We start from the raw sequence: 57,671 nt of genomic DNA, 5'->3' as shown, positions 1-57,671 counted from the left end.
TCACCCCTTCGGCGCGCGCGTTCCATGCAATGCCCTGCACCGAAACCGGGCCGTCCACGGGCTGCCCGCCGGTCATCGCCACCGCGTCATTGAACAGCACCTTGTAGGTGATATTCGCCCCCACCGCGACGGCCTGCCGGATCGCCAAGGACCCCGAATGATACCACGTCCCTTCGCCCAAATTCTGGAACACATGCCGCCCGCCGTTGAACTTCTGCGCCACGGCCACGGGCACGCCCTCGCCCCCCATCTGGGCATAGCCGCCGGTATTGCGCCCCATCCAGCTTGCCATCACGTGACAGCCGATCCCGCTCATCGCGCGGCTGCCTTCGGGCACCTTGGTCGACGTATTATGCGGACAGCCGGAACAGAAATAGGGCGTCCGCGTCGCCCCCGGCACGTTCAGCACGGGCGGCTTTTCCGCCACCAGCGCCCGCGCCTTTTCTTCCAGACCTTCTTCTGGGAAGAACCGCGACAACCGCTCGGCAACCACCGGCACCAGCATCAGCGGGCTCAACTCGCCCGTCCACGGCAACAACGGATCGCCCACCGCACGATGTTTGCCCACCATGCGCTCGGGTTTCGCGCCGGGCCAGTCATAGAAATACTCCTTGAACTGGCTCTCGATGATGCCGCGCTTTTCCTCGACCACCAGCACCTCGCGCTTGCCGGTCACAAAGGCCAGCGCATCGCGCCGCGCCAGCGGCCAGACCATACCCACCTTGTAGATGTCGATCCCCAGCCGCCGACAGGCGGCCTCATCAAGCCCAAGAAGGCGCAGCGCCTCCATCAGGTCCAGATGGCCCTTACCGGTGGTCACAAACCCATAGGTCGCGTCCTCGATATCATAGATGCGCCGGTCAATCGGGTTCGCCTCGACAAAGGCTTCCACCGCCTCAAGCTTGTGCCCGATCCGGGTTTCAATCTCCGGGCTGGGCAGGTCGCTGGGGCGCACGTGCAAGCCCCCCGGCGGCATGTCGAACGCGGGCGTCACGAACTGCCGGTCGGGTTGCAATTCCACCGACCGCCCCGACTCCACCGTTTCCGAGATCGCCTTGAACCCGACCCATGTCCCCGAGAACCGCGACAGCGCAAAGCCGTATTCCCCAAAGGCGAGGTATTCCTCGACGCTCGCCGGGTTCAGCGTCGGCATGAACCACGACATGAACGCTACGTCCGACTGATGCGGCATCGACGAGCTTACACACCCATGGTCATCCCCAGCCACGACCAGAACGCCGCCCTTGGGCGACGACCCATAGGCGTTCCCGTGTTTGAGCGCATCGCCCGACCGGTCGACCCCCGGCCCCTTGCCGTACCACATCGAAAACAGGCCATCATATTCACAATCCGGGTCCAGCACTGCCTGCTGCGCCCCCAAAACAGCCGTCGCACCGAGATCCTCGTTCACCGCCGGCATGAAAGTAATCCGCTCCGCTTCCGCCCGCTTTTTCTCACGCCAGAACTCAAGATCCAGCCCTCCCAGCGGCGAACCGCGATAGCCCGAGACGAACCCGCCCGTATTGAGCCCCGCCGCCCGGTCCCGCCGCGCCTGGTCAAACATCACCCGCACAAGCGCCTGTGTTCCGGTCAAAAAGACCCGGCCCGTTTCGCGGTCATATCGATCCGACAGGGCATAGCTTTGAAAATCATGGGCAGATTTGGTCATGGCGCGTCTCCTTTGGAACGAAGAGTATGACACGAATCCCTCGAAAAACCGTTCCCATTCCCACGCCAAAACCCTAAGATGCGAAAAATCATCTCGCTGAGGCGCATTATTTAGAAATGAAAAACCATGCAACTTGATGCCAAGGACCGCCGCCTTCTCGCCCTGATCGAACGCGACAGCCGCCTGTCCAACGCGGAACTGGCCGAACAGGTCGGCATGTCCACCTCGGCCTGCTGGCGCCGGATCAAGGCGTTTGAAGAGGCCGGGCTGATCGACGGCTACGGCGCGCGCCTGCGTCCGGAAAAGCTGGGCCTTGGCTTTCATGCCATCGTGCATGTCCAGCTGACCCGGCACGACAAACCGGCTCTGAAGCGCTTTATCGAGGTCATCCCCAACCGCCCCGAGGTGCGCGATTGCTTTGCCACCACCGGCGCGGCAGATTATCACCTGCGCATCCGCTGCACCGACATCGACGCCTATAACCGTTTTCTCGAAGACGTGTTGTTCACCCTGCCCGCCGTGCGCTCGGCCCAGACCAACGTCATATTGCGCGACCTGAAATCCCGCTGACTCCGCCCCGGACTTGATCCGGGGCTCCGCGCCGGGTACTGCGTATGAAACCAAGCGAGAAACTTCCCATGACCCGCAAAGTCACCATCCTGAACGGCCCCAACCTCAACCTGCTCGGCAAACGCGAACCCGAAATCTACGGCTCGGACACGCTCGAGGACGTCGCCAACAACTGCGCGACACTGGGCAAGGATCTCGGGATCGACACGACGCTGTTACAGTCCAACCACGAAGGCCAGCTGATCGACTGGATTCACGCGGCCCGCGAAGATTCGGACGGCATCATCATCAACCCCGCGGCCTTCACCCATACTTCCGTGGCCATCCTCGATGCGCTCAATACCTTCAAGGGCCCCGTGCTCGAAGTGCACATCTCCAACGTGCATCAGCGTGAAAGCTTCCGGCACCATTCTTATGTTTCGCTGCGCGCCAACGGCGTGATCGCAGGCTTCGGGGTTGAGGGCTACGAACTCGCCCTGCGCCGCATGGCAACCCTTCTGGGATAAGCAATCCCGCGCGGAATCAAGGCCGCAGGCCGCCGCGCGATCGCCAGCATTGACCGGCAGGCGCTTTTCTAAAGAAAATCTGCCGAGAGGGGCCACCCCTACCGCTTCTTCATCGCATCCAGCAACGCCGCACCCAGCGCACCATTGCCGCTGTCCGGCTTCGAACGCGTCTGAGGCTTGCCACCGCCCCCACGCGGCCCCTTACCCGGACCACCGCGCCCCTGCGGCCCGCCGCGCTCGTTGCGCGCCTCGCGCGCCGAGGTGCCGCCATCCTTCTTCATGCTAAGGCCAATCCGCTTGCGCGCGACGTCCACCTCGGTCACGCGCACCTTCACGACATCCCCCGCCTTGACCACCTCATGCGGGTCCTTCACGAACCGGTCCGCCAGCTGGCTCACATGCACCAGCCCATCCTGATGCACCCCGATATCCACAAACGCGCCAAAGGCTGCCACGTTTGTCACCGTCCCCTCCAGCATCATGCCCGGCTTGAGGTCGGTAATCTCCTCGACCCCATCGGCAAAGGCCGCCGTCTTGAAGGTCGGGCGCGGATCACGCCCCGGCTTTTCCAATTCGCTCAAAATGTCGCGCACCGTCGGCAGACCAAACTGCGCATCCACGAATTCTTCCGCCCGCACCCGCTTCAAGGCGCCCTCATCCCCCATCAAGGACCGCACATCGCGCCCACAGGCTTTCACGATCCGCCGCGCAACGTCATAGGCCTCGGGATGCACCGCACTCGCGTCCAGCGGCTCTGAACCGTCCCTGATCCGCAGGAAGCCGGCGCATTGCTCAAACGCCACCGGCCCCAGCCGCGCCACCTTCAGCAACTCCTTGCGCGAGGCAAAGGCGCCATTGGCATCGCGGTGCGCCACGATCGCCTCGGCCAATCCCGGCCCAAGCCCCGACACATGCGCCAAGAGCGGTGCCGACGCCATGTTGAGGTCCACGCCAACCGCGTTCACCGCATCTTCGACCACCGCCTCCAGCGACTTTCCAAGCCGGAACTGGTCCACATCATGCTGATACTGGCCCACACCGATCGACTTGGGTTCGATCTTCACCAACTCCGCCAGCGGATCCTGCAAGCGCCGCGCTATCGACACCGCCCCGCGCAAGGACACGTCCAGCCCCGGAAATTCCCGCGCTGCCAGCTCGCTCGCCGAATACACGCTGGCCCCGGCCTCGCTCACCACCACCTTGGTCGGCGCCTTCACACCCTTCGGCAACAGCTTCAACACATCGCCCACCAACCGCTCGCTCTCGCGGCTCGCCGTGCCATTACCAATCGCGATCAGCTCCACGCCATGCTTGGCAATCAGCCCCAGCAAAACCGCCTCGGCCCCGCGCACGTCGTTCTTGGGCTGGAACGGATAGATCGTCGCCGTGTCCAAAAGCTTGCCCGTGGCATCCACCACCGCCACCTTGCAGCCCGTGCGAATACCCGGATCCAATCCCAGCGTCGCCTTGGCCCCCGCTGGTGCGGCCAAGAGCAAATCCTTGAGGTTGCGCGCAAAGACGGCAATCGCCTCTTCCTGCGCCCGCGCCCGCAGCTCGCCCATCAGCTCAACCGTCATCGTGAGCGAAAGCTTCACCCGCCAGGTCCACCCGGCCACCTTGCGCAGCCACAGATCCCCCGGCCCGTCGCCACGCGTTTCCAATTGCGCGGCCACCATGCTCTCGGCCCGCTCCTTGCCGCCCTCGGGGTCCGGCCCGATATCCATCGAGATCACACCCTCTTTGCTGGCCCGCATCATCGCCAGCGCCCGGTGGCTCGGAACCTTGGCCCAAGGTTCCGCATGGTCGAAATAATCCGAGAACTTCGCCCCGGCCTGTTCCTGCCCCGGAATGACCCGCGCCGTGACAATCGCCTCTTTCTGCAAAAAACTGCGCAGCTGCCCCAACAGGTCTGCATTCTCGCACAGCCCCTCGACAATGATATCCCGCGCGCCTTCAAGCGCCGCCTTCTCATCCGCGACGGCCTCGCTCAGATAGCCTTTGGCGAGACACTCCGGATCAGCATTCCGGTCTGCCAAAATCGCCTCGGCCAACGGCTCCAATCCGTTTTCGCGGGCAATCATCGCCTTGGTACGCCGCTTGGGTTTGTAAGGCAGGTAAATGTCTTCCAGCGCCGCCTTGGTTTCCGCCCCGGCAATCGCCTTGGCAAGGTCATCGCTCATCTTGTCCTGTTCCGTGATCGACGCCGCCACGGTCTCGCGCCGCGCCTCCAGCTCGCGCAGATAGACCAGCCGATCCGACAGGGTCCGCAGCTGCGTATCATCCAGCCCGCCGGTCACTTCTTTGCGGTAGCGCGCCACAAACGGCACCGTCGCCCCCTCGTCGAGCAGCTTGACCGCCGCCCCCACCTGTTCGGGCCGGGCTCCGATCTCGGTTGCGATTGTCCGTGAAATGCGCGCGCTCGTGTCCAAAGGTCTGTCTCCTGCCTGACTCGGGGAAGCTCTTTCTAACGCCCCCTCGATTCGCCGCCAACCGCGTTTCGCCCCACCAAACCCTGCAATTTCGCGTCACCGCCGCGCGGGTCGTAAACCCAGCGATTTCAGCGCAAAATACCGACGCGATACCGACGTGATACCGCAAGGGTTTTTCGACGTTAACCCAACGCCTTACCCCCGATTCGCGGCGCTCAGCGCCCGCCCACATCCTCGGGCGCAATCGACACGGTCTTAACCACTGCGTAACACTTCACCCCGGGCACCAGCCCCAGCGCATCCGCAGAGCGCCGCGTCACCCGCGCCAGCACCGGCCCGGCATTTGTCTTGACCGAGACAATTGCCCCCGGCCCATCGCCCGCGCGCACCGCATCAATCTCACCAGCCATCATGTTGAGCGCCGAAAGCCCCTTGGGTTCCTCACGGCTCAAGATCACGTCATGCGCCGCGATCCGCACCCGCATCAACGTACCAATCCGTTGCGAAATCCTTGGCAAAAACAACGGGTTGCCGCCCGCGTCCAGCTCGCTCAACCCATCCTCGTGATGCGCCACAACCCGCGCCTCAAGCACCGCGCCCACGGCCCGCACCCCGGCGGGAGTGAACCCCGGATCACCCAGCACTTCGGCGGCCGGACCCACCCGGCTCACCCGTCCCCGCTCCAGCGCCACAACCGTCGTCGCCAGCCGCGCCACCTCGCCCATCGAATGGCTCACATACAGGATCGGCACATCCGCCTCATCCCTAAGCCTCTCAAAATAAGGCATAATCTCGGCCTTGCGCGCCTCGTCAAGCGCCGCAAGCGGTTCATCGGCCAGGATCAATCGGGGCCGCGCCAGCAACGCCCGCCCAATCGCCACCCGCTGTTTTTCGCCACCCGACAGCATCCCCGGACGCCGCCCCAAAAGCGGTTCAATCCCGAGCATGTGGACCACTTTATCGAGCTCGGAAACCGCCCCGTCTTTCGGCGCAAACCTCTGACCATAAGCCAGATTTTGCTTCACACTCATATGCGGAAACAGCCGCCCCTCCTGAAACACATAGCCAAGCCGACGCTTGTGGGGCGGCAACCAGATGCCCGCCGCGCTATCCTGTAAAACCCAGTCATCGACCGCCACGCGCCCCACGCTCCCACGCGACAGCCCGGCCACCGCGTTGATCAGGGTTGTCTTGCCCGAACCCGAGGCCCCAAACAGCACTGTCGCCCCCGTGGGTGCCTCGAAATCCACATCCAGGTCGAAGCCTTCAACCTTTTGTTTTACCTTGACAAAAAGGCTCATTCCCCACCAACCCGGCGCGCGAGATAACGCCCTATGAACTCGCTCAGCAACAGCGCCGCCATGGCCACAAAGACCGACACCATGACCAGCCGCAACGCCGCCGTTTCCCCCCCGGGCACCTGCAGGAAACTGTAGATCGCAGAGGGCAGCGTGCGTGTCTGACCGGGAATGTTGGACACAAAGGTGATCGTTGCCCCAAACTCGCCCATCGCCTTGGCAAAGGCCAACACCGCCCCAGCCAGAATTCCCGGCAATATCAAGGGCATGGTTACCGTGAGGAACACCCAGATGCGCGACGCCCCCAAGGTCGACGCCGCCTGTTCCAGCTTCGGGTCGACCGCTTCAATCGACAACCGCACCGCCCGTACCAAAAGAGGAAAAGCCATCACCGCCGCCGCCAAGGCCGCCCCGGTCCAGCGGAACGCAAAAACGATACCCAACTCCTTGAGAAAGCTTCCAAATCCGCCCTGTGTTCCGAAGGCCATCAACAGCAGATAGCCGGTCGCGACAGGAGGCAGGATCAGCGGCAGGTGCACCAGCCCATTAACCAATTGCTTACCCGGAAAGGACCAGCGCGCCAGCGCATATGCCACGAAAATCCCCGGCCCCAACGCCCCCAGCGTGGCCCAGAACGCCACCTTGAGCGACAACGCCACCGCCGCCCATTCCTCAGGCCCCAACCAGTCGGTCATGACCCGCCCTCCGACCGCATCCGGAACCCCTGCCTCTCAAACGCCGCGCGCGCCGTATCGCCTTGCATATATTGCAGAAAATCCACTCCGAGACCGCGTCCACGCCCCGCAACAACCGCCGCCGGATAGATGATTTCCGGCACCAAGTCTGCCGGGAAAGCGCCAACGATCACAACATCATCACTGGCGCGCGCATCGGTTTCATACACGATCCCCAACGGCGCCTCCCCCAAAGCAACCAACGCCAACGCGGCCCGCACATTGTCGGCCTGTGCAACCTGTGGCGCAACATCGTCCCAGACGCCAAGCGCGCTCAACGCGGCCTTGCCATATTGCCCGGCAGGCACCCCGTCGACCAAGGCCATCGCCAGCCGCCCATCGCCCAAAAGCAAGCGCACATCCTCGCCAATCACCGGGCGCGCCACGGGCACCGCCCCTTTCGGCGCGATCAGCACAAGTTGGTTTTCCAAGAGATCGACCCGACTCTCCGAAAGCACCAACCCTTTGTTTTCAAGGTAATCCATCCACATCGTGTTGGCCGACAGATAGACATCCGCAGGCGCGCCATACGCGATCTGACGCGCCAGGGCCGACGATCCCGCCAGCGATACCACCACGCGATGCCCCGTCTCGGCCTCAAAGGTTTCGGCAATCTCGTCCAGTGCATTCTTGAGGCTGGCAGCCGCAAAAACCGTCACCTCACCCGCCATGGCAGCCGACGCCAAGCCCCCTAGGAACAGGGTCAGAACAGCCACAAGGCCTATCAATCCACGGCGCCTGACCATCATTCTCCCGGGGTGGAACACTTTCGATTTCAAAGGGATACCGAATAACCCCCGTTGTCGCAACACGCGCCTTCCCGCTTGAGCCGGACGCAAGACTTGCTAAGACTGCTGCCAGCAGTCGAGGAGGAACGCATATGACACAACGCCCTGTCCTGATCGCCGGAGGCGGCATCGGCGGCCTGAGCGTCGCCCTGACCCTGCACCAGATCGGCGTGCCCTGCATCGTCTTCGAAGCGGTTGACGAACTGCGTCCGCTTGGTGTTGGCATCAACCTGCAACCCAATGCCGTGCGCGAATTGTTCGATATGGGATTCTCGCGCGAAGACCTTGATAAGGTTGGCGTTTCTGCCAAGGAATGGGCGCTCGTCGGGCTCAACGGAAATGACATCTACGCCGAACCACGTGGCGAAGAGGCGGGCTATAACTGGCCGCAATACGCCGTGCACCGGGGCACCTTCCACATGATGCTGTATGACGCCTTCATCGCCCGCGCCGGGCAAGATGCCGTGCAGCTTGGTGCGCGGGTCACCGGCTATGAAAATAACGCGGACGGAACCGTAACGGCCGTGATCGAACAGGCCGACGGCACCACACGGCACGAAACCGGTTCGTTGCTCATCGGGGCCGACGGTATCCATTCCGCGATCCGCGCGCAGATGCATCCCGACCAACCCCCGATCCATTGGGGCGGCGCGCTGATGTGGCGCGGCACGACCCGGTGCAAGCCGATCCGCACCGGTTCGTCCTTTGTCGGGCTCGGCACACATCGTCACCGCATGGTGATCTACCCGATCTCTGCACCCGATCCCGAGACGGGTGAGGCCGAAGTGAACTGGATTGCCGAGGTCACCGTCGACAACACCGAGGACTGGCAGAAAAGCGGCTGGTTCCGGCAGGTCGAGATCGACGAATTCGTGCATCACTTCAAAGACTTCACCTATGACTGGCTCGATGTGCCCGCGATGATCCGCGGCGCCGACATCGCCTTTGAAAACCCGATGATCGACCGCGATCCCATCCCCACCTGGCGCGATGGCGCTGTTGCCCTGATCGGGGATGCGGCCCACGCCATGTATCCCACCGGGTCCAACGGGGCGAGCCAGGCGGTGATTGATGCTCGAACGCTTGGCGCAGCGATGCTGGAGAACGGCGTCACGTCCGCAGCGCTGGCCGCGTATGATGCCAAGCTCTGCGGCCCGGTGTCGGACCTCATCCTGCGCAATCGCGGTGCCGGGCCGTTTGGGCTTCTGAACCTCGTGGAAGACCGCTGTGGCGGCGTGTTCGAAAACATCGACGACGTGATCCCCGCGCAGGAACGGGCCGACTTCATGGCCGGGTACAAGGCAGCCGCAGGCTTTGCCATCGACACGCTGAACGCGGCCCCGCCGATTATTCCCGCAGGGGCCAAGGCCTGACCTGTCACGCGGGTTCGAACAACTCCTGCCAGCGGTGACAGGCCACCTCGTGCCCTTCCGCCTCCGCATGTTGCAAGCTCGGCTCCTCGACCTTGCAGCGATCCACCGCATGAGGGCAGCGGGTGTGGAACTTGCAGCCTGACGGCTGGTTCGTCGGAGATGGAATCTCGCCCTCGAGCTTCTGCGTCTTGCCCCGGTCATCCGGGTCCAGCGATGGGATCGCGGAAAACAGCGCCTTGGTATAGGGATGCTTGGGCGCATTGAACAAGGTCCGCGTCGGCGCGGTTTCCACCAGCCGCCCGAGGTACATCACGGCCACATGATCACAGGTGTGCGCCACCACCGACAGGTCGTGACTGATGAACATGAAGGTCAGGCCCAGATCACGCTGCAACTCTTTCAAAAGGTTAAGCACATCCGCCTGAATTGACACGTCAAGCGCCGCCACACTTTCATCCGCCACCACGAATTTCGGATCGCTGACCAGCGCCCGCGCAATCGAAATTCGCTGACGCTGCCCCCCGGAAAACGCATGCGGAAAGCGGCGCAGGTGTTCGAGGTTCAAACGGCACTTGGCGGCAATCTCGCGCACCTTTTCATCCGTTTCCGCTCGAGAGGACGTTAGCCCCATCACCTCAAGCGGTTCGGCAATGATGTCGCGCACAGTCATGCGCGGGCTCAGCGCGGCATAAGGATCCTGAAAGATCAACTGCGCCCGCTTGCGGTAATCCTTGAGCTCGGTCCCTCCAAGTTCAGCCAGATCATACTGCACCTCACCATCGTCATAACGCGCATGACCGCCGGTGATCGGCACCGCCTTCAAAAGCGCGCGGCCCAGCGTTGTCTTGCCGGACCCGGACTCGCCCACAAGCCCAAAGAACGACCCCTTCTCGATCTCGACAGTCACTCCGTCGACGGCCTTCAGGATCTGCTTGTTGAACATGCCCTTGCCGATCTGGAACCCCACGGACAGCCCATCGGCACGGATCAGGATATCGCCACTCATGCGCGCGCTCCCTTGGGATAGATGTGACACGACACGGAATGGTTCCCATCGAGATCATAGCGTTCGGGCAACGCCTTCATGCACTGGTCACCCACCACCTGAGAACAGCGGGTATGGAACACGCAGCCACTTGGCCGCTCGAGCGGCGACGGGATGTCGCCCGGCACCGGCGTGAGCGGTGCGTCGAGATCATCAAGCTTGGGCAGGGCCGACAAAAGCCCTTGTGTATAAGGGTGCGCCGGGGTGCGGATCACTTCGCGCACCGGGCCTTCCTCGATTAACTCGCCAAGATACATCACCGAGACTTTGTCGGCAGTCTGGGCCACCACGCCAAGGTCATGGGTGATGAAAATGATACCCATGTGAAACTCGTTCACGAGGTCTTTCATCAGGTCGATCACCTGCGCCTGGATGGTCACGTCAAGCGCGGTCGTCGGCTCGTCCGCGATCAAAAGCTTGGGCTGGGTCGACAAGGCCATGGCGATCATCGCCCGCTGGCGCATCCCGCCCGACAATTCGAACGCGTACTGATCGAACCGCTTATGCGCATCCGAAATCCCAACCCGATCCAGCATCTCCACCGAGATTTCCTTGGCCTTGGCCTTGGACATGTCTCCGTGCAGCATCAGCTGTTCAACCATCTGTTTGCCGATGGTGATCGCCGGGGCAAAACTGGCCATCGGCTCCTGGAAGATCATCGAGATCGCCCCGCCGCGCACAACCTGCAATTCCGACGGTTTGCGCAGCGACAGCACGTCGACCTCCCGATCATCCAGATGCAGCGTGATCTTGCTTTCGGGGCTGTAAACCGCGTTGCGGGCATTGAGATGCATCAACGCCTTGGCCGTGACCGACTTGCCCGACCCGGACTCACCCACCAGCCCCATCACCTCGCCCTTCTTGAGCGAGAAACTCACATTGTCGACAGCCGTGATCAGACCTTCATCGGTCTTGAACTGCAGCGTCAGGTTTTCAACGTCAATCAAGCTGCTCATTTATGGGAATCCGAATAGGGGTCAGCGGCATCGCGCAGGCCATCGCCCACGAAAACGAAAGCCATCACAAGCACGATGAAAAAGATCACCGGGATGAAATACCACTGATAGTTCAACATCACGTCGGCACTGGTCGCCTTTTGCAGCATCACGCCAAGCGAACTGACCGGGTCTTTGAGACCCAGACCGATAAAGGACAGCGCGGTTTCGCTCAGCACCATGTAGGGGAAGGAAATCACAAGGTCGACGATGATATAGCTGGTGAAACTGGGCAGCAGGTGGCGGCGGATCACGTGGCTGGACGAGGCACCGCAAAGTTGGGCCGCCAATACGTATTCCTGATTGCGCTCGGTCAGAAGGTGCGTGCGCACGCGTCGCGCCAGCGTGGGCCAGCCGATGAAGCCAAGGATCAGGGATATGTAAAAGAACCTGGCCTCGGCACTGGTCTCGGGAGGCATGAATGCCGCCACGGCCATGAAAAGCGGGATCGCAGGCACAACCCGCACCGCATCCGTGATCATCTGTATGAACCCGTCAATCGCGCCACCGTAATAGCCGGCCACCCCTCCTATGATCAGGGCCAGCACAAAGGCGATGAACACACCGATGGACCCGACCTGCAACGAGGTCCAGACCGCGTGCAGGGTGCGCGAGAATATGTCCTGCCCGTCCTCATCCGTGCCGAACAGGTGGATCTTGCCCCCTTCGACACCGAACAGATGCAGGTTGCCGGGGATGAATCCAAAAAGCTTGTAACGGTCCCCTGTCACGAACCACTGCACGTAAAGCCGCTTGTCTTCGTTGACCGTTGTCACCCAGCGGAAATTGGTCGCCATGGACCGCTCACGTTCCACCGCGTGAATGAAGGGACGGATAGAACATCCGTTCTTGTCGCAGAACTGCATGAGCTGCGGCGCGCCGTTGGTATAGTCCTTGTCCCGCCCGGCAATCGTCGGGTCATAGGGCGACAGGAACGGCGCTAACAGCCCGGCAAGGATCAGGGCGATAAGAACGAAAGCCGCCACCATCGCCGTTCGCTGCTTCTTGAAGCGCGCCCAGATCAGCTGCCGCTGCGAGGCGGTGAAATAGGCTTCCTTGGCTTTCTGATCCTCTGCCGACAACGGCCCTTCAGTCTGTGTTTGGCTGGTCATGGCTTACCTCAGGATGCTCTTGCGGACGCGCGGATCAAGCACCGCCAGCATCACGTCAGTCAGGAAGTTGAGCGTCACGATGGACGCGGTCAGCAAAAAGATGATCGCCCCTGCAAGCTGCTGATCGTTCGACCGCGCCAGCGCGTCGATTAGCAACGCCCCTGCCTCGGTCAGCGTCAGGATCAGTGCGACAATGGGCAGTTCGTTGAAGATCCGGTTGAGGTCGAACCCGAGCGAATTGACGATCGGCCCCAGAGCATGACGCGCCGGATAGTTCCACAAAAGCTTGCGCCCGAACACGCCCCGCGCCGATGCGGCCGTCACATAAAGCTTGCCGATCTCGTCCGACATCAGAGCCCGAACGGTCTGAAGCGCAAAGGCCGTGGCCGACCACCCGAGGATAAAGATTGGAAGCCAGGCATGTTTGAGCAGATCGACAAACTTGGCCCAACTCCACGCCGCATCCCGGTATTCCTTGGAAAACAGCCCGGTTAACGTTTCCCCGAACCAGACGGTTGATATCAGCATTATCATCAGCGCCAGCAGGAAGTTCGGCATGGCAAGGCCAAAATAGCTGATGAATTTCAGTGTGTTGTTCAGCGTGGCATTGTTCGACGCCGCCGCGATGATGCCCACCGGAATGGCAATCGCATAGGCCAGAACCAGCGAGGCAAGACAGATGCCAAGCGAGAACCAGAACTTCTGGCCCAGAAGGTTGGCAATGTTCACTCGAAGGATACAGCTATCCCCGAATTCACCCTGAAAGGCGTTGGTGATCCAGATCGTCCAGCGGGTCAGGAACGGTTTGTCCAGCCCAAGCCGCTGGCGTTCCACCTCGATATCGGCCACCGAAATGCCCGACCCTTGGGTGTTCTTGAAAGCAAGATAGCGTTCGGCGCAATCACCGGGCACCAGCTCCATGAGTGAAAACACGACCAGCGACACGATGATCAGCGTGAGCAGCGCCATCAATGCCCGTGTCAGAACAAAGCGTCCGAATTGCAACATAAGTTCGGTCCCATATCCCGTGGCCTCTTGTGGGCGCATCGGGTTTCTCTGTTGGTGTCGGGGGCGTCATGTCGCGCCCCCGATCTTTTGTTGGTCCCGTTTTGGCACGGGCCAGATCGCTCAAGAGTGACCGGCCCGCGCTGGAACGGTAGGTCCAGTTTGTTGCGGCTTATTCGTCCAGCCACCACTGCGTGGCGCGGTACGGATAGGTCCGGTAGTACTCATACGAATGCGTCTTGAACTCGACAAAGTTCTGAACACGGTTCGACTGGTAGATCGGCGCAGGCGCGTTCACCGTCCCGATGAACATCAGTTGCTTGGTCATCACGTCGACCATGCGCGCACCCGCGTCGTTGAACGCATCCGAACCCTGCGGCGCAGATTGCAGCGTGTTGATGTCGTCGATCATCGCCATCGCCCAGTCCGCCGGCTTTTCACCTGCGCTGCCACCCGAAGAGATATGTTCGGCCCACAGCATCGCGTTGCGCACCCCGAAATAGTTCTCGTAAGGCGGCACCCAAAGCTCGTTGTTGCCAAGCACGATGGCCAGCGGCTGACCCTTGCGCCACATTGCAACGTCAAGCTGGTTCGAGGACTGTGCCGAGCGATATTCGTCCGGGGTCACTTCCTTGACGACCGACTGAACGCCAACTTCGGCCCAGTACTGCGCGACCAGTTCCACTGTCTGACCGGCGATGCCCTGCGTCGAGAAGTTCAGGTTCAGAACCAGCTTGTCACCGTTGGGCAGTTCGCGGAACCCGTCGCCATCGGTATCTTTCATACCCATCGCGTCCAGACGCTCATTTGCACCGGCCGGATCGAAATTGGCCATATAGCCCTTGAGATTCGCATCCGCGAATTCAGGCAGCGGCGAGAAGCCGACATATTGCTGCGGCGTACCCAGTCCGAAGAAGCCAACCTCGTTGAGCTCGTCACGGTTGATCGCCAGCGACATCGCTTCGCGGAAGCGGATATCGGCAAACGCCGCGCGCTTGCCCGCATCGGGATGCGTGACGTTGAAGCCAAAGACACCCATGGTGATCTCTGGCCGCAGGTAGATCGAGTAGTTCCCGCTCTCCTGGTTTTCCAGCAGGATCGGCGCCGAAGCGAGCTGCAGCGACTGCGACTTGTAGTCGACCTCGCCATTCACAAGCTTCAGGATACGCACTTCGTTGTCGTTGATATAGACTTCATCCTGCTCCGAGATATAGGGCAGTTGGTTGCCCGCCGTATCCACCTGATGGAAATATGGGTTGGCGACCAGATGACGGCCTTCAGGCGTCTCGGTCACGACGAAATGGCTCTCCAGCGTCGGTACGGCCGCCTTGGGCAGACCGGCCACGCGATCCGGGATCGAGAGCATCGGGCTTGGCGTGTCGGTCCAGTCCGAGTTGCCATAATAGGCCTTGATCGCATCGTACCCGTTTTCGAATCCAAGCGCTTGCGCGTTTGCATCCGCGTTCGGGTCGATATCCGGGTGGAACTGGCCAAGGAAATGCTTGGGCTGGAAGCCCTGCGCAAACGAGTTGGCAAAGTGCGCCGTCAGGCCCGGCTTGGGTGCCGGCAGTTTGAAGATCACGGTCACATCATCCGGCGTGTCCACCGTCATCCGTTCTCCACCAACAAGGGCATAGTCCTTGGGTTCGGAGAAGATGTTCGTGTCCATCATCAGGTTGTCATACCAGAACTTCACATCCGCCGAGGTGAACGGCGCGCCGTCCGACCACTTGTGACCCTTGCGCAGTTTAAAGGTCAGCTGCGTGAAATCATCGTTCCAGGTGAACGACTTGGCGATGTTCGGCACGATGGTCTGCAAATCATCCGAGAACCGGGCGAGGTTCACGTGGCGCACTGACAGGAAGTCCGAGGTCCCGGCTTCGGGCGCGTTCGACAGCACATCCAGCGTGCCACCGTATTTCCCGACCGAGGCATAGGGCACCATGACCAGCGGTTCTTCGGGCAGACGCTCGGCCAGCGGCGGCAGATCGCCGTTGCCCTGGATGCGCGCATTCAGCGCCGCTGCATCCGGGTTGCCGGAAAATTCCATCTTGCAGCCTGCGGCGGCTTCAAATTCCGAGACTTCGTATTGTTGTGGGTTGGCGCCGGGCGCGACGCCCTGCATGTCCGCGACCGTGATAGCCGGGCAACTCGCCATGGCGGCGACAGGCATCAATGCGATGGCTGCACCGGATAGAAGTAGACGTTTCATATGACCTCCAGTTGGTTATCAGTTTCGGCAGTTGGATCCGCCTTTTTCTAGAACGCAATGTTATGCGCCGGATTATGCTCGACGAGCCAGCAAGGTGGCGTGGCGTGCCTGGTCCTGTCATGCGGGCGTTTCCACCCTGTGTCCTATGACATGCATGTAACCGTTTTCTTTCAGCCACGAGGATCGTTCCACTTTGGCGCCACATCACACAGCCTCAAAACCAAGCCGTGCGAAATCCGGGCGCCGGACGATCACCCCCTCAAACTTCTGGTGTTTACCCCCTTGGTTTTAACTGGACCCAGCAAACCCGGTTTCCAAAAACCGATCAAGCATTTTGTCGCACCCCTTTCACCTATGTGCTTGTTTTTCCGAAACTTGCCGACGCAATACGCACATCGAAACCCGCCCGTTGTCCGCAACCGCGCCCCCAACCCCTTGCGAAACAGGCCCCTTTCAGCCCCCAGAGACTGCATCTCTCTAGCTGGCAGCGCGTCAGCCCTTGCTCCGGGGGACGAACATTCACGCGCCGCTCTTGAGAGAGAGGCTGATGGACATTGATTCCCCGCTTTGCCTAAACTGCGCGCAGGAGGCGGCGGCGATGTCTGACATAAAAGAACCTCACGCGACCCATCGGGAAGTGGAACTGCTCGACACATTGCGTTCCGAGGGAGGGTCGGCGCGCACCGCACGGCTGGCCGAAATGCTGAATGTCAGCGAGGAAACCGTGCGCCGCACGGTCAAGGCACTTGCCAAGGCGGGCCGCGTGGAGCGCGTGCATGGCGGCGTCTACCTCTCCAATACCGAGGCCCTCAGCCCTGTCGGCTTGCGGCTTGAGACACGGACAGCGGAAAAGCTCGCCATCGCCCGCGAAGTTGCCCGCCAGATACCCTCAGGATCCTCGGTCTTTCTCGACGTGGGCAGCACCACCGCCTTTGTGGCCGAGGCGCTTGCGGCGCACAAGGACCTGACGATCATCACCAACGGGCTGCACGCCGCCAATGCGCTTGCAGCACAAGGCACGCACCGCGTGTTCTTTGCTGGTGGCGAATTGCTGCCCGATATCGGGGGCACCGTCGGAAAAGGCGCCATCGAATTCGTGACGCAATTCAGCATCGACACCGCCGTGTTTTCCATTGATGGGGTCGACCTGAATTCCGGGTTCCTGCTGACTGTTTCTTCAGAAGCCGACCTTGCCCGCGCCGTGGCGGCGCGGGCGCAGCGTACTATCGTCGCCTGTGACAGCGCCAAGTTCGGAAGCCGGGCGCCCATCGTTGCCTTCCCGACCGGCTGCGTCGACCTTGTCGTGTCCGACCAGCCGCTGGCCCCGGCCTTCACGACCCAGTTTGCCCTGTGGGAAGTCGAGGCCATCATTGCCCCCTGAGCGCGCCCGCTTTAGCCGTGGCGCGCCTGCCGGATCGGGCCGTTGCTGGTGATCTGGTCCAGAGACAGGGTGTGGTCCATGTTGCGCATCCGATGGCGCAGCATCACGCGTGTCAGACGCAACATGTCGGCAGCATAATCCGGGTCATCCGCGACATTCTCGAATTCGCCGTTATGCGCATGGTCAAACAGGATCGGCGGCAGGTCACAGGCGAATTCGACCAGCGTGAACCGCCCATCGCGCAATATGCCCAGACAGGATTCGCTGGCCCCCGTGCCAAGTTCCTGCTGCCAGACCGTCGGTTTCTTCAGGTCCGCGAAATCGAACTCGGAAAACGAAAAAGCGCGCCAATCCGACGGCACAGAACCGCGCAGCAGGGGCAGCAAAGACCGCCCGTCGACCGAGTTCGGAATGGCCTGCCCGATCCAGTCGAGGATGGTCGGGACGATGTCGATGGACTCGGTCGGCGCATCAATCCGCGCCCCGGCCTGCGCCGCGTTTTCCGGCAACCGCACGATCAATGGAATACGATAGGCCGCGTCAAAAACCGACATCTTGCCCCAGGCGTGATGATCCCCCAGCAATTCGCCATGATCTGCCGTCACGATCAGCAGCGTCGAATCGTATTGCTCACTGTCCTTGAGGTATTTCACGACCCGTCCGATATGGTGGTCCACCTCGGTCGCCAGCCCGAGATAGACCGCCCGCGCGCCCTGCGTGACCTCGTCATTCACCTCGAAACCGGGAAAGCCGAAGAACGGCGTTGCCGGCGTTTCCTTGAGCTGTGCCGGCCCCATGAACGGATGCAGCGCCGCCGCCTCTTCCGGCGTCGCTGCGCGGGTCGGCATCGGCAGGGCCTTTGGGTCATACATCCGGTTATAGGGTTCCGGCGCGATCAGGGGCCAATGTGGGCGGATATAGGTCAGATGGGCAAACCAGTTTTCCGTGTGATATCCCGCGATCGTGTCGATGAACCGGTCCGTCAGGAACGCGGTGTCGCTATCCTCGGCCCGGTAAAACGCGGGATCACCGATCCGCGCCTCCCGTCCCTCCGGAGTGACGGGTTTGTAGACGTTTTCGTACCCGCCAAACTCATAGCCCTTGTGGATTAGGTGAGCGCGCCACGGGAAAGACATTTCCATGCGCATTTCCAGCATCTCGTGAAATCCGTTCATCGGGTATTCATAAGTCTGCACTGCCGGGTCCTTGGGGTCGTGAATCCGCGGGTCCGCCGCCGTATCGGTATAGCCGAAGACCATCGGCAGATATCCCGCCTTGCGGATTTCCGTGGCAAGGTTGGCCGTGTCATGTCGCAAGGGCGTGCCGTTGCGCACCGACCGGTGGTTCATCGCGTATTGCCCGGTCAAAAGCGAAACCCGCGCCGGGCCGCAGGGGCTTGTGACCGTGTAGTGGCGATCGAAACTCACCGCATCCTGCATCAGCGCCCGCAGGTTGGGCAGATCCACATGATCCGCCAGGGCACCGGCCACGCAGTCGGCGCGCAGCTGGTCGATGGTAATGAACAGCACGTTTTTCTGGGCACTCATCCGGCGTCTCCCCAAGTGTCTTTCCTGAAATTCTAGGAAAGCCCGCCCTCCCGGTCCACTGGAATCAGCCTGTGCCGCAACGTGCCGAACCTATTCTCTGGCCGCCTGCAGAACAGCCTCGATCCGCGCAAGGGTGGCGGTGTTGACCGCAACCCCATCTTCGCGCGCTGCAAGCCGTTTTTTGCGCCTTCCGTCACCGGGAAGGTGTGCGCCCTCCTGATCATGGATCGCCCCGACCAGATCGCGCATGCGATCGGCAAAGCCCCCGGCCGAGCTGACCGTTGGATCAATCGCCAGGAACATCTGCCCCGTGCGCGGCGGCCCGCCTGCCGTCCCCGAAAAAGGCGAAGCGTGAATGCCCAGCGTCGCCCCAGTCATGGCCGCCGCCATGATCTCGGTCAGCAGGGCAACGCCCACCCCCTTGTAACCGCCGGACGGCGCCATCGACCCTTTGAGCCCCACCTCGGGGTCTGTCGTGGGATTGCCATCCGCATCCAGCGCCCAGCCAACCGGGATCGGTTTGCCTTCGCGCGCATGTTTCATCACTTCGGACTTGGCAATCGTGCTGGCGGATTGATCAATCAACACCGACGGCTCGCCATTCGCGCCGGGCGCCGCAATCGAGAACGGATTGGTGCCCACAACGGGCCGCGCACCGCCCGACGGCGCAATCGACGCCGGGGCATTGGTAAACCCGAGCCCCAGCAGGCCCGCCTGTGCCAACCGATAGGTATGATACCCCAACACTCCGCAATTATAGCTGTTGTGGATCGCCAAAGCCGCAATGCCCTGTTCCCGCGCCAGCGGGATCAGCCGGTCAAAACCCGCGTCAATCGCCGCGTGGGCAAACCCGGTCGCGGCATCCACCGTCACCACGCCGGGCCGGGGCTGCGTGACAACCGGGATCGCCTGCCCATCCACCTTGCCGCATTGCACATGCTCGCAATAGATCGGGATATAGGCGAGACCGTGACTGGCAACACCATCGGCCTCGGTCGCTGCCGTCGCAACCGCCAGCGGGCGGGCGTTTTCCTCGGATGTACCTGCGGCCACCAGCGCGCGCAGCGACAGGTTTTCGATTTCAGCAAGCGTCAGGGTTCGTGTCTCAATCATGGCATCCTCGGATCAATCATTGTCTGTGGTTCCAGCACCTGCCCCCAGAAGGCGGCTCTCCTCGGTGGCAGGGGCATAGGTGCGATGGGCAAGCGCACTCAGCATGTCCCAGGCTTCGGGGTCCGGCGTCGCACGCGTGGCAAGGGCGGCAACATCGCCCAATTCTCCCCCCGCCATGACCTGCACCGCCGCCGCGACCGGAACCGCGCCCCGCAACGACAGGCGCGCTCCGTTCGTGACCGCCTCGAAACCGTCCCCCCGCACCATAACCGTTGTGCCGAGCCGACGCGCCGCCATGGCGGCAAAGGGTAGAAGAAACACCGGAACCGGTGCCGCTTCAAATGATTTCGGCGTCGAGACAAGCTGTGCCGCTTCATCCGACAGCGCCAACCCCATCCCAATCGGGCAGTCTGCACAGGGCAAACAGTCTTCCATTCCCTTTGCCGCGCACCCCTGCCGCCGCGCCAGCACGCGCGCCAGTACTGCAACCCCGTCTATACCCTGCGCGCAAAGCCAGCGCGTCGCTTTCGAGGCCTCCTCGGCCAGTCCCCATGGGTATCCGGCCCCGCGCGTCGCCTTCTTGGCCATTGCCTCGACTTCGTTCAGCGAAAAGGTCATGCCGTTTCCTCCGGATACACCCAAAGATCGGCATTCTCGCAGCTCAACTCTTCGGGATAAGGCGCGCCGGAGTACATGTTGACCCGGACCCAGCGATCCGAACGGGGATCAAACCGCGTCACGCCAAAAAACGACAGCTTCGCCCGCAGCATGTCAATCGGCATGACATCCGCCGCGATCGTGTTGGATTGCAGTTCTCCATAAGGTGCGTTCAGGGACATTTGCGCGCGGCGCACCGTGTGGCGGTGTTCGGGGTGTCGCGCAAGAAACCGAGCCACCGGGGCGGCTTGATCCCACGTCGACAGCACATCCTCTGCCGCCGCCGCATCCCGCGCCGGGGCCAGCGGTTGTTCATAGGCGTCGATCGGTTCCTCGAACCGTTCGCCAAGGCGCGGCTCAAGCTTTTCCTCGGACACATACCAGGCACGGGCACAGTTTTCAGGCGCCGCCCAGTCAATCCCAAACGCCCAGCCGAACCGCGCCCGCATCAGCGCGCGCACCGCCCCCACCGTCATGCTTCCGTCGATATGAAACGCCTCGGGCGCATCGTCCGACATGGTGGACCCCAACGCGTCGACCAGCTCGGGATAGGGTTCAAGGATCAACGAGGCCAGCAGCTCCTGCCCTTCTTCGCTCAGCGCACCAGCGGCCCAGTGCATGAGCGTGTCCCATGGGCTGGGCTCGGCCAATCCCTCTGCTTCAAGATGCGCTTCAAGCGCCGCAAGATCACGTTTCAGGCTCGCCACCTTCTCGATCTGAACGGGATGGTCCGAGCGCCACATCTCAACCGACACCTTGCTCCGCTCCAACAGCTTGCGAAACTGCGCAAGCGCTTCAGGTGTTGCATGCGCCACCGAACGCACCCGCGCTATCGCGGTTTCCCGCGCCCTGATCCAGTTGTTGAACAGGATCGGGTGGTTGATGATATAGGGCGCCATCCCGAGCCCGGTGGAATTTCCGATCCCCAACCGCCGCGCCAGCGCCGGATCAAGCCCGACCGCCACGTCTCCGCCGCGCGCCCGCGCCATGTGCTCCACAAGGTCACGCACGAACCAGCGGGTCAGGTAGACCGACAGCATTTCGGCCTGGAACGGGGCCTGCATCTCGGGCCGGTCCGCGATCATTTCGCGATCCGCCGCGCCCAGCTTTCCCGACCCGTAGACCGCCGTCGTGCGCATCAGGTAGCCAACCGCGTCAAGTTGCGCCGGTTCCGGCTGCCGCCCCTCGGACAGCGCCTCGACCACATGCGCCCAAAGCCGGACCGACCGGTTTGCACGGCTGACCGAGATTTCGCGCGCGCTCACCCGCCCGGCTTCCTGCAATGGAACGTTCTTGGCCAGCCTGTCGATGTCGGCCTGCTCCGGAATGCCGTCAAACAGGGTGAAGGTCGCATCCCACGCCTTCGCGATCACCCGGTCCGAACGCATTTCGGCAGGCAGATCATGGGCAAAAGCCACCAGCGAATAAGCCCGCTCGGGCCCTTGTGCGGTATAGACCGCCACCCCCACACCCCGCGCATCCATGTCAAATCGCGACTGCGCGAACACCCAACCCTCGACCGCCATCCGTCGCGTGAGCTGACGCATGAAGCTCAACCGGCATTGATGCAGCGACCCCAGCCGCGACAGGGTCATGACCTGTTCCGGGGGGCGCAGCTCAACCATGCTTCTCTCCCATCGGCCCGAAATTCTCGGCAAAGAAACGATACCAGTTGCCGCCCATGATCCCGGCCACCTCGTCAGCGCTCATGCCAACGTCGCGCAATCCCTGCTCGATATTGCCAAAATCACGGTTGTCCCGGAACCAATCCGGCATGGGCGGAAACCCGGGGGCCGCCTGTGAGCCTTCGCCATAGTCGATGTCCTTGGTCCAGCGTCCCACGCGCATCCACTCCACAACACTGTCGGGTTGATCCTGACACAGGTCCGACCCGATCCCCAAATGCGCCGTGCCAAACTTGTCCGCCGTCCGCGCAATCATCTCGCAGAAATCGGTGAGCGTGCAGGCCGACTTGCCCCGAAGGTGGTGCGGATAGAGCGAGAACCCGAACATGCCGCCGTTCTGCGTCACGGCCCGGATCACCTCGTCCCGCTTGTTGCGCAGGGCCGGTTGCCAGTCATGCGGGTTGGCATGGGTGATCGTGATCGGCCTCTGCGAATGATCGGCGGCCTCGATGGTCGAACGGTCGCCCGAATGGCTCATGTCCACGACAAGCCCGACCCGGTTCATCTCCTTCACCACCTGCTTGCCCATTCGGGTCAAACCGCTGTCTTCGGCCTCGTAACAGCCGGTCGCCAGAAGGGATTGGTTGTTATAGGTGAGCTGCATGAAGCGCGCGCCCAGCGAGTGCAGAATTTCAACCAGCCCGATATCATCCTCGATCGGGGACGGGTTCTGGAAACCGAAGAACACCGCCGTGCGCCCGGTTTGGCAGGCTGCGTCGATGTCGGACGCCCACTGCCCCTTCATGATCAGGTCGGAATATTGCTCGAACCAACGGTTCCACTTTTCAAAGTTCAGAACAGTTTCCCGGAATGTCTCGTGATAGGCGATGGTCACGTGGATCGCGTCCACCCCACCTTCGCGCAGCTGACGAAAGATCTTCTCGCTCCAGTTGGCATATTGCAGACCATCAATGCGCATCGCTTGGCCCCCTTCGTACCGGCACTCCGCTCCTGCCAAGCGGCACAGCTCGATGGTGGACTTGACCAGCGCCTTTCGTCAAACTCAAATTACTGAACCCAATTTCAGAGTTTCTGAAACATGACATTCAAGATCGAAACTTTGCGGAGCTTTTGCGCCGTCGCCCGTGCAGGCAACCTGTCAGACGCCGCCCGCAGGCTGGGCCGTACGCAATCGGCCATCTCCATGACGCTCAAACAGTTCGAACACACCCTCGGCGGCGCGCTATTCGAAACCGAGCGCAAGAACCGTTTGACCAAACTTGGCGAACAGGTGCTCTTGCTGGCCGAAAGCCAGATCGCTCAGTTCGACAAGACGGTTCAGGCCATGGAAACACTGGCCAGCGCACCGCGGGGCGTGCTGCGCATCGCCGCTGTTCCCTCGGTGGCGGCTTTCGCTTTTCCACCCGTCGTTCGGCACCTGACCACGCAACATCCCGGCGTGAAGATCGAACTGCGCGACGCCGATACACAACAGGTGTTCGATGCGCTTCTGCAAGGGTGGGCCGATATCGGCATCACTTCGGCAAAGCGGAACCTGAACGGCGTGACGGCAACCGCGTTGTTCCGGGAACCGTTCGGCCTTGTCCTGTCTGAAACCCACGCTCTCGCCACCCGGGCCGGACCCATCACAATCCACGACGTCTTTGCCGCCCGGTTCCTGCGCAACGGGCTGTGTGACCAGATCGACAACCCCGAAGTTCTGGATCGCCTGTCGGACGTGGATGTCAACATGCGCAACACCCAGTCTCTTCTGGCCATGCTGCTTGAAGGCGACTGGGTCACGCTGCTGCCTTGTTCGGCAGCGCGACTGGTCGGAACAGGGCTGACCTTTCGCCGTATCAGCGACCTGCCTGCACACCGCCAAGTGTTTCTCTACCAACGCACGGAACCGTCTTCTGCCCGGATAGTCGGGGATGCAATTGACGTGATCCGTGCCCTGAACTGGCCCGGATATGACTGATCCCATGCAAGTCGGTCCGCCTTTGTCTTGTCATTCGACAAACAACCCAAATGGCCTACAGCGTTGGGCATTGTGTCCCGTAATCCCCTTTTAGGGACAATCACAGTAAATTTCACATAATGCCTTTTAAATTCAAAAAGTGGAATATATAATGAAGCAAGTTTTGATTATTCATCCTGCACCAGATCGGAGGGCGTATAGATGAAAGCCTTGAAAGTGATGTCCATGCTTGCGCTGCTGTCCGCCGCATGGCCGTTTCACGCTGTCGCGGAAACATCCCGCATCGCCGAGGTGCCGGAATGGAAAGCCGTCTTTGCCCGCATCGAAACCCGTGATCGCGTGCCCGCCCGAAGCCGCCTTGGCGGCACTTTGGATGAAATCAAGGTATCCGAAGGGGATACCGTCCAGAAAGACGACATCATCGGACTGGTCAAGGACGAGAAGCTGCGCCTTCAAATGGAAGCGATCGACTCGCAGGCGCGGTCTTTGGCGTCCCAGCTCGAAAACGCGCAAAGCGAACTGGCCCGCGGAGAAAACCTCCTGAAACAGGGCGTGACCACCGCCCAGAGGGTCGACGGGCTGCGCACCGAGGTCGAAGTTCTGCAGGGCCGAATCGACACGGTTGGCGCCGAGCGTGACGTTCTGCTGCAACGCATTGCCGAGGGCGCCGTGCTCGCCCCGATGACGGGCCGCGTGCTTCAGGTGCCGGTCACCGCCGGTTCCGTGATCATGCCCGGCGAGCCCGTTGCCGTGATTGGCGGCGGCGGATTTTTCCTGCGACTGGCCGTGCCTGAACGCCATGCCGGCACCCTCAAACAGGGGGACCAGATCCTGATCGGCAGCGACGGCTCGGAACTGCGCGGAACGCTGGCCAAGATTTACCCGCTGATCGAAAACGGCCGCATGATCGCGGATGTCGATGTGCCCGAACTGGACACCGACTTCGTCGATGCCCGCGTTCTGGTGCGCCTGCCGGTTGGCTCCAACAGTGCGGTCGTCGTGCCGCTGAACGCCGTGCATTCCCGCATGGGGCTTGATTTCGTGACGATCCGGACCTCCGGGGGCGAACCGATCGAAAGAACCGTCGTGGTCGGCGAAACCCATCTGCTTGACGGGGCCACCGTTATTGAAATCCTGTCAGGTCTGGGACCGGACGAAACCCTGGTGATCGGCCATGAGTAATGAACCCGTCAAAACGCCGCTGGGGATCGCCGGTGGCCTGACCAAGGCGTTCATCCAATCCGCCCTGACGCCGCTGATGATCCTTGCCGCGCTGGCGGTCGGGCTTGTCGCACTGGTCAGCCTGCCCCGAGAAGAAGAACCGCAGATCTCGGTGCCGCTGGTCGACATCCATATCCAGGCCCCCGGCCTTCAGGCCCAGGATGCCGTCAAGCTGATCACCGAACCGGTCGAGAGCATCGTCAAGAGCCTGAACGGGGTCGAACATGTCTACTCCCAGACCCAGGACGACTATGCCATGATCACCGCCCGCTTCATCGTGGGCACCTCCTCGGATACGGCAATCCTGCGCGTGCACGAAAAAATCCGCGCGAACATGGATCGTATTCCGGTCGGCATCGACGAGCCCCTGATCGTCGGGCGCGGAATTGATGACGTCGCCATCGTGTCGCTGACGCTGACCCCTCGCCATGACGCCAAGAACATCACCGCCAACGATCTCACCCGCGTCGCGCGCGAGCTGCAGGTGGAACTGGCCAAGATCGGCGACGTGGGCTTTACCTATATCGTCGGCGAAACCGACGAAGCCATCCGCATCGCCCCCGATCCCGAAAGGCTGGCGCTTTACGGCGTGACCCTGCAACAGCTTGCCGGCAAGGTGCAGGGCGCGAACACCTCCTTCTCGACCGGTATGGTGCGCGATCAGGGCCAACAGATCATGCTCGTCGCCGGAGAGACCCTGAAAACGCCTTCCGAAATCGGCAACCTGTTGCTGACCTCGCGCGACAACCGGCCCGTCTATGTGCGTGACGTGGCCGACGTGTCCTTTGTCGCCAATGGCGCGGAAAAGATCGTCTCCAACGTCACAAGGGATGAAAACGGCGACCTGCACCGGGCTCCCGCCGTCACCCTTGCCCTGGCCAAGCGTGCCGGGGCCAACGCTGTGCTCGTGGCCGAGGAAATCCTGCATTCTGTCCATGCGCTCGAAGGGAAGCTGATCCCGGATAGCATCGAAATCGCCGTGACCCGCGACTATGGTGAGACGGCGGACGAAAAGGCCAACGAGCTGCTGTTCCACCTCGGCCTCGCAACGATTTCAATCGTCGGCCTTGTGCTGATCGCCATTGGCTGGCGCGAAAGCATCGTCGTGGCCATCGTCATTCCGGTGACGATCCTGCTGACCCTCTTTGCAGCCTGGGTTCTTGGATACACGCTGAACCGCGTGTCGCTCTTTGCACTGATCTTTTCCATCGGCATCCTTGTCGATGACGCCATCGTGGTGATCGAGAATATTGCGCGCCACTGGGGCATGCCGGACAAGAGCGACCGCGTGACCAAGGCGGTTCGCGCCGTGGCCGAGGTTGGCAATCCCACCATCGTCGCCACCCTGACCGTGGTGGCCGCCCTTCTGCCGATGCTCTTCGTGTCCGGCCTCATGGGTCCCTACATGAGCCCGATCCCGGTCAATGCCTCCGCAGCGATGATCTTTTCCTTTTTCGTCGCGGTGATCATCACCCCATGGCTGATGGTCAAGGTCAGCGGCAAGGCCCCGGCCCATCATGACGACGCGGGCGCCCATTCCGGCGGCGCGCTCGGGCGCGCCTATGCCGCCGTCGCAAAACCGGTTCTGGCCTCCAAGGGGCGCAGCGGTCTGTTTCTGCTGGTCGCGGCGGGCCTGTCCTTTGGCTCGCTCGCCATGCTCTACACCAAGGATGTGACCGTCAAACTGCTCCCCTTCGACAACAAATCCGAACTGTCGGTGGTCATCGACATGCCCGAAGGCAGCGCGGTCGAAGCGACGGATGCGGTGGCGCAACAGGTTGCCAACGCCGTTCTCGACCTGCCCGAGGTCCTTTCCGTGCAAACCCATGCGGGCGACGCCGCACCGTTCAACTTCAACGGGCTTGTGCGCCACTACTACCTGCGTGAACGCCCCCATCTGGGCGATGTCCAGATCAACCTTGATGCCAAGCATCACCGCGACCGGACCAGCCACGATATCGCGCTCGATATCCGTGAACGTCTGAACACGCTCGACCTGCCTGCCGGTACCAGCCTCAAGACGGTCGAGCCGCCCCCCGGACCGCCAGTCATTTCCACGCTTCTGGCCGAGGTTTATGGCCCTGACCTGGAAACCCGCCGCGACACCGCCCGCAAGATTCGCGCCGCGTTCGAAAGCGTGCCCTTCATCGTCGACGTGGATGACAGTTTCGGCGAACAGCCCCGCAAGCTGCGCGCCAGCATTTCCCCGGACCAGCTCGAATTCTTCGGGGTGCAGGAACAAGATGTGTTCTCGACGCTCGCCCTACTCAACCATGGGTCGGTCGTGGGCTATTCCCACCGGGGCGAAGGGCGCTACCCCATCCCGATCCGTGTCGAACGTGACAAATCCGACCGGGTCATGGACGAACGCTTCCTGTCCACCCCCGTTCCGGCCAACGTACTGCCCGGTGCGCGGGGCGTGGTCGAACTGGGCGACGTGGTCGAAATCTCCGAAGAATACGCCTCATTCCCGATTTTCCGCCACAATGGCCGCGCCGCCGAAATGGTCATGGCCGAGCTGGCCGGCACCTATGAAAGCCCGCTGTATGGCATGATGGCCGTGTCCGACGCGCTGGACCGGATGGACTGGCCCGAGGGGCAGAAACCGCAGATCAAGCTTCTCGGGCAACCCACCGACGAAAGCCACCCGACCCTGCTTTGGGATGGTGAATGGGAGGTCACGGCAATCACTTTCCGCGATATGGGCGCTGCCTTTGCCGTCGCACTTCTGGGGATCTACATCCTTGTCGTGGCACAGTTCGGGTCGTTCCGCCTGCCGCTGGTGGTGCTGACGCCGGTTCCGCTGACCTTTCTCGGGATCATGCTTGGGCACTGGTGGCTGAACGCGCCCTTCTCGGCCCCGTCGATGATCGGGTTCATCGCGCTGGCCGGGATCATCGTGCGCAACTCGATACTGCTGGTCGATTTCATCCGCCATGCGGACCGCGACGGGAAATCCGAGCTGGATATCCTGATCGACGCGGGCGCCATCCGCTTTAAACCCATCCTCCTGACGGCCATCGCCGCCATGATCGGGGCCGGTGTGATCCTGTTTGACCCGATCTTCCAAGGGCTGGCAATTTCGCTGCTCTTCGGTTTGCTCAGCTCCACCCTGCTTACGGTGCTGGTGATCCCTGCGATCTACCGGGTCTTCAAGACCTGACGCCAAAACCCGCCCCTGTCGCTACGCGGCAAGGGGCGGGCAAGCCCGTTGAAAACGCCCCTGCTACCGGACCTGCAAGCGCGGGTCGCTTGACTTGATCAACACCTCCCGCCCCTCAATCAACTCGAAACAACGCTCCAAGGTCTCGGTCTCAAGCCGCTCCATGGCTTGTCGGGTATAGAATGTCAGGTGCGGCGACAGGATGACATTCGGCAGGTCGAACAGGTCTTTCAGCGGATGATCTGCCCGGTTCAACGGCTCTTGTGAAAACACGTCAAGCCCGCCCCCCGCGATCCGGCCTTCAAGAATGGCATGGGCAAGCGCCGTCTCATCAACGATGGCCCCCCGCGCAGTGTTGATCAGAAAGGCGGTCGGCTTCATCGCGGCAATTTGGTTTGCGCCGAACATGCCACGGGACTCCGCCGAAAGCGTCGCGTGTATCGTGACGAAATCCGACTGCGCCGCCAGCGCCTCAAGACTGTCGACCTTGGTGACACCCAGAGACCGCATCTCCTCCGCGCTCGCGCGCCGATCAAAGGCGATCACGTTGGCCCGGAATCCCTGCCCAGCCATGCGCGCCATGCTGCGCCCGATCTTGCCAAATCCGACGATCCCCACCGTCTGCCCGGCAATATCCGACCCCAGCCAGCGCGACTCGGGCCATGTCCACCCCGCCCGATTCATCTCGTCCCGCAGTGCCGGAAGCCGCTTGGCCAAAGCGATCATGAGCGCAAACGCCCCCTCGGCCACGGTTTCCTCGGCGTATTCGGGGATATTGACGACACTCACGCCGTGTTCATGGGCCGCCACCGTGTCGATGGCATCAATACCCACGCCGTATTTCACGATCCCACGCAGCTTGGGCGCGGCTTCGATCACCGCGCGCGGTACCGGCGTATAGCACATCAGCAAAATTTCGGCATCGCGCACAGCGGCGATCAGCTCATCCTGCGACACCCCATCGGGCAACAAGACCAGCTCATGCCCCGCCTCGCGCAGCGCCTTGTCGACGAGCGGCGTCTCCAGCTCGCAGTCGGTTCGAACAATCTTCATCGGCTTGGCAGGACCTCCCTTGCCCGGATCAGCTTTCTGCCGGCTCCATATCCTCGATCAACCGCGTTTCGAGCAGTTGTCCGTTGCGGTACAGGATCGGATAGGCCACAGCCGCAATATGGCTGTTGAATTCGCGGAACGCGCGGATCGTCTCCAGATGCATGTCGCTTGATTGCATGCTGTCCCGGTCCCCGTTCTGAAGCCGTTTCAGGTGGCGCTTGCGGCTCGTGTATTCCAACCGTTTCACCTCGGTCTTCTCGGTCATCAACAGGCGCGCACTCTCAAGGTCATCCGACAAGAGCACATTCTTGGCAAGGCGCAGATTGGCCAGGATGGATTCCTGAATGCGGATCAATTCCGACCAGCCCTCGCGCGAAAACCGTGCGCCGGCCTCGCGTCTTTCCTCGGCAATCGCGGTCAGGCGTTTGGCCACGACGTCCCCCGCCGTTTCAAGCCGGATGGCATATTCCATCAACCCCCGGATGGTCTTCAACTCGGCCTTCGAGCAGGTCTTGCGCGGAATGGACGCGACATAGTCCCGGATGCTGGCAAGGCTGTCATTTACCTCGAGATCTCGGGCACGCACTGCCGCGATGCTTTGCGGGTCAGTGTCTTCGTAAATGCTGAGGACGGGACGGAACATGCCCTCGACACGCTCGGTCATACGCAGAAGTTCCTGCTTGATGCAGGCAATCGCGCGCGCAGGACGGTCCACCGCCTCGGGGTCTAGCGCCGCGCCGGGTACATCCTTGGTCGGGTCATGTTCCTGCGCCGTCTGCGGGTCCGGGAAAAGCTGCCGCACTGGCGTCTCCAAAAGACGGCACACCGGCAGGGCCAATACCAGAAGCACAAGGTTGAACCCGATATGTGCATAGATCAGTGACTGCGCCGGGGACGCGATGATCAGCATGGCGGGATCGAACAGGGTGTTCAAAATCACCAACGCCAGACTGGCGAGACTGCCGCGCAATCCAAGGTTGGCATACGGAATCCGCCGCGCCGACACCGGCTGTCCCCGGCTCAGCCAGACCGGAATGAAGGCACTTCCGAAATTGGCGCCCAACACCAGAGAAAGTCCCGCCGCAAAGGGCAGCGCGCCAATCTGCACAAGGGTCACGCACATCAGGATCGCGGCCACGCTGGAATGCATCACAAAGGCCAGCACCGCGCCAACGATGAACGCGGTCACGTAATCCTGTGCGAGGTAGTTCGAGATCGCGGGCAGAAAGGCGCTGTCGCGGATCGGGTCCATCGCCTCGCGCAGAAAGCGCAGCGAAATCAGAATGAACGCCACCCCCATGAGGATTCGCCCAAGCTGACGCCAGCGTTTCTGCTCGACCTTGACGAACATCCACCCGCCAAAGGCCAGCAGCACCGGCACCAGCCAATCCAGCCGGAAAGACAGCACCTGGATCACCAGCGCCGAGCCCAGATCGCCCCCGAGCACCACCGCCAACGCGGTCGCAAAACTCATGTAGCCCCCGGCAGAGAACCCGGTCGCCAGCAACGCCACGGCCGCCGAACTCTGCAAGACGATCGCCAGCGCAATCCCCACCGTGGCCGCACCGACAAGGCTGTTGTTCGAGGTCAGCAACCTCTGGAACGACGCCCCGAAACTTCGCTCGATCCCCGTGCGCACCATGCGCACCGCAAACAGCAACAGCATCGTGGCCCCGGCAAGACTGATCAGGAAACGGATGATATCCATGGGGTCAGGCTCCTGCCGTCAATAATCTCTACCCGCGTTCGGGTGGGTTCGAACGGCCATTATCTGATGCAATTCGCAAAAAGCACAGTCAAATTGCGGCCTTGATCGACGCGATGACGACACCCAGCGCCTTGTGAAGGTCTTCATCCGAGATCGTCATCGGCGGTGACAGGGTCAACACGCAGCCTTGGCTGATCTTGAAACTGACCCCGCCTTCCAGACAGGCGTAATAGATCTGTTCCGCAAGCGCATGGCCCGGTTCGCGTGTTGCGCGATCCGTGACAATCTCGACGCCGAACATGGTGCCGCGCCCGCGGATATCGCCCACGATGGGCACATGCGCCAGCTCGTCCCGCAGACGCCCCATCGCGATCTCTCCGATCTCGGCGGCGCGCTCCACCAGCCCTTCTTCCTCGATCACCTCAATGGTCGCCAACGCGGCGCGCGTCGTGACCGGGTTCTTCTCGTGGGTGTAGTGACCAATCGCGAAATCACCGCACACATCCAGAGATTTGCGCGCGATACAGGCCGCAATGGGAAGAATGCCCCCGCCAAGCGCCTTGCCCATGGTCACGATGTCGGGAATGATGTCGTCATGTTCAAAGGCGAACATGCGTCCGGTCTTCCCTAACCCCGTCGGAATCTCATCCATGATCAACAGGGCGCCCCGGCGATTGCAGGCCTCGCGCACCGCCTTCCAGAACCCCGGCGGCGGCACGTAAGGCACGGCGCGCATCGGCTCGGCGATCACGGCGGCAACATCGCCTTCCCGCTCGAGCACGAAATCAACCATGTTTGCACAGGCCAACCCGCAGCTCTCCGGCCCGGCGTGCCCATAGGGGCAGCGATAACAGGCAAAGGGCGCGACATGCTCGGTCCCCGGCAAAAGCGGCCCCGCGATATGGCTGCGGAACGTCGCCTCGCCACCGACCGAAGCCGCGCCAAAGCCCGCCCCGTGAAAGGAATCCCAGAACGAAATTGTCTTGAACCGCCCGGTCGCCGCCCGCGCGATCTTGAGCGCAACTTCGTTGGCGTCCGACCCGCCGGTGGTGAACAGAACCTTGCCAAGTTCACCTGGCGCAATGGCGGCGAGTTTCTCGGCCAGCGCAACAGCGGGCTCGTTGGTGAACCGGCGCGGCGCAAAGGGCAGCGTATCGAGCTGATCCTTGATCGCCGCGACGACCTTGGGGTGCCCATAGCCGATGTGATGCACCGAGTTGCCATGAAAATCCATGAACACCCGCCCGTCACGGTCGGTGATCCATATGCCTTCGGCCTTTTCGATCGTGCTCACGCAAGGGCTCGACAGGCTCTGGTGAAGGAACGCATCCGCATCCCGCGCCAGAAGCGGGGCAGATTTCGGGCCAACAGCCTTGTCTGCCCATGCGCGGCGGGCGTCGGAAGTATTGGACTCACCTTCCGTGTGAACGAGATTTACAGCCATTGTGCCCCCTGTGTTGCGCGGGCTCCCAGCGGCCCGCGCTCTTCGGTTTTTCATTTATTGCGGGCTGCTCACGCCCCCGGCCACGGCAACGAATAAGTCTTCTGGTTGGTGAAGAATTTCATCGCTTCCTGCACGCCTTCCTTGACCGCGTTGCCACTGTCCTTGATGCCACCGAAGGGGGACATCTCGATCCGGTAGCCGGGCTGTTCCCAGATGTTGCAGGTGCCAACGTCGAGCCCGTTGATATAGGCAATCGCGCGGTTGAGATCGTTGGTGCAAACCCCCGAAGACAGACCGAACTGGGTCGAGTTGGAAATCCGCATGACTTCAACGTCATCATCCGGCACCCGCACGATCGGCACGATCGGGCCAAAGGTCTCTTCCATCACCAGCTCGCTGTCATGGCGCACGTGATCCACGACGATGGGCGGCAACAACGCGCCCTGGCGCCCCGGGTGATAGAGAATCTTGGCCCCTTCTTCCTCGGCCATGTAGACGCGCTTTTCAAACAGCTCCGCCGCTTGCTCGTGCACCACGCAGCCCAGCTGGGTTTCCGGGTCCATCGGATCGCCGAATTTGAGCGCCTTGGCCTTTTCCAGAACCAGCGGCACGAACCTGTCCGCGACGCTTTCCTGCACAAGGATGCGCTTGACGGCGGTGCACCGCTGACCCGAGTTGCCAGTGGCCCCGGCCACGGCAATGGTCGCGGCCTTGTCGAGATCCGCATCTTCCAGATCATTCAGAACGATCAGCGGATCATTCCCGCCCAGTTCCAGCGCCAGCCGCTTGTACCCCGCCTTCGACGCAATCAGCTTGCCCACGGGCACGCCGCCCGTGAAGGTGATGATGTCGATATTGTCGTTGAGCATCATCTCTTCGCCGATGTCCTGCGGCCACCCGGTCACGATCTGGAACATCTCGGGCGGCAAGCCCGCCTCATAGAGAATGTCCGCCAGCGCAATCGCCGTGAGCGGGGTCAGCTCGGTCGGCTTGCAGACAACACAGTTATTGGTAGCCACTGCGGGCGCGATCTTGTGGCTGACCATGTTGAGCGGATGGTTGAACGGCGTGATGGCCGAAATCGCCCGCACCGGCTCGCGCTTGGTAAAGATCTTGCGCTCTTTGCCGTTATGCGTGAGATCGCACGAGAAAATCTCGCCATCATCCACCAGCGCCATCTGCGCGGCAAAGCCAAACACATCCTGCGCCCGCTTGGTCTCGTAGATCGCGTGTTGGTGACAGATGCCAAGTTCCAGCGTCAGCCATTTCGCCAGCCAGTCGCGTTTCTCGCCAATCAGTTCACCCGCGCGGGTGAGAATCTGACTGCGTTCATAGCGGCTGAGTGTCGACTTGTAGTTGGCGGCAATCTCGAACGCGCGTGCGGCGTGTTCGGCCTTGCCCGCCGGAACCGTCCCAACCACCTCGTTGGTGTAGGGATAGTGCACCGGTACGACGTCGTCCGTAAAGACGACCTCGCCACCGATGCGCATGCCCTCGTTGCGGATTTCACTTTCGGTCATGACGCCGTCCATCTCAAAGCGCCGCCGCGGTCGTGGCATAGAAGAATGCATCGAAGTTGCGCAGTTCGGCCGGGTTCGACGGCAGGTCGACCTTGCGGTTGACGATGAACGGGACTTCCTGCTCGGTCAGACCACCGTGGCTGCGCAGCGGCTCTTTCAACGCGGCAAGGTCGTGGCGATGCTCCGAAGTGCCGATGCAGATATTTTCTCCCGACACCATCACGATATCACCGATCCGGTCGCCCGGAAGCTCGAACCGTTCAATCGCCTCTTCCTTGGTCAGGACATGGGTGATGCCCTTCTGCGCGCGCAGCTTCTCCATGACCTTGGCGCGATCCGCCTCTTCCGGAAGGTAGGCCGTGGCAAACGAGCCCAACGCTCCGTGGTGAACCACATAGGGGTCGGTGATCGGCAGGATCACGCGGGCCTCGTCCTTGCCCAGCCACACGTCCAGAAGGTCCTGCGCATAGATCACGTTCGGCGTGCCGTCGGCATGGTGCTTGGGCTTCATGCCGTGGTCCGCAGTCACGACAATGGCTGCGCCCAGCGCGTCCAGCTCGCCAAGATAGCGATCGAACATCGCATAAAAGTCGAGCGCGCCCTGCTGCTCGGGGGCAAACTTGTGCTGAATGTAGTCGGTGGTCGAAAGATACATCACGTCCGGTTTGAACTCTTTGAGCAGCTTCACACCGGCAGCAAAGACAAACTCGCTAAGCTCTGCCGAATAGACCTCGGGCACTTCCATGCCCAGCCACTCCGACGCGTTGTCGATACCGTGGTCCGCCTTGGTCGTTTCCCCGGACCGCTCCGACGAAAACGCAACTGCGCGGTCTTCGTCAAACTTCAGACCCGCCCCCAGCAAGGCGCGCAGCTTGTCCTTGGCGGTCACCATCGCAACCCGGAACCCCGCATCGTAGAACTGCGAAAAGATCGTCGGCGCGCGCAGGAAGCGCACGTCGTTCATCATCACTTCTTCGCCCGTATCCGGGTCGATCAGGTAGTTGCCGCAGATGCCGTGCACGATCGGAGGACGCCCGGTGGCAATCGACAAGTTGTTGGGGTTGGTGAAGGACGGGATCACCGAATGCGCCAGCCGGTCCGTGCCTTCCTCGCGCATGCGCTTGAGGTTGGGCATCAGCCCCTTGGCAATGGCCACATCCAGGTATTCCGGCTCGCAGCCATCCAGGCAGATCGCCACGGCGGGCACCTTGGGGGTCGGGTATACGCGCTCGTTCGCTTCGACGGGGGTGTGAATGGTCATGGTGGTTCCTTTTTTCGTCTCAGGCCGCCAGCTTGGCGCGTTCCTTGATTGCAATTTCCGGGGGCGCGGCGTTGGTCACGCCCATTTCATTCAGTGTTTCACGTGTTGCCTCGACAACCTGCCGCATCACGTGCTCATCCATCTGGCCAATACAGCCGACACGGAAGCTGTCGACAATGGTCAATTTGCCGGGGTAGATGATGAAGTTCTTCGCTTTCATCAGGTCGTAGAAACGGTCAAAGCTGAACTTCGGATCATCCGGGCAGAAGAACGTCACGATGATCGGGCTCAGCCAGCGATCCTGCAACAGCGTCTCAAGCCCGATGTCGCGCATGCCCGCCACCAGCGTGTCCCGGTTGGCGGTGTAACGACCACCGCGACCGGCCACGCCACCTTCCGCTTCATGGGCGCGCAGCGCCGTCAGGAAGGCCGCCACCGCGTGGGTCGGGGGGGTAAACCGCCACTGCCCCGTCTTTTCCATGTGCGCCCACTGATCATGCACATCCAGGCTCAAAGACTGGCAGTTGCCCTTGGCCGCTTCCAGCTCGGATTTGCGCGCCAGCACGAAGCCGAACCCCGGCACACCCTCGATGCACTTGTTCGCGGACGACACCAAAGCCTCGAACCGCACTTCCGACGGGCGCAGCTCGATCGCGCCAAAGGCCGACATCGAGTCGATCAGCAGCTTGCGTCCAGCGGCATAGACCGCGTCCGAGATTTCCCCAACCGGGTTCAGAATGCCCGACGAGGTTTCGCAATGAATAGCCACGACATGGGTGATCGCCGGATCATCTGCCAGGATCTGCGCGACCTCGTCACCACGCGGCGGCAGGTAATCCCCCTTGTCCAGAACCACGTGATCGCGCCCCAGATAAGCAAGCGTCTTGGCAGAGCGCTGACCATAAGCCCCGTTGGCCAGAACAAGGATCTTGCTATCCCGCGCTGTGAGCGATCCCAGCATGGCCTCGACTGCAAAGGTCCCGCTGCCCTGCATCGGGACACAGTCGAACTCTTCTTTACCGGGCCCAAGCATGTCCAGCAGGCGGGTGCGCATCTCGGCCGTCATGGCCCGAAAATCGCCGTCCCAGCTGCCCCAGTCGCGCAGCATCGCTTCCTTGGTTTCATAGGCCGTGGTCAACGGACCCGGCGTCAGCAGGTACGGCTCGCCAAGCTTCGGAGGTGCAATCGGAGTTTTTTGGCTGGTCATGGCTTTGATTCCCAAACTGTTCTGAAAACAAATTGCCAAGCCTTGCGTCATATGAGAAATTGAAAATTGTGATTTATGTATAGGTCAACCCTATCCAAAAAAGTGAGCCCTTCCCATGCGCCACAGCCAGCTCAGAGCCTTTCACTACGTCGCGCATCTTGGCGGCTTTTCGAAGGCTGCCGAGGTTCTGCACCTGACCCAGCCGGCAGTGTCGGAACAGGTCAAGAATCTCGAAGTCGAAAATGATGTCCTGCTGTTCGAACGCAAGAAACGACAGGTTGTCCTGACAAGCGCGGGCGAAGAGCTGTTTCACCTGACCAAGCAGTATTTCGACATCGAAACGCAGATCGGCGAATACCTGTCTGAACGAAACGCCGCTGTATCAGGAGAATTGCGCATCGTCGCGGACTCCGCCCAGCACGTCACCGACGTGCTCGCAAAATTCCGGGCCAATTATCCCAATGTGCGGATTTCACTGCGCTCGGGCAACTCCGAGGAAATCCTTGACCAGCTGCGCCAGTACAACGCCGAAATCGGCGTGGTCGGGCAGGTTCCCACCTCCCGCGAACTGACCTCGCTCAGCATCGGCGCGAGCGAGATCATCGCCTTTGCCCGACGCGGCACTCTCAAAGAGGGCGCTGCGGGCATGACCATGCAGCAAATCGCGCAATACCCGCTCATTTTCCGCGAAGAGCGGTCCCGGACTCGTCAAATGGTCGTCGACGAGGCGGCAAAGCTCGGCGTGGCGCTGGAACCCGCCATCGTGGCCGAGGGGCGCGAGGCGGTGCGGTCCATTGTTCTGTCCGGCGGCGGTATCGGCTTCGTGTCCGAAGCGGAATACAGCCACGACGACCGGATCGAGCAAATCCCCATCCTGAACGTCGACACCCGCATGCCGGAATCCATCGTTCACCTGGCCCAGCGCGGCGAGGTCCGTGTCATCCGGTCCTTCATGGATCTGGCCAACCGCTACCTCTCAACGGAAACGGGCGGCCCGGAGTAATCCGAACCGCCCGCCCCCCAAGCGAAACTTTCTAGCGGAACCGCCAGGCCTGGGTGCGCGTCAGCAACCCGCGTGAGACGAGCAGGTGTATGATCCGCGCCGCGGCATTCGTGTAGAAGATCATCATGCCCATCGCCGCAGCGGGGGCGATATCCCCGGCATCATCCATGTTCAAAACCGCGATCGAAGCCAGCGCCGTCTTGGGCGAATACAGGAACACCACCGCCGAAACCGTCGTCATCGCGTTCACGAACAGGTAGATCGAGATGTCCAGCAGCGCAGGCAAGCACACCGGCACGGTCACACGCCGGAAAAGCTTCATCGTGGGCTGTTTCAACGACGCCGACACCGATTCAAACTCACGATCCATCTGCTTGAGCGCGGTCACGGCCGTCAGGTGGGACACCGTGTAAAAGTGCGTGACTGTGCAGACCACGAGAATGGCCATGGTGCCGTAAATCGCGTTCAGCGGGTTGGCCGGGTTGTTGAAGAAGAAGATGTAGGCCAGGCCCAGCACCATCCCCGGCACCGCCATCGGCAGCATCGCAACCATCTGGAAAAAGCCGCGCCCCATTTCGAACCCGTTTGCCTTTTCCACAAGATAGGCCCCGAAGAACACGACACCCGTGCCGACAATCGCCGTCAGAAGCCCCAGCTTGATCGAGTTGAAATAGCTGCCCCAGCCGCCCCCGTCCATCAGGTCGAACTGATAGTTGTTCAGGCTCAGTGACAGGTCATAGGGCCAGAACTTAATCAAGGCCGCATACTGGCAGATGGCCAGCAGCCCGATGATGAAGACGCCGATGACCGAGCAGTAGATCATCGCGACCCGGTCCCGCCCCTTCTGCGGTTTGGGCTCATAAGGCACCGACCGCGCCGACAGCTGCGCCACCTGGCGGCGCTGCACGATACGGTCGATGGCAAAGGCAAAGACCGCCGGGATCAGCAGGACAACCGACACCACCGCGCCCATTTCAAAGTTCTGTTGCCCGATCACCTGCTTGTAGATGTCGACCGCCAGAACATTGAATTGTCCGCCAATCACCTTGGGCAAGCCAAAATCGGTGATGACAAGGTTGAAGACCACGAAAGTTGCCGAGATGATGCCGTACCGTGCGCCGGGGATCGTCACCGTCCAGAAGGTTTTCCACGGCGAGGTCTTAAGGCTGTCGGCGGCCTCGTAAAGCCGCGCATCCGAGATCGCCAGCGCTGTCGACAGGATCAGGAACGCATGCGGAAAGGTAAAGAACACGGATCCGATCAGGATACCGATCGGGCCATAGATGCTCTGCCCCATCAGCAATTCCTTCAGCATGCCCTGATTACCGAACAGGTAAACCAGCGCGATACCGGGCAACAGCGACGGCACGAGGATCGGCGCCATGGCGATGATGCGGAACGCCCCCTTGAACCGCAGGCAGGACCGGTTGAGCGCATAGGCAAATCCAAAGGCCAACGTCACCGTCAACACGGTCGCAATGGTCGAGATCACAAGCGAATTCTTGATCGAGTTTGAAAGCGCCGGTGTCGAGAAATAGGTGACAAAGTTGCCAAAGCCTGTCCCCGACACGGGGCGCATCTGCACCCGGCGGAAGGTGTTGGAATCCAGCTCCTGCCACGCGGTCCCGCTGTGACGCGTCGACCCGACAAGATAGACCGCCTCGTCACTGGTCCCGCGCACGCGATACATCTTCGAACTGCGAAAGCTGAAATCCGGGAACAGCTTGGTGGCCGGAAGGCGCCCGTCACTGCCCGCGCGCAGATCGGCTTCGCCGAACACGCCCAGTTGATCGTTCAGCGTGCTGGCCAGAACCGGATCGGTCGCAAAGACGCCATCGTCGTCCGAAACCTGGAACTCGAACTGGCCGAGATCAAAATGATAGGTCGAGAACGACTTGGACAGCATCGCATAAAGCGGAAACACCAGCGTCACGACAAGGTAAAGAGCGATCACGATCATCCATGATCGCATCATCACGTCATCTCGGCTCAGGCGTGGTTTCACGTCCCGTCCGGGCGGAAGAGTGGCGGCGTCAGTCATCGTCGCCCCCTTGTGCCTCGGGCGCGAATGCAATCAGGTTTTCGCGCGGCAGCTCCACATGGATCTCCTGCCTGGTGGCCAGCGACAGGCGGCGCACTGCGTTGACCGAGAAGTCCGCGATCAGTTCGGCACCGTGGAAGTCATCGCTGATCAGGTGGCAGCGCCAGAACGACCCGAGGAACTCCATGTCCCCGATACGCACCAGCTCACAGTTCTTCGCGCCTGCGTCCGGCACGAAATCCGACCCGTGCGGCACCACGTCATCCGGGCGGATCGCCGCAACGACGGTTGTGCCTGGATCAAAGTCATGGTCGCGGCACTCGAATTCATGCTTGCCGATGCGCAGACGGTTTTCGCTCAGGATCTGTGCTTCAAGCTGGTTCATCTCGCCGATGAAACCCGCGACGAAAAGTGACGCCGGGTTCTTGTATACCTCGGTCGGAGCGCCCACCTGCTCGATCACGCCATGGTTCATGACCACGATGCGGTCCGCCATGGACAGCGCCTCTTCCTGGTCATGTGTCACCATGACGGTCGTGACGCCCAGCTTGCGCTGAAGCTCCTTGATCTCGTGACGCAGATGTACACGCACCTTGGCATCCAGCGCCGACAGAGGTTCATCCAGCAAAAGCAGCCCCGGCGACGTGGCGATGGCGCGCGCCAGCGCGATCCGCTGCTGTTGCCCGCCCGAAAGCTGCGCCGGATACTTGTTGCCCTGCTCGCTCAGGCCCACCATGTCCAGAAGCTCGGTGACGCGTACCGTGATCTCTTCCTTGCTACGCCCGGCGTTTTCCAGCCCATAGGCGATATTCTTGCGAATGGTCAGGTTGGGGAACAGGGCATACGACTGGAACACGATCCCGAAATCGCGGCGCGATGGCGGCAGGTTCGACACGTCCTGTCCATTCTGGATGACCGTGCCGCGTGTCTGCAGGTCAAGCCCCGCAATGGCGCGCAACAGGGTGGTCTTGCCACAGCCCGACGGCCCCAGGAAACAGACGAACTCGCCCTCTTCAACTTTGAGCGACACGTCGCGCAGCGCGACGAAATCTCCGTACAACTTCCAGAGATCGGAAATCTCCAGATAAGGGTCTTTGGCCGGGACTTCGTGGGCAAGCACGGGGGCCGATTTTAGCGCGTTCATAATTAGTGCCTCGGATCGTTTTCGGCGGGAAGGGAATGGGATGGGAGGTTGCGCAGGCCGTCACGGCCCGCGCAAAAGGGGCCGGCGAGGGGGGAGGAACCCCGCCGGCACAGAGGTCTTACTTGGGGTCCGACTTGCCGTCGTAGCGGCTCTGCCACTCGGCCAGGATCGCCGCGCGGTTGTTGGCGGCCCATTCGAAATCGTTCTCGATCAGGGCGTCCTTCAGACCGTCGGGGAAATGTTCGACCGGCTTGGCAAGGCTTGGTATGCCGATGATGGCATAGCCAACATTGTACATTTCCATGGCCTTCGTGCTCACTGCAAAGTCCAGAAGCGTCTGCGCGGCCTCAAGGTTCGCGGTCCCGGCAATGATACCGCCCGCTTCCATGTCCCAGCCAACACCTTCGCTCGGCACGATCACTTCGAGCGGCGCGCCTGCGGCTTTCGACTTGGCGCCACGGAACGCAAAGGAGATCCCGATCGGAATTTCACCCGAAGCGGCCAGTTTGCAGGGCTTGGAACCGGAATGGGTATAGCGCGCGATGTTCTCGTGCAGCCCGTCCATGTAGTCCCAGCCGGCTTCTTCGCCAAACATCTGCAACCAGCTCGAAACGTCCAGGAACCCGGTGCCCGACGAGTTCGGGTTGGGCATGATGATATGGCCCTTGTACATCGGGTCATGCAGGTCTTTCCACGACGTCGGCGGTGTCAGGCCATTCTTCTCGGCCTCAACCGTGTTGTAGCAGATCGCGCCGGCCCAGGCGTCCTGCCCGACCCAGTAGGGCGGGTTGTCGGAATCGACGAATTTGGGATCGAGCGCCTCCACACCCTTGGGGGCGTAGGGCTCCAGCATGTCTTCGCTCTTGAGCAGCAGTAACGACGTTGCCGCCAGCCCCCAGACAACATCGGCCTGCGGATTGTCTTTCTCCGCGAGAAGCTTCGCGGTCACGATGCCCGTGGAGTCGCGTACCCAGTTGATCTTGATGTCCGGATGCGCTTCGTTGAACGTGTCGGCGTACCGCTTGAGATCCTCTGCCTCGAACGCGGTATAGACCGTCAGCTCGGTTTCCGCGAAGACCCCTGTGGCCGCAATGGCGGCGGCTGCCGCGATGGTCAGGGTTTTTGACGTTGTTTTCATGGATTGCTCCTCTGTTGGTTCGGTTTTGCCCGGCCATCCGACCTCAGGCGCCACCTGTGACGATGAGACTGTGAATTTTCCAACATCAGGGGAAATCGTTTTTTCCTAATGGATTATAAGCTCAGCCTATGAAATTGCCTGCATCAAGACTGTAAATCCTCAAATCGACTTCACCGCCAAATACGGAAAATACTCAATAATTACTTGCAAATAGAAGGCCAAGCCACCCGGGAAATCCCCACAAATCCGGGCATTCCGCCAATCTGGCAAACCTTTGCCCGGTCTCCCATCAATCCCATTGATTTCTACGGTAAGCGCCGCATCGTCTGCTTATGTGTTGAGCAGGCTTTCATAAAGGCGCCCCCTCCCGAGACATCGGAGGTGCACCGAAACAGGGGCCGGGTCGCCGATGAATTTCATTCATAAAAGGTAAAATGAACTTTCTATCTTTTAGATTTTTCAATCTGACGACGCGTGCCACCCTCGCTCCAACGTGGCCTTGAACCGGTCGCATGTCCGTGCCTTCGCAATCTCAGGGAGCCCCCATGACCAACCTGTTCCTACGCTCAACCGCCATCGCGATGGTGTCGCTGCTGCCAATGACACTACCCGTCGCCGCCGAGTACCCCGAAAAGCCCGTTTCCTTCGTTGTGCCCTGGCCTCCCGGGGGTGAAGAGGATGTGCTGACGCGCATGATCGCTGACGAGTTCCAGGCCTTGTACGGATCGCCCGCAGCTGTGGTGAACAAGCCCGGTGGCGGCGGCGGCCCGTTTCCCGGCGCGATCGAGGTCGCGACTGCCCCGGCCGATGGATATACCGTCGGGTCCTTCGTGATCGGTGTGCCCGTCGTCGGACCGGCCATCGGGATCGAGGAACTGGACCCCGATCCGTTTGTCCCGGTCGGCGTCTTCCTGACCTACCCCTTCCTGCTCGTGGCCGCCAAGGACGCGCCATATGAAACCATGGAAGAACTGGCGGCCTATGTACAGGACAACGACGTCGCGCTTGGCCATTTCGGCGCGGGTCTTGTGCCAACCCACGTCACCTTTGGTCTGGCCGAGAAATTCGGGTTCGAATTCGGTTCGGACGCAGCCTACGACAATCTCGACTGCAACACGCTTGCATCCGGCGATGTCGACGTGATGAACTCGGTCGCCGGTCTGGTACAGCCCTGCCTTGATGACCTGAAAGTGCTGGCCACCGTCACGTCCGAACGCATATCCCTGACCCCCGACGCCCCAACCGTGGCTGAGCTTGTCCCGGAACTCGACATTGTTCTGTGGAACGGGTTGTTCGTGCGCAAGGGCACCCCCGAAGACATCATCCAGAAACTCGAGGCCGCCGCGCTCAAGGCAATCGCAAGCGACGCCGCCAAGGACTACGTCGCCTCGAACGGCGCCCAGATCTACTGGAAACCCCGCGCCGAAGCCGAAGCCCTCATTGCAAAAGATATCAAGACCTTCCAGGCGCTGACGTCCGAATAACCCGACCTCCCTGATGGCGCGGTGTGGCATCTGCCCGCCGCGTCATTCCTTTTGCGCTTTTGCATGCGCACGCAACACATCGGCGATGAAAACGTCGACAACGTTATTGTCCCGCCCGCCGCGCCTGGTGATGAGGTGGAACGGAATCTCGGTGCTGAACCTCTCGGGCATAACTGCACGCACCATATCCCTGCGTCGCCATGTTTCGGCAAAATGTGTCGGCAGAAATCCAAGGTAACACCCCGACAGGATCAAAAGCATCGCCGCATCCATGTCCTCGGTAAAGGCCGTTGGCTCCGGCAGGGTCGCAGGTTTGCTGATCGCGCGTTCCAGCCCGGTTCCCGATGACACCAGCTTGAATTTTCCAAGCTGCCTTTCGATCTCGGACAGATCCTCCATGCCCGCCAGCGGATGCTCCGAGGCACAATAGAGCGCGACCGTCTCCGAAAAGAGCTCGGTGTAATCCAGCCCGGAAATCCGGTTGGGATAAAGCCCGATACTCAGATCATAGCGCCCCTCCAGCGTGCGACTTTGCTGATCGGCGGAACGGGTTTCCTCAAGCCGGAAAACAACCTCGTTTTCCCGGGTTTGAAACTGACGGATTGCTTCGGACAACTTCAAGGCCGGGTTGGTGGCCATGTTCGCCTGCATGCCGATCTTTACCTCTCCCACCAGCTGGTTCTGTATTTCCGCCGTGGCCAGGTTGAAGTTGCTGAACGCGCCCAGCACGTTCTGCGCCGCGTCATAAACCGCCCGCCCCTGCTCGGTCATCCGGAACCCCGATCGTCCGCGATGACAAAGCGTCATGCCCAGTTGCTCTTCGAGTTCCTTCATCTGGATACTGATGGTGGCAGCCGACGCCCCCAACACGCTCTGCGCCGCCGAGAACCCGCCGCAATCCACTACGGTGACAAAGATGCGGAGCTTGCGGATCGAGTTTTCATGCAGGCTGAGCATTTTATACCTCAATTTCGAAAAGTAAGCTTTCATCATATTGGATTTATTTGACCTATTTCACCAGACAAAATGCTCTCACCGTCCCCACACCGACAGACGAGAGACCCTGATGCCCCAGACCAAACTCGACCACCTTCGCGCCCTTGCCGAGAAAACCGATCTCAACGACCGGGAATTGCAGGATTTTCTGGATGGCGGTGGCGCCCATGGCGGTGACAAGCGCGAGCATGTGGCGCCCTATGCCGGATTTTCCTCCTTCCTGCGCGCCCCGATGCAGGAAGGCTTCGAAGGGCTTGATATCGCGCTTCTGGGGGTGCCGTTCGATCTGGCCGTGACCAACCGTCCGGGCACCCGCTTCGGCCCGGCGCAGGTACGCGAGATGTCGGTTCTGGCCGCAGGCCCCAAGCACCACGTCAGCGGCACGATCCCCGCCGCAATCGCCCACTATGCCGATTGTGGCGACGTGCCGATCCCGAACACCTACAATCTCGATCAGGCGACACAAGATATCGAGGATTTCTATCACGGCGTCGTGGATGCCGGGGTCGTGCCACTCTCAGTGGGCGGGGATCACTCGATCAGCTATCCAATCCTCAAGGCGGTGGGCCGGGACGCGCCCGTGGGCATGATCCATATCGACGCCCATGCCGATACCGGCGGCCCGTTCAACGGCTCTCGCTTCCATCACGGCGGACCATTTCGCAATGCCGCCCTGGCCGGGGTTCTCGACCCGGAACGCGTTGTCCAGATCGGCATTCGCGGCCGCGCCGAACCGCATTGGGATTTCTCCTATGACAGCGGCATGCGGGTGATCCACATCGAAGAATTCTACGAGATGGGCCTCGAGGCCGTGCTGCACGAAGCCCGATCCATTGTCGGCGATGGCCCCACCTATGTGAGCTTCGACGTCGACAGCATCGACCCAGCCTTCACACCCGGCACCGGCACCCCCGAAACCGGCGGCCTGACCCCCCGCGAGGTCCAGATCCTGATCCGTGGGCTCGACGGGCTCAACCTGATCGGCGGCGACGTGGTCGAGGTGTCCCCACCCTTTGATCAATCCGGCAACACCGCACTTGTCGCCGCAACGATGCTTTGGGAGCTGCTCTGCGTTCTGTCCGTGTCGGTCGCCAGTCGCCGCTAGCGACGCCCCCACCCCGCATCTCGCCGGGAGGCAACTTGCGCATCTGCGATCAAGCGGGCAATCCGATCTGGAAAACACATCGAAAAAGACACGCACCAACCACGCATGAACCATGCGTGGCGCGCGACTTGATCCCCAAAAACAATGCATGGTGGCGGAGACGAAGGGATTCGAACCCTCGATACCGTTTCCGGTATACTCCCTTAGCAGGGGAGCGCCTTCGACCACTCGGCCACGTCTCCGCTGACCCGTATATCCTTGCAAGCCGCGGAAGCACAAGGCCCATTTTCAACGGAAAATCAGGAAATTTGGCGACGCGGGATATCCCCGCGCCGTCCGTCTCAATCCTGCCGCACCACCAGCACCGAACAGGGCGCATGACGTGCCACGCGGGCCGAGTTCGGCCCCTGCAGCCGATCCATCAGGTCCGGCTTGTGCGCGCCCATCACCACAAGGTCCGCCTTGGAGCGCTTGATCGCGTCAAGGATCATCTCGTAGGCCGTGCCGACCTCGACGATATGCTGCACATGGCCGAAATCCGGCAGGGTCTTGGCCACGAACTTGTGCAACTCGTCATTTGCCGACGCCACCGCTTTTTCGAGTGTGCCGTCCTTGAAATAGGATCCCACGATCGACATCCCGTAATCCGGCACCACGGTCACAACACTCAGGGTCGCCCCGTAATGCTTGGCAAGGTCGGCGGCCTTGAGCAGCAGCTTTTCTTCCGCGTCGCGTTTATGCGTCAGGTCGATGGCGCAGAGCACGTGATTGGTCATGCCATTTCTCCCGTTGGTTCATTGCGTTGACGGCGCCGCTGTGCCAGGGCCACCAGCCCAAGAAGCAGCAGCGCCGGAATATACATGATTTCCTTCGGCAACTGGTCCGCCGGCGCCTTGACCGAGGCAATCACCACCGGGTCGTCGGCGTAGAAATCGAACCCCTGCATAGTGTCGGCAAAGGGCGTGCCGAACATCGGCTCATCCAGCTTCACAGCTCCGTCCTCTTCCAGCAGCATCAGGCCAAAGCCATCCAGCCGTTCGCTGCCCGAACCGTCACCACTGACCTGAAGCACCAGCGTGGTTTCCTTCATCTCACCCGTGTCAAAGTCCGGCCCGGCCACGATCACGCGCAGCTCCGATCCGTCCTGCGCGGCGTCGAGCGCAGCCTCAAGCCCCGCCGGTTCGATCATTTCGAAAGGAGGCTGGATGCGGTTGATCAGGTAATCCGGACGGAACAGGGCAAAGGCGATCACCACCAGAACCACGCTCTCATAGATGCGGCTCTTGGTGAGGAAATAACCCATGGTCCCTGCCGTGAACACAAGGATCGCGATTGTCGCCACCACCGCGACCAATATGCCCTGCACCCATCCGACATCGATCAAAAGAAGATCGGTGTTAAAGATGAACACGAAAGGCAGTGCCACGGTGCGCAAGCTGTAGAAGAAAGCCGTGAACCCGGTGCGGATCGCATCCCCGCCCGATACGGCGGCGGCAGCAAAGCTTGCCAGGCCCACGGGCGGCGTCACATCTGCCATAATGCCAAAGTAGAACACGAAAAGGTGCACCGCGATCAGCGGCACGATCAGCCCCGATTGCGCGCCCAGTTCGACAACCACCCCCGCCATCAGCGAACTGACCACGATATAGTTCGCCGTGGTCGGCAGCCCCATGCCCAGAACAAGGCTCAGCAAGCCCACCATCACAAGCATCAGGATCAGGTTGCCACCTGACAGGAACTCGACAAGATCGGCCATCACCTGCCCCACCCCGGTCAGAGTCACCGTGCCCACGATCACACCCGCCGTCGCCGTGGCAAGGCCGATCCCGATCATGTTGCGCGCGCCGTCAATCAAGCCCTGCCAAAGGTCCGCGACACCATCGCGGAACGCGTTGCCAAAGGCGCTCTCGCCCCGGAACATCGCCTTCAACGGGCGCTGCGTGAGCAGGATCACAAAAAGCAGCATCGTCGCCCAGAACGCCGAAAGCCCCGGCGATTTCTGTTCGATCATCAGGAAATAGACCAGCACGATGATCGGCAGCAGGAAATAGAGACCGGTCTTGTAGATTTCGCCCACAACAGGAAGTTCCACGTGCTCGGCATTGGGGTCATCCGGCTCAAGATCGGGCGCCTTGGACGCCAGCCAGAGCAACGCGACATAGGCCAGCACGATCAGCGCCGACAGCACCAGCCCCGAGGATGGCAACGCCGAGGTGATCCACCGCACCGGGTATTGCACCCCGTAACACAGCGCCGCGAAGCCCGCGAAAAACACCGCCATGCCGCCAATGGTCTTGCCAAGGCTCACCACCCGGTCGCCCAGCGTCGGCATGTTGTTCTTCACCGCTTCAAGGTGGACGATATAGACCAGCGCGACATAGGAAATCGCGGCAGGCAGGAAAGCGTGGGTGATCACCTCGACATAGGAAATGCCGACATATTCCACCATCAGAAAGGCCGCAGCCCCCATCACCGGCGGCATGATCTGACCGTTGACCGAAGACGCCACTTCCACGGCGCCGCCCTTTTCGGCGCTGAACCCAACCCGCTTCATCAGCGGAATGGTGAAGGTGCCCGTGGTCACGACATTGGCAATCGACGAGCCCGAGATCAGGCCGGTCGCCGCCGAGCCGACAACCGCGGCCTTGGCCGGACCACCACGCAGGTGCCCCAGCGCGCCAAACGCCATCTTGATGAAGTAATTGCCGGCCCCCGCTTTTTCGAGCAATGCGCCAAACAGCACGAACAGGAAAACGAACTTGGTCGACACGCCCAGCGCAATGCCGAACACGCCCTCGGACGTGATCCACATGTGGCTCATCGCTTTCTTGAGCGACGCGCCTTTCCAGCGGATCACCTCCGGCACCCATTCGGACGAGCCAAAGAACACGTAAACAAGGAAAATCGTGGCGATGATCGCCATCGCCGGTCCCAGCGCGCGGCGCGCGCCTTCGAACAGCAACAGCAGGCCAACCAGCGCAAACCACTTGTCCATATCATCCGCAAGCCCGCCCGCATTGACGATCTTGTCATAGAAAATGAACCCGTACATCGCGATTGCGGCCCCCAACAGGGCCATGATCCAATCCGCGATGGGGATGTAGGTGCGCGGCGATGACCGGAACGCCGGGTAGGCCATGAAGGCCAGGAAAATCGCAAAGGCCAGGTGAATCTGGCGGCTGTTGTTGATCAGGTCGCCGGGCAACACATAGTTGGAAACCGGCGAAGCCAGCAAAACCTGGAACAGGGACCAGACCACGGCCACGATCGCCAGCATCTGCCCAACCGGCCCAGCCGGGTTTCGCGCGCCTGAATCAGTGGAAGCCACCAGATCCTGAAGTTCTTCCTCGCTCAACGCGCGGTTGCCGCTGTTATTATCGGCCATCACAATCTCTCCCTGAAAATCTGCTTTTTTGCAGAAAAGGCACGCATCGGGGCGCGCTCATTATTGGTAAGAGGGGCGGCGCACCGCCCCTCTTGATATCTTATGTCGTCAGGCGGACAGGATTACTCCATCCAGCCTTTTTCCTTGTAGTACTTGGCCGCGCCATCATGCAGCGGTGCCGACAGACCGGCCGAGATCATGTCTTCCGGCTTCAGGACGGCAAAGGCCGGGTGCAGCTTCTTGAAGTCGTCGAAGTTTTCGAACACCGACTTCACCACCGCGTAAACCGCATCTTCGCTCACATCCGCCGAGGTGACAAAGGTCGCGCCTACACCAAAGGTCATCGTGTCCGCGTCCGACCCGCGATACATGCCGCCCGGAATGGTCGCCGAACGGTAGAACGAGTTGTCCGCGATCAGCTGCTCAACCGCCGCACCATCCACGGTCACGAGAACCGAGTCACAGGCGGTGGTCGCTTCCTGGATCGACCCCGAGGGGTGGCCGACGGTATAGACCATCGCGTCGATCTGGTTGTCGCACAGCGCTGCCGACTGTTCCGCCGCTTTCAGCTCGGTTGCCAGCGCGAAATCGCCCGTGGTCCAGCCCTTGGCCTCCAGCAGAACTTCCATCGTGCCGCGCTGACCGGAGCCGGGGTTGCCGATATTCACGCGCTTGCCCTTGAGGTCGTCAAAGGTCTTGATGCCGCTGTCGGCGCGCGCCACCACAGTAAAGGGCTCAGGATGCACCGAGAACACCGCGCGCAGCTTTTCGAACTTGCCCGCATCAGCGAATTTCGAGGTGCCGTTATAGGCGTGGTACTGCCAGTCCGACTGCGCCACACCGAACTCCAGCTCGCCTTCGCGGATGGTGTTGATGTTGTAGACCGACCCACCGGTGGATTCGACCGAACAGCGGATGCCGTGTTCCTTGCGGCCCTTGTTCACCAGACGGCAGATTGCGCCACCGGTCGGGTAATACACGCCGGTCACGCCGCCGGTGCCGATGGTAACGAATTGCTGGTCTGCGGCGATGGCGGCACCGCCAACGGTCATGCTGATCGCAGCCGCAACGCCGCAAATCTTTGTTTTCATATTCATATCTGTTTTCTCCCAACTGAAATAGCAGACGCATTACACGCGCCCATTTTTGTAGACCCTAAGCTGGCCAAAGTTATTTCCCATGTCACCCAAAAACTAATGTTTTTTTTGAGCGATCCAGTACGCGTTGTTGTCCTTGCGCAGATCTTCATAAGACTTGATTCGCGCCCGCGCCGCATCGCCCCCCAGATCCACCAACAGCGCCAGCAGCGTTTCCAGAACCGCCATCAGCCCGGCAAAACAGCCGAAATGATGGGATGAAACCACCGAAGCCACCAGCGTTTCATGCGCCGAGAACTCGGAACTGATCACGTCGCTATCTGAAACCATCACCAGCCGCACCCCACGTGCGAGAGCGAATTTGCAGGCTTCGATGGTCTCGCGAGAATAAGGCGTCACGCTGATCGCGATCATCACGTCCCCGGGCCCGGCATAGTTCAGTTCGTCAATCGCGCTGTTCATGTGGCGCGGAATTAATTGCAATGACGGCAACGCCATACGCCCGACATAGTGGAAATAATACGCCATCGCATAGCTCGCCCGCACCGCCGTCAGATAGACGTTGTCGGCCTCAAGAAGCATATGTGCCACCCGCGCCATGCGCGCCGGGTCCTGCCGCTCCAGCGAACGCTGCACGATCGACATGGCATTCATCGAGGCATCGGCCTGCACCTGCCCAAGGTGCCCGCTCTCATGCAGGCTTTCCACCCAGTCGGGCCGTTCCACCACTGTCGTGGACGACACCAGCGCGTGCCGGAACGGTTCGCGCATCTCGTCATAGCTGGCAAACCCCGTCCGTTCGGCCATCCGAACTAGGGTGTAGGTGCTCACGCCGCATTTGCGCGCCGTCTCCCGGATCGGGTCCAACCCAAAGTCCGACGGGTGGTCGACGATGTACTTGGCCACCGTGCGCAGGCGCGGAGACAGCTCGGGCAACATCTTTTTAAGCGCTGAAATCGTTCTGTTTTTCAGTGTCGGATCCATGCCGAATCGGTGCCTTTGCTTCTCCCTGGATGAATAACATACGTTATTTTTCCTTCCCGTTGACTGTTTTTGATTTTCCGCCATTCTTTTTTGTGAATATTTCCAACGCCCGATCCGGGCCCAGCGAGACCCCGCAGATGCCTGACCCTTTCATCATGGTCGCCCCCAACGGCGCACGGCGCACCAAGGCTGATCACCCGGCCCTGCCCGTGACCCTGCCCGAAATCGTTGATACCGCCCGCACCTGTTTCGCAGCGGGTGCGCATGGATTGCATTTGCATGTGCGTGAAGCCTCCGGTGCGCATTCGCTCGACGCAGGCCGCTACCGCGAGACGCTGGATGAACTGGCCCGCGCGGTGCCCGACATGCGCCTGCAAATCACCACCGAGGCCGTGGGACTCTATTCGGTCGCACAGCAACTCGACTGCCTCGAACAGGTCCGCCCCGGCTGGGCCTCGATCGCCGTACGCGAAACCGCGCGCGATATGGACCTCGCCCCGCGCGTCTATGCCGCCTGCGCCGACATGGGCTGCGACGTGCAGCACATCCTTTATGACACCGACGACATTGCCTTGGTCAAGGACTGGCAGGCGCGAGGCATCATCCACCCGGATCAATCCAGCGTGCTCTTCGTGCTGGGCCGCTATTCCCCCGGTCAGGTCTCAGACCCCTCCGACCTTGCCCCCTTCCTTGCCGCCCTGCCCGATGCCCCCGACTGGATGCTCTGCGCCTTCGGCCCGCAGGAACACGCCTGCCTGATCCACGCCGCGAAACACGGCGGCAACCTGCGCGTCGGATTTGAAAACAGCCTCGTTGATGCCAACGGCGCGCCCCACGCCAACAACGCCGCCTCTGTCGCGGCCCTCGTTCACTCTCTTGAAAGCGCGTCCTCATGAGCCACGTCTTCCCCCGCCACTGCCACGCCGCCAACCCCACCGCCGCCACCGGCGACGGGTGTTTCGTGATCGACCAGAACGGCAAGCGCTACTTTGACGGCTCCGGCGGCGCCGCCGTATCCTGTCTCGGCCACTCCAACCAACGTGTTGCACAGGCGATCAAGGACCAACTCGACAAGCTCGCCTTTGCCCATACCGGCTTCTTCACCTCCGAACCCGCCGAAGCGCTGGCCGATCTTCTCATCGCCAACGCCCCCGGTGATCTGGACCGCGTCTACTTTGTCTCCGGCGGTTCCGAAGCCGTGGAAAGCGCCATCAAGCTCGCCCGGCAATTCCACATCGAGAACGGCGAACCCCAGCGCCGCCACCTGATCGCGCGCCGCCAGAGTTACCACGGCAACACGCTTGGCGCGCTGGCCGCAGGCGGCAACGCATGGCGGCGCCAGCAATTCGCGCCGCTTCTGGTCGATGTCTCCCATATCGCGCCCTGTTACGAATATGCCGAGCGCAACGCGGATGAATCGCTCGCTGATTACGGTCATCGCGTCGCGCAGGAGCTGGAAGACGAAATCCTCCGCCTTGGCTCCGACACCGTCATGGCCTTCATGGCCGAACCCGTGGTCGGCGCCACGCTCGGTGCCGTGCCGCCCGTCGAAGGATATTACACCCGCATCCGCGAAATCTGCGACAAATACGGCGTGCTGCTGATTTTGGACGAGGTCATGTGCGGCATGGGGCGCACCGGGCATCTCTTTGCCTGCGACGCAGAGGGCATCGCCCCCGATATCCTCTGCATCGCCAAGGGCTTGGGTGCGGGGTATCAGCCCATCGGTGCCATGCTCTGCTCCAAGCGCATCTATGACACCATTGCCGCAGGCACCGGGTTCTTCCAGCACGGCCACACCTATCTCGGCCACCCCGTCGCGGCCGCCGCCGGTCTCGCCGTGCTGCGTGAAATGCTCGACAACGACCTGCCTGCCCAGGTGCAGTCACGCGGCCAGTATCTCGAAACCCAGCTGCGCCGCCGCTTTGGTCAGCACGCCCATATCGGCGACATTCGCGGGCGCGGGTTGTTCTGGGGCGTGGAATTTGTCGCGGATCGCGAGACCAAGACCCCCTTCGACCCGTCCCTGGGGCTCGCTGGCAAGCTCAAGAAAGCCGCCTTTGCCAACGGCCTGATCTGCTATCCGATGCCCGGCACCCGCGATGGTAAAAACGGCGATCACGTCTTGCTCGCCCCGCCCTTCATCGCCACCGAAGCAGAACTCGACGGCGCGCTCGATTGCCTCGAAACCGCGATGAACGAGGTGATTCCCGCATAGGCCATCGCCTGCCCGCGGGATGGCGACGCAACGCTCTGTCCTGCCACGTTATCTCGCCAATTCCGTACGAGTTTGAAACGGAGCCCCAGCCTTGCCAAATCGCCAGCCCTCCGGTGCGGACAGGCGATGGCCGGGGCGCCTGCGGCGCTGTTAACCCGGCCTGTGCGTCCGTCAAACGGCCCTCACCCCTCCTCCACCGGCGGAAAGCGATAGACCTTGTCCGCGACGGTCCAGTCCATGTGATTGCGCACATATTGCTGGCTCGCGTCGCTGGGCGGGTTGTAATCCCAGTGCTCTCCGGCCCCCGCTTCCATCGCCGCATGCAGCGCCCGCCGCGACCGTTGCGTCGCCATGACATCCGCCCGCAGCTTCGCACTGTCCCAGCGCCGCGCCACTTCCTCCGCAAATGCCTGCGCTGCCTCCCTATAGGCCGGGTCCGTCGCCACGTTCACCTTTTCCAGCGGGTCCACCGACAGATCGAACATCAGCGGCGGATCGGGATCACAGTGAATGTATTTGAGCGATCCCCGCCGGATCATGAACACCGGCCATGGCGTCATCTCGGCACAGTATTCGCCAATCGCCTCGTCCACCGGATCGCTCTCGCCGCGCGCCAATGGCATCAGGCTGCGCCCGTCCACCGGCTCGCCAAGCACGCTCTCATTCGCCCCGGCGATCTCAAGGAACGTCGGCAACAGGTCGACCAGCGAACAGGCATTCCCTGCCACCCCCTGCGCCACGCCCGGCCCCATCATGATCAGCGGCACCCGGCCCGAATGCTCGAAAAAGTTCATCTTGTACCACAGCCCGCGCTCGCCCAGCATGTCGCCGTGATCGGCGGTGACCATGACAATCGTGTTGTCCAGCTCACCGATCTCTTCCAGCGTCTTCACGATTTCGCCGATCTTGCTGTCGAAATAGCTGACATTGGCCAGATAACCGTGCCGCGCCCGGCGCACTTCCTCATCCGTCAACGGCGTATAGCTGGCCTCGATCCCGTCCATCACCCGCCGTGATCCCGGATCCTGTTCCTCGGGCGTCAGCACAAATTCCGGCAGATCGATGTCGTCATCGTCATAAAAATCCCAGAACTCGGGCCGCGCGACATAGGGGTCATGCGGGTGGATAAAGCTCGCCACCATCATGAAAGGCGACTCATCCCCCCCCGTCCGGCTGCGCCCGACATTCATCAGCCACCGCCGCGCGGCAAACCCGACCTCCTCGTCATAATCGATCTGGTAGGTCGCCTTTGCCACACCGCTTTCCTTGACGGTCTGCATGTTGTGATACCACTTGTCGATTCGCTCGTCCGGCGCTTCCCAATCCGGCGTCCATGCAAAATCCGACGGGTAGACATCCGTCGTCACCCGGTCCTGGAACCCGTGTTTCTGGTCCGGCCCCACGAAATGCATCTTGCCCGAAAGGCAGGTGCGGTATCCCAGCGCCTTGAGGTAATGCGCAAAGGTCGGCACCGAGGCCCTGAACTCCGACGCGTTGTCATAGGCCGCGATTCGGCTGATCAGCTGCCCGGACATGAAGCTGAACCGCGACGGCGCGCAAAGCGGGCTGTTGCAATAGGCCGCGTCAAACCGCATCCCGCGCGCGGCCAAGGCATCCATGTGGGGGGTTTTGGCCGTCCTGTGGCCATAGGCACCACAGAAATGCGGCGCCAACTGATCGGCCATGATGACCACGATATTAGGGCGTTTCGTCATATCTCTTCTCCCTGTTCAAACCATGCAATTTCAAACCGCTGCCCAAGGGCGGCGGCTGATAATGCATCGGTTTTTTCGCGGGATGCCCCACGCAACAGGGATATGTCATCAATGGATGATCCACCGACTCGTCAACACTTCGCAAACCATGAGGCCGGACCGGCCTTTGGGTCAAGCGCTTTGACATTTCCGCGCCTATACGAACGAAAGCGCTCTTTGGTTTCATTTTAGCGCCCTTCATCAAGTGACAATGGTTTCATTTGACACGCGATAGGTACGCATCTGACAATATGATTTTCGCCACCCCACTAATGAGAGAGATATCATGTTGAAATCTTTAGGACTTTCGGGGGCGCTTTTCGCGCTGATGGTCGGATCGGCCATGGCCCAAGATCAGGAACGCCCCAACATTCTGGTCATCTGGGGGGATGACATCGGTTGGTCCAACCTGTCCGCCTACAACCACGCGGTCATGGGCTACGCTACCCCCAATATCGACCGCATCGCCAACGACGGCATCCTTTTTACCGACCATTACGCCCAACCCAGCTGCACCGCAGGGCGCGCGGCCTTCATCACCGGGCAATACCCCATCCGCTCCGGCATGACGACCGTGGGCCAACCCGGCTCGCCGCTTGGCTTGCAGACCGAGTCGCCCACCCTGGCCGAACTGCTCAAGGCTGAGGGCTACCGCACGGGACAGTTCGGCAAGAACCACCTCGGCGACCGCAACGAACACCTGCCCACAAATCACGGCTTTGATGAGTTTTTCGGCAACCTCTATCATCTGAACACACAGGAAGAAGCCGAACAAAGGGATTACCAGCGCTTTGGGGAACAGTTCTCCGGCTCGCTCGAAGCCTATGAAGAGCGTTTTGGAACCCGCGGCGTCCTGCACAGCTTTGCCACCGACACGATGGACGAAACTGAACATCCTCGCTTCGGCGTGGTCGGCAAGCAAACCATCGAAGACACTGGCCCGCTGAGCAACGAACGCATGAGAACCTTTGATGCCGAGGAGATGATTCCCAAGGCACTCGACTTCATGGCCGCCTCGCAGGATGCAGAGGAGCCGTTCTTTGTCTGGATGAACACCAGCCGGATGCACCTCTACACCCGGCTCTCCGACGAAAACCGCTACCTCGCCGAAGAGTTCACCCACGAGGAAGACATGTATGGCTCGGGCCTTATCGAACATGATATGCATATCGGCACCGTGCTCGACTGGCTCGACGATCGCGGGCTGAGCGAAAATACGATCGTGTGGTACTCGACCGACAATGGTCCCGAGCATTCTTCCTGGCCGCATGGCGGCACCACCCCATTCCGGGGCGAAAAGATGACGACCTATGAAGGCGGCGTCCGCGTGCCTTCCGTGATCCGCTGGCCCGGCGTGCTGCCTGCGGGTGTCACCCTCAACGGGATGCAGGCCCATCAGGACATGTTCACAACCCTCGCCGTCGCAGCCGGGATCGACGATCCGGTAACACGGGTCCGCGAAGAAATGGACCAGTTCATCGACGGTGTGAACAACCTTCCCTACTGGGCAGGCGAAGCCGAAAAATCGGCCCGCACGCATATCTTCCATTATTACGAAAGCGTCCTCACAGCCGTGCGCATGGGACCGTGGAAGTTCCACTTCTCGACCAAGGAAGACTACTACGCAAACGTGATTCCGCGCACCGTGCCTCTGGTGTTCAATATCCGCTCAGATCCGTACGAAAGCTATGATTCGTCAGACAGCTTCGGACACCTGATGCAAAAGGTCTCCTGGCTGATTCAGCCCATGGGCGTTCTGATGCAGGACCATTTGCAATCGCTGGCCGACTACCCACCGGTTCAGGGAGGCTCGTCCTTTGACATGTCCAACGTGGTTGAAGAGTTCATCAACAAGGCCCGCCAATAACGCGCCATAAAACGCAAAAGGCCGGGCGCTGTCCCGGCCTTTTTAACCATGGGTCTCGTATCGGACCTGTGTCCAACGCAACTTACGACCCGACAGCGCCATACGAACGCTTCCCAATATTCCTGAAATTTTTGGAAATTTGGTGGAGCCTAGGAGGATCGAACTCCTGACCTCTACAATGCCATGGGCGAGATTGTTTTGTGAGGCCAGTTCAAGAGACTGGACGAAAATGAAGCCAAGTCCACTAAAAAAGAGATTTGCAGCGGCAGTTCGGCAAGCGTGTGAATGTGAAAATTGGCGCTGTTAGGTGAACTTGGGTCGAGTTTCGTGCCGGTGACCCGGTGGTGACCGGAAAGGCAATTTGACCATAGAGAGTAATGTTTGGCTGAAGACGCCATCCGAAGTCGGAGGCACGAAACAACCACCGTCAAGTGCTATGCGGAATGGGGTAGCAGTCACTTGATGGGGCCTCTATGATGACCGCTTGGGGCCCCGCTTGTTACCTTTGAGGTGCCCCTAGTTTCCTAGACACCTGCCTTTTCCAGTTTGAGCTGTCGTTCTTCGAAGTCAACGGGCGACAGCATGCCGTTGTTCGTATGTTTGCGCTTTGGGTTGTAGAACAGCTCGATGTATTCAAAGACATCTCGCCGGGCTTCCTCGCGCGTCCGGTATTTCCGGCGTCTGACCTTTTCCCGCTTCAGGAGCTGAAAGAAGCTCTCAGCCACTGCGTTATCATGGCAATTGCCCCTGCGGCTCATTGAATGTTCCAGATTGTGTTCGCGCAGGAATGCGGCCCATTCACGGCTGGTGAACTGGGCGCCTTGGTCGGAGTGGATCA

Annotated in this window: 44 protein-coding genes and 1 tRNA gene (1 of these 45 running past the window's edge); 13 read left to right on the top strand and 32 right to left on the bottom strand. The window is 61.2% G+C overall.

Features of this window, described 5'->3' with window-relative positions; all coding sequences use genetic code 11:
• Positions 1 to 1,669 carry the beginning of an indolepyruvate ferredoxin oxidoreductase family protein gene (locus BMZ35_RS18985; RefSeq protein ID WP_093096557.1) on the bottom strand. 1,739 nt of this gene lie to the left of the window's left edge, so only the first 1,669 of its 3,408 coding nucleotides appear in the window; the start codon lies at positions 1,667 to 1,669; its stop codon lies beyond the left edge, outside the window.
• Between the two features lie 126 nt (positions 1,670 to 1,795).
• Between BMZ35_RS18985 and BMZ35_RS18980 the strand changes: the two genes are divergently transcribed.
• Positions 1,796 to 2,239, top strand: coding sequence for an Lrp/AsnC family transcriptional regulator (locus tag BMZ35_RS18980; RefSeq protein WP_093096553.1), 444 nt, complete (start codon positions 1,796 to 1,798; stop codon positions 2,237 to 2,239).
• A gap of 68 nt (positions 2,240 to 2,307) precedes the next feature.
• Positions 2,308 to 2,745, top strand: coding sequence for a type II 3-dehydroquinate dehydratase (gene aroQ, locus BMZ35_RS18975; protein ID WP_093096549.1), 438 nt, complete (start codon positions 2,308 to 2,310; stop codon positions 2,743 to 2,745).
• Positions 2,746 to 2,843: 98 nt separating this feature from the next.
• Here aroQ and BMZ35_RS18970 read toward each other — a convergent pair whose 3' ends face one another.
• From BMZ35_RS18970 to modA, 4 genes are all read right to left on the bottom strand, one after another.
• Complete coding sequence (locus tag BMZ35_RS18970; RefSeq protein ID WP_093096546.1) at positions 2,844 to 5,174, bottom strand: Tex family protein; 2,331 nt, start codon at positions 5,172 to 5,174, stop codon at positions 2,844 to 2,846.
• Positions 5,175 to 5,389: 215 nt separating this feature from the next.
• Positions 5,390 to 6,475: a molybdenum ABC transporter ATP-binding protein gene (modC, locus tag BMZ35_RS18965; RefSeq protein ID WP_093096544.1), complete on the bottom strand. Its 1,086-nt coding sequence runs from the start codon at positions 6,473 to 6,475 to the stop codon at positions 5,390 to 5,392.
• On the bottom strand, positions 6,472 to 7,167 hold the full coding sequence (gene modB / locus BMZ35_RS18960) for a molybdate ABC transporter permease subunit (RefSeq protein ID WP_093096541.1): 696 nt from the start codon (positions 7,165 to 7,167) through the stop codon (positions 6,472 to 6,474). The genes modC and modB overlap by 4 nt, the downstream gene beginning before the upstream one ends.
• Entirely contained in the window at positions 7,164 to 7,955 is a 792-nt protein-coding gene (modA, locus tag BMZ35_RS18955; RefSeq protein ID WP_093096539.1) for a molybdate ABC transporter substrate-binding protein, read from the bottom strand. The genes modB and modA overlap by 4 nt, the downstream gene beginning before the upstream one ends.
• 131 nt (positions 7,956 to 8,086) lie before the next feature.
• Here modA and BMZ35_RS18950 point away from each other — a divergent pair, with 131 nt between their 5' ends.
• Positions 8,087 to 9,367 (top strand): flavin-dependent oxidoreductase, encoded by a 1,281-nt coding sequence (locus BMZ35_RS18950; protein ID WP_093096536.1) that lies wholly within the window; start codon positions 8,087 to 8,089, stop codon positions 9,365 to 9,367.
• 4 nt (positions 9,368 to 9,371) lie between these two features.
• Here BMZ35_RS18950 and BMZ35_RS18945 read toward each other — a convergent pair whose 3' ends face one another.
• The 5 genes from BMZ35_RS18945 to BMZ35_RS18925 form a co-directional block, all read right to left on the bottom strand.
• Complete coding sequence (locus tag BMZ35_RS18945; protein WP_093096532.1) at positions 9,372 to 10,373, bottom strand: ABC transporter ATP-binding protein; 1,002 nt, start codon at positions 10,371 to 10,373, stop codon at positions 9,372 to 9,374.
• A complete protein-coding gene (locus BMZ35_RS18940) occupies positions 10,370 to 11,368 on the bottom strand; it encodes an ABC transporter ATP-binding protein (RefSeq protein ID WP_207503027.1) in 999 nt (332 codons plus the stop codon). Before BMZ35_RS18940 ends, BMZ35_RS18945 begins: the two co-directional genes overlap by 4 nt.
• Positions 11,365 to 12,519, bottom strand: coding sequence for an ABC transporter permease (locus tag BMZ35_RS18935; protein WP_093096530.1), 1,155 nt, complete (start codon positions 12,517 to 12,519; stop codon positions 11,365 to 11,367). The genes BMZ35_RS18940 and BMZ35_RS18935 overlap by 4 nt, the downstream gene beginning before the upstream one ends.
• A gap of 3 nt (positions 12,520 to 12,522) precedes the next feature.
• Positions 12,523 to 13,527, bottom strand: a complete 1,005-nt coding sequence (locus BMZ35_RS18930) for an ABC transporter permease (RefSeq protein WP_093096648.1) — start codon at positions 13,525 to 13,527, stop codon at positions 12,523 to 12,525.
• Positions 13,528 to 13,696: 169 nt separating this feature from the next.
• The gene (locus BMZ35_RS18925) at positions 13,697 to 15,736 is read right to left on the bottom strand and encodes an ABC transporter substrate-binding protein (protein WP_093096525.1); all 2,040 of its coding nucleotides are present in this window, start codon (positions 15,734 to 15,736) and stop codon (positions 13,697 to 13,699) included.
• A gap of 598 nt (positions 15,737 to 16,334) precedes the next feature.
• On the opposite strand from BMZ35_RS18925, the gene BMZ35_RS18920 reads away from it, so the two are divergent.
• Entirely contained in the window at positions 16,335 to 17,117 is a 783-nt protein-coding gene (locus BMZ35_RS18920) for a DeoR/GlpR family DNA-binding transcription regulator (protein WP_093096645.1), read from the top strand.
• Positions 17,118 to 17,128: 11 nt separating this feature from the next.
• On the opposite strand, the gene BMZ35_RS18915 is transcribed toward BMZ35_RS18920, so the two are convergent.
• The 5 genes from BMZ35_RS18915 to BMZ35_RS18895 form a co-directional block, all read right to left on the bottom strand.
• Complete coding sequence (locus BMZ35_RS18915) at positions 17,129 to 18,664, bottom strand: alkaline phosphatase family protein (protein WP_093096522.1); 1,536 nt, start codon at positions 18,662 to 18,664, stop codon at positions 17,129 to 17,131.
• A 90-nt stretch (positions 18,665 to 18,754) separates the two neighbouring features.
• Complete coding sequence (locus tag BMZ35_RS18910) at positions 18,755 to 19,777, bottom strand: Ldh family oxidoreductase (protein WP_093096519.1); 1,023 nt, start codon at positions 19,775 to 19,777, stop codon at positions 18,755 to 18,757.
• 12 nt (positions 19,778 to 19,789) lie between these two features.
• Complete coding sequence (locus tag BMZ35_RS18905) at positions 19,790 to 20,395, bottom strand: DUF3726 domain-containing protein (protein ID WP_093096515.1); 606 nt, start codon at positions 20,393 to 20,395, stop codon at positions 19,790 to 19,792.
• The gene (locus BMZ35_RS18900) at positions 20,392 to 22,059 is read right to left on the bottom strand and encodes a hypothetical protein (RefSeq protein WP_093096511.1); all 1,668 of its coding nucleotides are present in this window, start codon (positions 22,057 to 22,059) and stop codon (positions 20,392 to 20,394) included. Before BMZ35_RS18900 ends, BMZ35_RS18905 begins: the two co-directional genes overlap by 4 nt.
• Positions 22,052 to 23,038 (bottom strand): membrane dipeptidase, encoded by a 987-nt coding sequence (locus BMZ35_RS18895; protein ID WP_093096508.1) that lies wholly within the window; start codon positions 23,036 to 23,038, stop codon positions 22,052 to 22,054. The genes BMZ35_RS18900 and BMZ35_RS18895 overlap by 8 nt, the downstream gene beginning before the upstream one ends.
• Positions 23,039 to 23,158: 120 nt before the next feature.
• On the opposite strand from BMZ35_RS18895, the gene BMZ35_RS18890 reads away from it, so the two are divergent.
• The 3 genes from BMZ35_RS18890 (at position 23,159) to BMZ35_RS18880 (ending at position 28,424) form a co-directional block, all read left to right on the top strand.
• A complete protein-coding gene (locus BMZ35_RS18890; RefSeq protein ID WP_093096504.1) occupies positions 23,159 to 24,040 on the top strand; it encodes a LysR family transcriptional regulator in 882 nt (293 codons plus the stop codon).
• 201 nt (positions 24,041 to 24,241) lie between these two features.
• Complete coding sequence (locus tag BMZ35_RS18885) at positions 24,242 to 25,222, top strand: efflux RND transporter periplasmic adaptor subunit (protein WP_093096500.1); 981 nt, start codon at positions 24,242 to 24,244, stop codon at positions 25,220 to 25,222.
• Positions 25,215 to 28,424 (top strand): efflux RND transporter permease subunit, encoded by a 3,210-nt coding sequence (locus tag BMZ35_RS18880; RefSeq protein ID WP_093096496.1) that lies wholly within the window; start codon positions 25,215 to 25,217, stop codon positions 28,422 to 28,424. The genes BMZ35_RS18885 and BMZ35_RS18880 overlap by 8 nt, the downstream gene beginning before the upstream one ends.
• A 63-nt stretch (positions 28,425 to 28,487) precedes the next feature.
• On the opposite strand, the gene BMZ35_RS18875 is transcribed toward BMZ35_RS18880, so the two are convergent.
• The 6 genes from BMZ35_RS18875 to BMZ35_RS18850 form a co-directional block, all read right to left on the bottom strand.
• Positions 28,488 to 29,477 carry a 2-hydroxyacid dehydrogenase gene (locus BMZ35_RS18875; RefSeq protein WP_093096494.1) on the bottom strand — a complete coding sequence of 330 codons (990 nt, stop codon included), beginning with the start codon at positions 29,475 to 29,477 and terminating at the stop codon, positions 28,488 to 28,490.
• A gap of 28 nt (positions 29,478 to 29,505) precedes the next feature.
• Positions 29,506 to 31,185: a Na/Pi cotransporter family protein gene (locus BMZ35_RS18870; RefSeq protein ID WP_093096491.1), complete on the bottom strand. Its 1,680-nt coding sequence runs from the start codon at positions 31,183 to 31,185 to the stop codon at positions 29,506 to 29,508.
• Between the two features lie 88 nt (positions 31,186 to 31,273).
• Positions 31,274 to 32,629: a (R)-1-hydroxy-2-aminoethylphosphonate ammonia-lyase gene (pbfA, locus tag BMZ35_RS18865; RefSeq protein WP_093096488.1), complete on the bottom strand. Its 1,356-nt coding sequence runs from the start codon at positions 32,627 to 32,629 to the stop codon at positions 31,274 to 31,276.
• A gap of 68 nt (positions 32,630 to 32,697) precedes the next feature.
• Complete coding sequence (gene phnY / locus BMZ35_RS18860; RefSeq protein WP_093096643.1) at positions 32,698 to 34,149, bottom strand: phosphonoacetaldehyde dehydrogenase; 1,452 nt, start codon at positions 34,147 to 34,149, stop codon at positions 32,698 to 32,700.
• Positions 34,150 to 34,162: 13 nt separating this feature from the next.
• Positions 34,163 to 35,410, bottom strand: a complete 1,248-nt coding sequence (gene phnA / locus BMZ35_RS18855) for a phosphonoacetate hydrolase (RefSeq protein WP_093096485.1) — start codon at positions 35,408 to 35,410, stop codon at positions 34,163 to 34,165.
• Between the two features lie 19 nt (positions 35,411 to 35,429).
• Complete coding sequence (locus tag BMZ35_RS18850) at positions 35,430 to 36,617, bottom strand: 2-aminoethylphosphonate--pyruvate transaminase (RefSeq protein ID WP_093096482.1); 1,188 nt, start codon at positions 36,615 to 36,617, stop codon at positions 35,430 to 35,432.
• 115 nt (positions 36,618 to 36,732) lie between these two features.
• On the opposite strand from BMZ35_RS18850, the gene BMZ35_RS18845 reads away from it, so the two are divergent.
• Positions 36,733 to 37,620: a LysR substrate-binding domain-containing protein gene (locus BMZ35_RS18845; protein ID WP_093096479.1), complete on the top strand. Its 888-nt coding sequence runs from the start codon at positions 36,733 to 36,735 to the stop codon at positions 37,618 to 37,620.
• 31 nt (positions 37,621 to 37,651) lie between these two features.
• Here BMZ35_RS18845 and BMZ35_RS18840 read toward each other — a convergent pair whose 3' ends face one another.
• The 3 genes from BMZ35_RS18840 to BMZ35_RS18830 form a co-directional block, all read right to left on the bottom strand.
• Positions 37,652 to 39,661: a putative 2-aminoethylphosphonate ABC transporter permease subunit gene (locus BMZ35_RS18840; RefSeq protein ID WP_093096476.1), complete on the bottom strand. Its 2,010-nt coding sequence runs from the start codon at positions 39,659 to 39,661 to the stop codon at positions 37,652 to 37,654.
• A complete protein-coding gene (locus BMZ35_RS18835) occupies positions 39,654 to 40,805 on the bottom strand; it encodes a putative 2-aminoethylphosphonate ABC transporter ATP-binding protein (protein WP_093096474.1) in 1,152 nt (383 codons plus the stop codon). Before BMZ35_RS18835 ends, BMZ35_RS18840 begins: the two co-directional genes overlap by 8 nt.
• 118 nt (positions 40,806 to 40,923) lie before the next feature.
• On the bottom strand, positions 40,924 to 41,943 hold the full coding sequence (locus tag BMZ35_RS18830) for a putative 2-aminoethylphosphonate ABC transporter substrate-binding protein (protein WP_093096469.1): 1,020 nt from the start codon (positions 41,941 to 41,943) through the stop codon (positions 40,924 to 40,926).
• 545 nt (positions 41,944 to 42,488) lie between these two features.
• Here BMZ35_RS18830 and BMZ35_RS18825 point away from each other — a divergent pair.
• Positions 42,489 to 43,427, top strand: a complete 939-nt coding sequence (locus BMZ35_RS18825) for a tripartite tricarboxylate transporter substrate binding protein (protein WP_093096465.1) — start codon at positions 42,489 to 42,491, stop codon at positions 43,425 to 43,427.
• 42 nt (positions 43,428 to 43,469) lie between these two features.
• On the opposite strand, the gene BMZ35_RS18820 is transcribed toward BMZ35_RS18825, so the two are convergent.
• Positions 43,470 to 44,384 carry a LysR family transcriptional regulator gene (locus tag BMZ35_RS18820; RefSeq protein WP_165610137.1) on the bottom strand — a complete coding sequence of 305 codons (915 nt, stop codon included), beginning with the start codon at positions 44,382 to 44,384 and terminating at the stop codon, positions 43,470 to 43,472.
• A gap of 109 nt (positions 44,385 to 44,493) precedes the next feature.
• Between BMZ35_RS18820 and speB the strand changes: the two genes are divergently transcribed.
• Positions 44,494 to 45,528 carry an agmatinase gene (gene speB / locus BMZ35_RS18815; protein WP_093096457.1) on the top strand — a complete coding sequence of 345 codons (1,035 nt, stop codon included), beginning with the start codon at positions 44,494 to 44,496 and terminating at the stop codon, positions 45,526 to 45,528.
• Between the two features lie 152 nt (positions 45,529 to 45,680).
• On the opposite strand, the gene BMZ35_RS18810 is transcribed toward speB, so the two are convergent.
• From BMZ35_RS18810 to BMZ35_RS18790, 5 genes are all read right to left on the bottom strand, one after another.
• A tRNA-Ser gene (locus tag BMZ35_RS18810) sits at positions 45,681 to 45,770 on the bottom strand.
• A 99-nt stretch (positions 45,771 to 45,869) separates the two neighbouring features.
• Positions 45,870 to 46,304, bottom strand: coding sequence for a universal stress protein (locus BMZ35_RS18805; RefSeq protein ID WP_093096455.1), 435 nt, complete (start codon positions 46,302 to 46,304; stop codon positions 45,870 to 45,872).
• The gene (locus BMZ35_RS18800) at positions 46,301 to 48,913 is read right to left on the bottom strand and encodes a TRAP transporter permease (RefSeq protein WP_093096453.1); all 2,613 of its coding nucleotides are present in this window, start codon (positions 48,911 to 48,913) and stop codon (positions 46,301 to 46,303) included. Before BMZ35_RS18800 ends, BMZ35_RS18805 begins: the two co-directional genes overlap by 4 nt.
• Before the next feature lie 122 nt (positions 48,914 to 49,035).
• Positions 49,036 to 50,010 (bottom strand): TAXI family TRAP transporter solute-binding subunit, encoded by a 975-nt coding sequence (locus BMZ35_RS18795; protein ID WP_423227768.1) that lies wholly within the window; start codon positions 50,008 to 50,010, stop codon positions 49,036 to 49,038.
• Between the two features lie 96 nt (positions 50,011 to 50,106).
• A complete protein-coding gene (locus BMZ35_RS18790; RefSeq protein WP_093096451.1) occupies positions 50,107 to 50,994 on the bottom strand; it encodes a MurR/RpiR family transcriptional regulator in 888 nt (295 codons plus the stop codon).
• Between the two features lie 137 nt (positions 50,995 to 51,131).
• On the opposite strand from BMZ35_RS18790, the gene BMZ35_RS18785 reads away from it, so the two are divergent.
• Complete coding sequence (locus BMZ35_RS18785; RefSeq protein WP_093096638.1) at positions 51,132 to 51,890, top strand: beta-keto acid cleavage family enzyme; 759 nt, start codon at positions 51,132 to 51,134, stop codon at positions 51,888 to 51,890.
• Positions 51,887 to 53,212, top strand: coding sequence for an aspartate aminotransferase family protein (locus tag BMZ35_RS18780; RefSeq protein ID WP_093096448.1), 1,326 nt, complete (start codon positions 51,887 to 51,889; stop codon positions 53,210 to 53,212). Before BMZ35_RS18785 ends, BMZ35_RS18780 begins: the two co-directional genes overlap by 4 nt.
• A gap of 182 nt (positions 53,213 to 53,394) precedes the next feature.
• Here the strand turns inward: BMZ35_RS18780 and betC are convergent, their stop codons facing one another.
• Positions 53,395 to 54,927: a choline-sulfatase gene (betC, locus tag BMZ35_RS18775; protein ID WP_093096446.1), complete on the bottom strand. Its 1,533-nt coding sequence runs from the start codon at positions 54,925 to 54,927 to the stop codon at positions 53,395 to 53,397.
• Positions 54,928 to 55,252: 325 nt separating this feature from the next.
• Between betC and BMZ35_RS18770 the strand changes: the two genes are divergently transcribed.
• Positions 55,253 to 56,833: an arylsulfatase gene (locus BMZ35_RS18770; protein WP_093096442.1), complete on the top strand. Its 1,581-nt coding sequence runs from the start codon at positions 55,253 to 55,255 to the stop codon at positions 56,831 to 56,833.
• A gap of 524 nt (positions 56,834 to 57,357) precedes the next feature.
• Here the strand turns inward: BMZ35_RS18770 and BMZ35_RS18765 are convergent.
• A partial coding sequence (locus BMZ35_RS18765) for an IS3 family transposase (RefSeq protein WP_165610136.1) occupies positions 57,358 to 57,671 on the bottom strand: 314 nt, incomplete at its 5' end.

The organism is Shimia aestuarii (genome assembly GCF_900114635.1).
GTDB lineage: Bacteria > Pseudomonadota > Alphaproteobacteria > Rhodobacterales > Rhodobacteraceae > Shimia > Shimia aestuarii.
Note: the sequence above shows the minus strand (reverse complement) of the source record. Positions and strands in the feature narration are given on the sequence as shown.

What these genes read in the sequence shown, in the direction of transcription:
- BMZ35_RS18800 (WP_093096453.1), bottom strand. Translation starts at nt 48,913, where the DNA reads ATGGCCGATAATAACAGCGGCAACCGCGCGTTGAGCGAGGAAGAACTT.
- BMZ35_RS18820 (WP_165610137.1), bottom strand. Translation starts at nt 44,384, where the DNA reads ATGCTCAGCCTGCATGAAAACTCGATCCGCAAGCTCCGCATCTTTGTC.
- BMZ35_RS18880 (WP_093096496.1), top strand. Translation starts at nt 25,215, where the DNA reads ATGAGTAATGAACCCGTCAAAACGCCGCTGGGGATCGCCGGTGGCCTG.
- BMZ35_RS18950 (WP_093096536.1), top strand. Translation starts at nt 8,087, where the DNA reads ATGACACAACGCCCTGTCCTGATCGCCGGAGGCGGCATCGGCGGCCTG.
- BMZ35_RS18850 (WP_093096482.1), bottom strand. Translation starts at nt 36,617, where the DNA reads ATGACCAGCCAAAAAACTCCGATTGCACCTCCGAAGCTTGGCGAGCCG.
- BMZ35_RS18875 (WP_093096494.1), bottom strand. Translation starts at nt 29,477, where the DNA reads ATGAAGATTGTTCGAACCGACTGCGAGCTGGAGACGCCGCTCGTCGAC.
- BMZ35_RS18830 (WP_093096469.1), bottom strand. Translation starts at nt 41,943, where the DNA reads ATGAAAACAACGTCAAAAACCCTGACCATCGCGGCAGCCGCCGCCATT.
- BMZ35_RS18785 (WP_093096638.1), top strand. Translation starts at nt 51,132, where the DNA reads ATGCCTGACCCTTTCATCATGGTCGCCCCCAACGGCGCACGGCGCACC.
- BMZ35_RS18770 (WP_093096442.1), top strand. Translation starts at nt 55,253, where the DNA reads ATGTTGAAATCTTTAGGACTTTCGGGGGCGCTTTTCGCGCTGATGGTC.
- phnA (WP_093096485.1), bottom strand. Translation starts at nt 35,410, where the DNA reads ATGACCATTCACACCCCCGTCGAAGCGAACGAGCGCGTATACCCGACC.
- BMZ35_RS18935 (WP_093096530.1), bottom strand. Translation starts at nt 12,519, where the DNA reads ATGACCAGCCAAACACAGACTGAAGGGCCGTTGTCGGCAGAGGATCAG.
- BMZ35_RS18925 (WP_093096525.1), bottom strand. Translation starts at nt 15,736, where the DNA reads ATGAAACGTCTACTTCTATCCGGTGCAGCCATCGCATTGATGCCTGTC.
- BMZ35_RS18940 (WP_207503027.1), bottom strand. Translation starts at nt 11,368, where the DNA reads ATGAGCAGCTTGATTGACGTTGAAAACCTGACGCTGCAGTTCAAGACC.
- BMZ35_RS18870 (WP_093096491.1), bottom strand. Translation starts at nt 31,185, where the DNA reads ATGGATATCATCCGTTTCCTGATCAGTCTTGCCGGGGCCACGATGCTG.
- BMZ35_RS18945 (WP_093096532.1), bottom strand. Translation starts at nt 10,373, where the DNA reads ATGAGTGGCGATATCCTGATCCGTGCCGATGGGCTGTCCGTGGGGTTC.
- modA (WP_093096539.1), bottom strand. Translation starts at nt 7,955, where the DNA reads ATGATGGTCAGGCGCCGTGGATTGATAGGCCTTGTGGCTGTTCTGACC.
- aroQ (WP_093096549.1), top strand. Translation starts at nt 2,308, where the DNA reads ATGACCCGCAAAGTCACCATCCTGAACGGCCCCAACCTCAACCTGCTC.
- BMZ35_RS18930 (WP_093096648.1), bottom strand. Translation starts at nt 13,527, where the DNA reads ATGTTGCAATTCGGACGCTTTGTTCTGACACGGGCATTGATGGCGCTG.
- phnY (WP_093096643.1), bottom strand. Translation starts at nt 34,149, where the DNA reads ATGACCGAAAGTGAAATCCGCAACGAGGGCATGCGCATCGGTGGCGAG.
- BMZ35_RS18840 (WP_093096476.1), bottom strand. Translation starts at nt 39,661, where the DNA reads ATGACTGACGCCGCCACTCTTCCGCCCGGACGGGACGTGAAACCACGC.
- BMZ35_RS18885 (WP_093096500.1), top strand. Translation starts at nt 24,242, where the DNA reads ATGAAAGCCTTGAAAGTGATGTCCATGCTTGCGCTGCTGTCCGCCGCA.
- BMZ35_RS18920 (WP_093096645.1), top strand. Translation starts at nt 16,335, where the DNA reads ATGTCTGACATAAAAGAACCTCACGCGACCCATCGGGAAGTGGAACTG.
- betC (WP_093096446.1), bottom strand. Translation starts at nt 54,927, where the DNA reads ATGACGAAACGCCCTAATATCGTGGTCATCATGGCCGATCAGTTGGCG.
- BMZ35_RS18905 (WP_093096515.1), bottom strand. Translation starts at nt 20,395, where the DNA reads ATGACCTTTTCGCTGAACGAAGTCGAGGCAATGGCCAAGAAGGCGACG.
- speB (WP_093096457.1), top strand. Translation starts at nt 44,494, where the DNA reads ATGCCCCAGACCAAACTCGACCACCTTCGCGCCCTTGCCGAGAAAACC.
- BMZ35_RS18910 (WP_093096519.1), bottom strand. Translation starts at nt 19,777, where the DNA reads ATGATTGAGACACGAACCCTGACGCTTGCTGAAATCGAAAACCTGTCG.
- BMZ35_RS18780 (WP_093096448.1), top strand. Translation starts at nt 51,887, where the DNA reads ATGAGCCACGTCTTCCCCCGCCACTGCCACGCCGCCAACCCCACCGCC.
- BMZ35_RS18835 (WP_093096474.1), bottom strand. Translation starts at nt 40,805, where the DNA reads ATGAACGCGCTAAAATCGGCCCCCGTGCTTGCCCACGAAGTCCCGGCC.
- BMZ35_RS18795 (WP_423227768.1), bottom strand. Translation starts at nt 50,010, where the DNA reads ATGAATATGAAAACAAAGATTTGCGGCGTTGCGGCTGCGATCAGCATG.
- BMZ35_RS18790 (WP_093096451.1), bottom strand. Translation starts at nt 50,994, where the DNA reads ATGGATCCGACACTGAAAAACAGAACGATTTCAGCGCTTAAAAAGATG.
- BMZ35_RS18845 (WP_093096479.1), top strand. Translation starts at nt 36,733, where the DNA reads ATGCGCCACAGCCAGCTCAGAGCCTTTCACTACGTCGCGCATCTTGGC.
- BMZ35_RS18980 (WP_093096553.1), top strand. Translation starts at nt 1,796, where the DNA reads ATGCAACTTGATGCCAAGGACCGCCGCCTTCTCGCCCTGATCGAACGC.
- BMZ35_RS18895 (WP_093096508.1), bottom strand. Translation starts at nt 23,038, where the DNA reads ATGCGCATTGATGGTCTGCAATATGCCAACTGGAGCGAGAAGATCTTT.
- modB (WP_093096541.1), bottom strand. Translation starts at nt 7,167, where the DNA reads ATGACCGACTGGTTGGGGCCTGAGGAATGGGCGGCGGTGGCGTTGTCG.
- BMZ35_RS18900 (WP_093096511.1), bottom strand. Translation starts at nt 22,059, where the DNA reads ATGGTTGAGCTGCGCCCCCCGGAACAGGTCATGACCCTGTCGCGGCTG.
- BMZ35_RS18805 (WP_093096455.1), bottom strand. Translation starts at nt 46,304, where the DNA reads ATGACCAATCACGTGCTCTGCGCCATCGACCTGACGCATAAACGCGAC.
- BMZ35_RS18915 (WP_093096522.1), bottom strand. Translation starts at nt 18,664, where the DNA reads ATGAGTGCCCAGAAAAACGTGCTGTTCATTACCATCGACCAGCTGCGC.
- BMZ35_RS18825 (WP_093096465.1), top strand. Translation starts at nt 42,489, where the DNA reads ATGACCAACCTGTTCCTACGCTCAACCGCCATCGCGATGGTGTCGCTG.
- pbfA (WP_093096488.1), bottom strand. Translation starts at nt 32,629, where the DNA reads ATGGCTGTAAATCTCGTTCACACGGAAGGTGAGTCCAATACTTCCGAC.
- modC (WP_093096544.1), bottom strand. Translation starts at nt 6,475, where the DNA reads ATGAGCCTTTTTGTCAAGGTAAAACAAAAGGTTGAAGGCTTCGACCTG.
- BMZ35_RS18890 (WP_093096504.1), top strand. Translation starts at nt 23,159, where the DNA reads ATGACATTCAAGATCGAAACTTTGCGGAGCTTTTGCGCCGTCGCCCGT.